Source organism: Huaxiibacter chinensis, from assembly GCF_022171985.1.
Lineage (GTDB): Bacteria > Pseudomonadota > Gammaproteobacteria > Enterobacterales > Enterobacteriaceae > Enterobacter > Enterobacter chinensis_A.
The window spans coordinates 1-57671 of the sequence record NZ_JAJVHF010000005.1 but is presented as its reverse complement, the minus strand read 5'-3'; the positions used below and the strand labels follow the sequence as shown (position 1 = coordinate 57671).

Genomic DNA, 57671 nt, shown 5'->3' with positions numbered 1-57671 from the left:
GCAGGAGTTCATCATCACTGCCCGCGTAAAAGGGTTAACGGAGCGTCAGGTGATCTGGAATCACGCGTTTCGTAACATTCTGGTTCAACTGTTGACCGTCGTTGCGCTGGCTTACGGCTCCCTTCTGGAAGGCGCCGTGCTGATTGAAACCGTCTTCTCCTGGCCGGGCTTTGGCTCCTACCTCACGGGTAGCCTGCTGCTGGGGGATATGAACGCGGTAATGGGCTGTGTACTGCTGGTGGGGCTGATTTTCGTCATGCTCAACCTGCTCTCTGACATGCTGTATCAATTCTTTGACCCGAGGACGAAATCATGACCGTTTCTCTGGATACCCCGCTGGGCGCGCGTCAACGTGAAGGCCGTCAGCGGCTTAAGCGGACCCTGACGCGGGCCACCGGCTTTGTGGGCAAGATGGCGCGTAATCCGTTAACCGCGATCGGCGGGGGCATCGTACTGCTGCTGCTCATCGTCGCCGCGTTTGCCCCGTGGATTGCCCCTTATAACCCGCTGGTGCAGGACCTGAACAATGCGCTGGTGGCACCGAACGGGCAGCACTGGTTCGGCACCGACGAGTTTGGTCGTGATATTTTTAGCCGGCTGGTCTACGGCTCGCGTATCACGCTCTATATCGTGCTGCTGGTCTCGGTGACCGTCGGGCCGCTGGGGCTGCTGTTGGGCGTCACCGCCGGCTATTTTGGTGGCAAAGTCGATGCGGTGCTGATGCGGGTCACCGATATTTTTATCTCATTCCCAAGCCTGGTGCTGGCCCTGGCATTTGTTGCGGCGCTCGGTCCGGGCCTTGAACACGTGGTGATTGCCATCACGCTGACCGCCTGGCCACCCATTGCCCGACTGGCGCGAGCGGAAACCCTCTCGCTGCGCCAGGCCGATTTTATCTCGGCGGTACGGTTACAGGGGGCATCGCCGGTGCGTGTTTTATGGCGACACATTGTGCCGCTCTGTCTGCCCTCGGTCATTATTCGTATCACCATGAATATGGCCGGGATCATTCTGACGGCCGCAGGTCTGGGCTTCCTGGGCCTGGGCGCGCAGCCGCCGGAACCGGAGTGGGGGGCGATGATCTCCAGCGGACGTACCTACATGATGGAGTGCTGGTGGGTGGTGACGATCCCCGGTCTGGCGATTCTGATTAACAGTCTGGCATTCAACTTTTTAGGAGATGGCTTACGTGACATCCTCGATCCTCGCAGCGAATAACGCGCTGCTCGACGTGCGCGATCTCCACGTCGACTTTACCAACGGCAGCGCCGTGACGCAGGCCGTGCGCGGCGTCTCATTCCAGTTAGGTCGCGAAAAGCTGGCAATTGTAGGTGAATCGGGCTCGGGTAAATCCACGGTAGGGCGGGCGCTACTGCGTCTGCATCCGGCCAAGGCCCGTATCAGCGCCACCCGCATGCAGTTTGGCGAGGTGGATTTGCGCACGGTCAGCGAGGCGCAAATGCGCGGCATTCGTGGCAAGCGGATCTCCATGATCATGCAGGACCCGAAGTATTCGCTTAATCCGGTCGTTTGCGTGGGTGACCAGATCGCCGAAGCCTGGTTAACCCATCATCCCGGGCGCAAAGCCGAGGCTAAGGCAAAAGTGCTGGAGATGCTCGACGTGGTGCGCATTCGCCAGCCGGAGCGGGTGTATCACCTCTATCCGCATGAAATCTCCGGCGGGCAGGGGCAGCGCATTATGATTGCCATGATGCTGATTACCGATCCTGAACTGGTTATTGCCGATGAACCCACCTCGGCGCTGGATGTGTCGGTGCGCCTTCAGGTGCTGGGATTGCTGGACGATCTGGTGGCGTCACGCGGGCTGGGGCTGATTTTTATCAGCCACGATATCAACCTGGTGCGCAGCTTTTGCGATCGGGTGCTGGTGATGTATGCCGGTCGGGTGGTGGAATCCATCGCCGCCTGCGATCTGCATAACGCAAAGCACCCGTATACGCAGGGGTTAATTAACGCGCTGCCGGAGCTTAACCATCGTCGCCCGGTGCTGCCCGTCCTGCAACGTCAGGCCAGTTGGCTCACCGAGTAAGGAGCAGAGATGATCGAGATTAAACATCTTAACCTCGCCTTTGGCGAAGGCGAGAAGCGCAATCAGGTGCTGGACGACGTGAATATTACCGTCCGGGAAGGCGAAATTTATGGGCTGGTCGGGGAGTCCGGTTCCGGCAAAACCACGGTGCTCAAATGTCTGGCCGGGCTGTTCACGCACTGGGATGGCGAGCTGGCGATCGACGGCAAAGCGCTGGAGAAGCGCATCAGCCAGGCGCGTTGCCGACGCGTTCAGATGGTGTTCCAGGACCCTTACGGTTCACTGCATCCGCGCCACACCATTGGCGATATTCTGGAGGAGCCGCTGCAGATCCACGGTATCACGGACCGGGACCGTCGCATTCATGGTTTGCTCGATAAAGTTGGGCTGAATCGGGCCTTTCGCGATCGCTATCCGCACCAGCTTTCCGGCGGGCAGCGCCAGCGTGTGGCCATCGCGCGGGCATTGATTCTGGAGCCGCAGGTGTTATTGCTGGATGAGCCGACTTCCGCCCTGGATGTCTCGGTGCAGGCGGAGATCCTGAACCTGCTGGCTGAGTTGCAGCGCGAATCGAATCTGACCTACCTGATGGTGACGCACGACTTAGGGGTCATCGCGCATCTGTGTCAGAGGGTGGCGGTGATGCAGTACGGCAAAATCCTCGAAACCCTGACCGTCGATGAGATGGTCGCCGGGCGGGCAAAAACGGATTATACGCGGATGTTAATGACAGCCAGTCAGCAGTACAGCCGTGAAATGGCGCGACAGGTCTCGGTTTATTAATTATCAGGAGCCAGGCCGGGCAGGTTTGAACGTCCCCCGGCGCTGGCGTCAGCGTAAAAGCGCGCAATCCGGCGGCAAGCGGCACTGCAACGCGCCGGGCATGACCGCAATGCGGAAACGATCGCCGCTTAAAGGTTCCCCGTCCAGGTTGAAGGTCATGCCATGGGGAGCCTCAACCTCAAACCAGGCGGACTGGCCGTCGATAATATTCGGGCTCTCTTCAGGATTGGTGAGAGTGGTAAACAGCGCCGGTAGCAGTTCGTCGCCGGTAAAAATACGCAGCTGCAGGAGTCCGTCATTGATCAGCGCGTCGGGGCAGAGCTGTTGACCGCCACCGGCCTGACGCCCGTTACCAATGCCAATGACCAGCGCGTCGCCCTGCCAGTGAAAGTTGTCGCCGGTAATTTCGCAGCGGTCCGGCTTAAGGGTATCCATGCGCATCAGACCATGAATGAGATACGACACGCCGCCCAGCGCGGCTTTGAGTTTTTCCGGCGTTTCGCTGGTGATGCGTGTGCCAAATCCACCGGTTGCCATATTGATAAAACAGGTCTGGTCATTGACCTGAGCAATATCCACCGCCGTCGGCTTACCCACAATCGCCAGCTGGAGGGCCTTATCCAGGCTTTCCGGTATCCCGACACTGGTGGCGAAATCGTTGGCCGTCCCTAAAGGTAAAATGCCCAGAGCCAGGCGATGAGCCGCGTTCAGTCTGGTCAGCGCCGTTGCAATTTCATTGATGGTGCCGTCGCCGCCGCCCGAGATCACGGTTTTTACTCCCAGCTGGCAGGCTTCATCGATATAGCGCGCCGCGTCGCCCTTTTCCCAGGTGACACGAACGTGAATAACGACGCCTTCATCACGTAAATCAGCAATAGCCTGACGCAACGGTTCGTTGCCTGCACTTTTGCCGTTAAGGATCAATAAACTGTCTGGATAGATTGCCATCCACGGTGCTCCCTTTTTCTGCGCTCTCAAGAGTGTATCTCAGCGAAGCAAAAAACGGGTAAGAACAGGCCGAAAGGCAAAAAAATAAGCCTGCGTAAGGGGGCGTTTACGTACCTGGAACATTAAAACAATTGCTGGCCCTGTTCCGACCCAATCAGGACAGCAACAGATTGACCGGAGGTAGCAAACGAGCAAAACCCGCCAATGCGAGTCGTTTTGACTCTTTTAATTACCTGAGCAAATTCAATGACCGTCCGCAAGGTGCCAGAAGCGGACGTTGCTAGCCCATGGTACGTTAGTTTAAAAGGGGCAGGTCATCAGATCCGACTTTGCAAAAAAACCGAACTGCCCCCTTAAACCGCGGTAGGGCAGGCACCGGAATTTCCGGTTGCCTACGGCTTAAAACTTAGAGGCTGGCGTACTGTCCGAACCTGTATTTTCTCCAGATCTGTGCCACGGTTAAACGGTACAATGTTAAATGGCGATATGACTACGCCGGTCATCAGACGGCGTCACGCCAAATGTTTTTTTGTATAAAGTGGTGAAATAATTGCTGTTAGTAAAACCACACATAAAAGCAATTTCGGTCACGGTCATCTCTGTTTCACGCAGCCTTGATCGGGCAGACAGGAGTCTCAGCCTCTTTATGTAATTCTCGGGTGTCATTCCGGTGGCTTCTTTAATATGCCTGAACATGGTCCGGGGCGTTAAATGGAAATTTAACGCCAGCAGATCCCAGTCATATTGTTCAAAACAATTCTCCTGCAGATGGTTGAGAAGTTTATGTAATTTATAACGTGTATTGTTTTTCTGCGCCCTGTACTGGGCTTCGGTAATGACCATAACCAGTCTGAAAAAAAGATATTCCCGTTGCTCAACTGGCTGTACCGAATTAAAGATCTGATCGACCAGTGAATTGCATTCCATTCGGATCCCCGGGGGTAACCAGACATATGAACTCAGGTTACCTGCCGATATCCGCTCAAGCAGACCTTCCATCCGGCTCAGGTAATTAAAATCAACATTCGGATTAACCAGAATGTTAATCAGTTTCAGCGTTCCCAGCTCGTCGTAAAAATGATGGTCTGTTCTTCGCACATAAAAAACATCCCCCTGCTGTACAAACAGAGGCCTGCCATTAATAACATGCAGCCCATGCCCCTGTTCAACAATCACTAACTCGTCAAATTCATGAGTATGTTCACAGCCATTATCTTCCGGATCGCTTTTATACAACGCAAGCTTATCGGTGTCGGCATTGAAATACATTGTGATCGTCAGATTGTTCATACATACCTCCTGATTACTGAGGGCAACAATAGAGGAATTGTGCCAGTACAGAAACGGAGGTTTTACAAAATGTGAACCTTCCACCTGTAATCTCACATCCACTGCCACTTTCTCTGCTGACTTGGCAGCCGCAGGGTGGTTGCCACATACCCGGGACGAATATCCTTCAGGAAATTCCAGAGGGGAAGTATATGTCGCAAGCCATACAGTCGAACAGTCATATGACCATGATGAGGGAACCCGTCTTCCTGAATAAGGCCGCTGAGCTGACACCGGTCATACGCAGAAGAAAAACCTGTCCGCTTAATGCCATTCGCCTGTGCGAAGATCCGCAGGCAGTGCATGGCTGGAGTATGGAGCCTATAGACACCGCGGACGCTTATCTGCAAAAGAGCTTCAGCACCGGAGACAGCCTTATTCTCGATTTCGGGACGCACGGGGTGGGCTGGCTGACGTTCGCCTGTGATTACACAGGCAGCCCGCCTGATGCACCTGCACACCTCCGGTTCACCTTTGGTGAAACACTGTGCGAGATTGCCGAGCCATTCAGCGAATATGAGGGCTGGCTAAGCAGCAGCTGGCTGCAGCAGCACGACGAATACATTGATGTTATTCCTTCCACGATCCAGCTTTCACGGCGTTACTGTTTCCGGTATCTGAAAATCACTGTTGTCTCTTTATCCCCCAAATATCAGCTTCGTTTAACGGATGTGACTTTTGAAACCGTCAGTTCTGCTCCGGAAACACACCCGGCATGTGATACCCGCGATGCGCAGTTGAGGCGCATTGATGAGATATCAGTCCTGACACTGCGTAACTGTATGCAGGAAGTTTTTGAGGATGGACCTAAACGGGATCGCAGGCTGTGGCTGGGCGATCTGAGACTGCAGGCGCTGGTTAACAACGTCACCTTTAAGAACCATGATCTCGTACGTCGCTGTCTTTATCTCTTTTCAGGCCACCGGCGTGAGGATGGCATGGTGTCCGCCAATATATTTACCAGACCTCATGTGATCGCTGATGACACTTTCCTGTTCGACTATTCACTCTTCTATGTCGATATCCTGAATGACTACGTGCTTGAAACTCAAGATGTGGCCACCGCAAAAGAACTCTGGCCGATCGCGTTACGACAAATTGAGCTTGCTCTGGATCGCTGTGACACTGACGGCCTTGTAACAGACAGCAGCGACTGGTGGTCATTTATTGACTGGCACGAAAAACTGAATAAACAGGGCCCGTCACAGGGGGTGCTGATCTACTGTCTGCATAAAGCAATACAGCTTGCACAGATTTGCCAGCCGGAGTTATGTGAGCGTTTATCCGCCACGTTAAGCCGGCTGATGGCAGGTGCCCGGCGATTATGGGACCCAGCCAGAGGGCTGTATGTCAGTGGTGCCGAACGACAAATCAGCTACGCAACGCAGATCTGGATGGTACTGGCCGATATCGGCGACGGTGCTCACCAGCGGACAGTGATGGAAAACCTCCTTCATTCATCCCCGGAAATTGGTATGAATACGCCATACATGAGACATCACTTTATCGCCGCGTTATTAAAAACGGGTATGCGCGAACGGGCGATCGAGGAAATTAAAAAATACTGGGGGAAAATGGTCGAATACGGCGCAGACACGTTCTGGGAACTCTTCGATCCCGAACATCCCGACTTCTCTCCGTATGGCAGCAAGCTTATTAACAGTTACTGCCATGCCTGGAGTTGCACCCCGTCCTGGTTTATTCGCCAGTACGGACTTTAAATACTCGTGATTGAAGAGACAATAAAATGGCTGATACTTCACTGAATGTATGGCGCCAGCGGGTTGGATATGGCATCGCTGACTTATCCTGTAACCTGGTCTGGCAGTTAATTTCATTGTATTTGATGTTTTTCTATACCGATGTCATGGGGTTGCCGGCTTACTACGTTGGCATTATGTTCCTTGTAACAAGACTGGTGGATGGTGTTGCTGATGTCCTGATGGGACTGGTTATTGATAATACCAGTACCCGCTGGGGACGTTGCCGCCCCTGGTTACTGGTCGGTGCCGTTCCGTTCGGTGTCATGTGCGTTCTGGCCTTCTATGTCCCTGACTTCGGCACTACCGGAAAGCTGATTTATGCGTTTATCACTTATCTCTGTCTCTCTTTTCTTTATACCCTTGTGAATATCCCGTTCTGTGCAATGCTGCCATTTATCACGGCTGATTCGCAGGAAAGAACGACGCTGTCATCAGTGCGCATTTTATTAGGCTCACTGGGTTCGACCATTGTGGCAGTGGCCACGCTACCACTGGTTGCTTCGTTCGGTCGGGGCGATCAGGAGCGGGGCTTCCTCTATACCGCGATTATTTTTGGTGTGATCGCCACCTTTTTCCTGCTGGTCAGTTTTAAGAACGTTGAAGAAAAAATCACGATAACCCAGGAGCGTATGACGCTTAGTCGTGCCTGGCTGGGCCTGAAGGAAAATACCCCGTGGAAAATATTTGCGATGAATATCTTCCTGATGTGGGGGGCATTTTTCTTTCAGACCGGGGCGCTGGTTTACTTCTTTAATTACTATGTCGGCAGCACCGAACTGACAGCGATTATTGCGGGGATAACAACATTTGTGCCGCTGCTTGGAACACTGACCGTTCCGGTGCTGGCAGCCAGAATGAAGAAACGGCACGTTTATCTTTTTGCCAGTTTTATAAACCTTATTGGTATGGCAATCATGATTGCCTCAGGCGTTAATCATATGGGACTTATTGTCGGTGCCGTTATTCTGTCCCTGGGAGCTGGCCAGCGACTTGCCATCTATTTCTCCATGCAGGCAGATCCTGTGGATTATGGCGTATGGAAAACAGGTATTAACACGGCAGGTATTTTAACGTCCATTAATGGTTTCCTGGGAAAAGTCGCTATGGCCATTGCTGGCGCAATAACAGGCCTGTTGCTTTCATCCGGCGGGTATGTTGCCAATGCAACGCAATCTGCGGACGCTTTGTTTGCGATTAAAGCCTGTTATCCCTATATACCAGCAATATTGATTATCGCATCGATGGTCTGGATGGGTAGATTTTACAGGCTCGATGATACCTACGCAGATATCCGGGCGGATCTGGATGCTGCTCAGCATTCACCATCAGATAACGAAAATAAAAAAGCAGCCGTTATTTAAATAATTATAAGGACACTTTCATGCGTATCTCTGTAATTTACGCAGCGATTTGCTGCGCCCTTTTTTCACCCCGAATGGTTAATGCCGTACAGCTGACGGTAGAGCAGCGACTGCAGCAACTTGAGCAACGACTTAATATCTCTGAGAAAAAAACGGCGGAAGCCGAAAGCCGTGCAGCAAATGCAGAAAAAAAACTGGCTGACTTATCGAAACAAAATGAAGTCACCAGTAAACAGGTTGAGGCCGTCAGTAAAAAGCAGGAAATTAATAAAGGGACTGATGGTATGGAATTCAGTGCTTATGCCCGTACTGGTCTTCTGATTAATAGCCATGGAAAAGGCGGCAGAGGCGGGCCGGGTGTTTCTCCGGCCAGCTCCCTGAATGATGATGCGCATACTGGACGACTGGGTAATGAAAAAGATAATTACCTTGAACTGAGTCTTGGAAAGCGCATGACCTTCAGTGACGGTTCATGGGCACATTTTAAAACAATGATTGCGGATGGCGCTAAAAACCCCGATCCGTGGGTGCAGGACAATAACAGTCACCATATCAACGTACGACAGCTCTATGTGGAAATGGGAGGCTTCAGTGAGTTCTCCGGACCGTTTAACGATGCTTATATCTGGGCAGGAAAACGCTTCGACAGGGATAATTTTGACATTCACTTTACGGACAGCGACATCATGTTCCTTGGGGGGACCGGAGGCGGGGTTTATGACGTCAAATGGGGAGACACCCTGCAGGGAGCTTATTCCGTTTATGGCCGAAACTTTGGCGATTTGGGTAGCGATCGCTATGAAGAAAACGACATTCAGAACGTCATGTTTACGGCGAATCATTCCTATAACAACTGGCAGCTCATGCTTACCGGTATGACTGCGCAGGGGAATGATGATCTTAAGGATAATACCTCGACAACCGGAAGTTATGCTTACCGCTCGGATAACACAGCTAAAAATGGTTACTACGCCATGCTGGCCTATCACGATAAACAGCAGTTTTACGGGCTGGCTAAAGGCATGTCTGAAACGGCTCTCCAGTATGGTGGCGGGCTTGGTGCTGAAGCGAGACAACCCGGCAGCGATGGAGATCTGACCGAAAATGCCAAATCTGTACGTCTCGCATCCTATGGCATACTCCCCGTCTGGAATAACTGGGAGCTGGCGCCATCGGTGATTGCTCAGCACAGTGAAGACCGTTACCGGGAGGGTGACCGCTATGACTGGGCAAGTTTCAATTTCCGCGCATCGCAGGCACTGACAGCGCATTTTGCGCTACTGTATGAAGCGTCCTGGCAATATATGGATCTCGATCCTAACGGACGCACTTACAGTTCTGATCAGGGGGTGCAGACCTATCAGCCAGTTAAGGGTGGATTCTATAAACTCACCTTCGCCCCGACATTTAAGGTCGGCAATGTTTTCGATATCAAGGCCCGCCCAGAAATTCGCTTTTTTGCCACTTACATGGACTGGGATAAAGAGCTTGATCGCTATGCCCTGAATGATGATTTTGGCAGTGAAGGCTTTACTGCAGGTGGTACCTGGAATTTCGGTGTTCAGGCTGAAATCTGGTTCTGAGTGAGCTGACTGCAGTGGATCGTGATTAAACATAAAATCGCGACTGTTCCCGTCGATACATTCTGGGTGTTTCAGACGTGGCCATCTTTCCGGCCACGTCTGACTCAGGCGTTGGGAAAGTCCGCCACTGGCTGACTGCAGACTTGCTCTTACTCAGTTACTGCAGGTCGTGTCGTTCGTTCTCAAATGACTCCCGTATTCCGGTGTCTGATTCATGCTGCTATAAATCAATTTCTCGTGATTATTAGTTTTTTGACATAAAAGCATTCTGAATTGGGCTAAAGTCAAACATGGCAGTGCGCACTACAATACCTTTCTTGTTAATACAAGCATTCAGGCTATGTCTTTCTGACTGAGCCATTCCCGGCAGGGGATATCTTCAGAAGCCGTTGCGGAAATACATTAAGGAGAAAGCTATGTCTCGTATCGTTGTCATTGGTGGCAGTGGCCACGTGGGCTCTTATCTCGTGCCAATGCTGGTTGAACTGGGTCACCAGGTGGTAAACGTCAGCCGGGGCGCAGCAAAGCCTTATCGCCCTCATTACGCATGGTCTCTCATCGAAAACGTTGTTATTGACCGGCTGGAAGAAGAAAAGAAAGGAACCTTTGGTCAACGTATTGCTGAGCTTCAGGCCGATATTGTCATCGACATGATTGCATTTGATCTCGGCAGTACGCAGCAAATTGTTGAAGCGCTTCGCGGCAGGATTGAGCATTATCTTTTCTGCAGTTCAATCTGGGTTTACGGTCGTTATGTGTCAGTCCCCTCTCTGGAAACAGATCCTGTCAGCCCGATTGATGCTTACGGACAGGGTAAAGCGGAAAGCGAAGCCTGGCTGATGCGTGAAGCGCGGCTGTCTGGCTTCCCGGCTACTTGTTTCCGTCCGGGACATATTGTCGGTGAAGGATGGGTACCGACCACGCCTCAGGGGAATTCTAATCCTGAAGTGTATTCGCGTATTGCCCGTGGTGAAACGCTGGCACTGCCTAATCTCGGAAGTGAAACGGTACATCATGTTCATGCTGTTGATGTCGCACAGCTTATCATTAAGGCCATTGAAAACCGTTCTGCTTCAGTAGGTGAAATTTTCAATGCGGTATCCGGCCAGGCCATCACGCTCAGGGGTTACGCTGAAGCCGTTTTCCGCTGGTTTGGTAGGGAACCGTCCCTGAAGTTCCAGCCTTTTGACGAGTGGCTTGCCGGGCTTGAACCTGAATTTGCTGAAAACTCCAGAGGGCATGTGGTGCGAAGTTCTTCACATTCCATTGAGAAAGCCCGCGTCAGGCTGGGTTACCAGCCCCGTTACAGCAGCCTGGAAGCGATCCATGAGTCCGTTCAGGCACTGATCGCCCAGGGGCAGGTAGAGTCACCTTCACGCTGATCACGACGCAGATACGTTTTTAACCTTTGTTCAGGCGGGGCAGATTGAAATCGCTGCTCCGCCGTCACCCTGCTTTTTTATCTGACTGCAGGCTGTGAGCCTGTGGTAACTGTTCACCATCATCTTTAGAAATTATCTATGAATAAACCGCTTAATGCGGGCGGCTTCAGTGCGCCCGAAATGACGTCTGCCTGGAGTGCAGTCATCAGCATGGCTCTGCTGTGCTTCGTCCTCGTTTCATCAGAATTTATGCCGGTCAGTCTGCTGACCCCGATTGCAAATGATCTGTCGGTCACGGAAGGGCAGGCAGGTCAGGCCATTGCCTTTTCCGGGCTGTTTGCGGTGATTACAAGCCTGTTTGGTAACACATTGCTTGCCCGCTTCGACCGGCGTACAGCAGTGATTTTCTATACTCTTGTAATGGTGATGTCCGGTGTCATCGTCACGTCTGCTCACGGCTACGGCATGTTTATGTTCGGGCGTGCACTGATTGGTATTTCCATTGGGGGATTCTGGTCACTTTCTACGGCCATTCTGGTACGGATTGTACGTCCCGTGAGTGTCCCTAAAGCTATCGCCATTCTGCAGGGCGGGACCGCACTGGCGTTCGTGGTGGCACCACCGCTGGGAAGCTTTCTGGGCAGCTTCATCGGCTGGCGGGGTGCATTCTTTACCGTGGTACCTGCGGGTGTGATCTGCCTGATATGGCAGATGGTCGTCATACCGAAACTGCCGCCGCAGCGTGATACCAGTATAAAACAGATAGTATCCCTGTTGCGCAGCCGGACATTCGCCCTGGGCATGATTGCCGTGACGCTTGCCTTCATGGGACAGTTCTCGCTGTCCACTTACCTGCGTCCTTTCCTCGAAAGCGTCACTGGACTGGGCATCAACATGATTTCCCTGTTCCTGTTGGGCGTAGGCGTTGCAGGGCTGACGGGAACGCTGATTTCAGGTTTTTTTGTCAGGGATAATCTGCTGCCAGCCCTCACCGGTTTACCGGCGGGCCTGGCGATCGTCGCAGGTTTGCTCACAGGTCTGGGACACATACCCACTGCCACAGGAGCATTGCTTCTGGTTTGGGGCATACTTGTGACTCCCATTCCTGTCGTATGGAATACCTGGATGACCCGGATTATTCCGGATGAACTGGAGGCTGGCGGTGCCCTGATGGTCGCCCTGATCCAGTTCGCCATTACAATGGGCGCATTCACTGGCGGCGAATTATTTGATCACCAGGGCTGGGTCAGCACCTTCATGCTCGCCACCGCCCTGCTGGTAGCCTCTGCCATTATTGCCGTCCTGCCCGGGCGTCGCTCACTGGCAGGAAAATAAATGCCAGACAGGCCGCTTAACCCGCCGAAGGGATGCGTAAGGCATCAATAATAACTTTCAGTGCCGGCGACATCTGTCGCCGGCTGGGATAATAAAGATGATAGCCCTTGAAAACAGGGCTCCAGTCCTCAAGCACTCTCTCCCACTTCCCCTGCTTTATCCCGGGTTCAGCCAGATTATCCGGAACATATGCCAGTCCATACCCAGCCTCAACGGACGTGAGCATCGGATAAACGCTGCTGTATATCAGCTGACCCTGAACTTTCATGTTCAGTTTCTCATCCCCTTTCTCAAACTCCCATGCGTACAGCTGCCCGGCCCCGGAATGTCTGATATTGATGCAGTTATGACCAGCCAGTTCTGAAGGGTGTGAAGGTTTACCGGCTCTGGCAAGGTAGTCCGGAGATCCAATTACGGCAGGCCGCCAGTCAGCCCCAATCCTGACAGCTATCATATCCTTGACCACATCATCCCCTAGCCGGACTCCCGCATCAAAGCGCCCCTCAACAATATCGATAAAGCCGTTTTGCTGGGACAATTCGACCTGAATATCAGGATAATGTTTTAGGACCGGGGCCAGAGCCGGCCAGATGTACTCATGCAGCATGTGGTCTGAAACCGTGAGCCTTACCGTTCCCGCAGGTGTGTCGCGAAAACGAAGCAGGTCAGAGATATCTGTTTCTATGGCGTTGAGGCGCGGTTCAAGCGCGGCCATAAGTTTTTCACCGATATCGGTGGGTGCCACTTTGCGCGTTGTACGCATCAGTAGCCGCATACCGAGCCTTTCCTCAAGACGTCTGATAATGTGAGACAGCGTTGATTGAGAAATATTCAGCCGTGCAGCAGCTCTGGTAAAACTCCGTTCCTGCGCGACAGCAAGGAACGCAAGATAATCATTAAAATCTTCGCGCATGAACGTTTTCCGTGTAATGAACAAACCTTTCGGCTTAAGCTTTTTCCTGAATGATTTTACAGTCATCCTCTTTGAAAGTCCGTTGTTCGCTCATAACGGCACTTAAACTGCATTATTTTGAGAAGCTGACTGAATTCACTCTGCTTCGTAAGGAGAGAGGATAATGTCGTCGTAATTTCTAATTTCTATGTTTGTCTCTGCCGTTTCGCGAGCGCATGTTTTGCTGCGCGTGATGCCCATTCATCAGATTGGTCCAGGTGCTCAATCTCTGCCTCTGCTATAGGCGTGACACGGATCAGGGAAACGGAGCCAAAAGGTAAATGATCAATCCTGCGGTCATCAAGGCTGAGAATGATTCGGGTGAATGGGTGATATTCGTCTGTAAGCGAACAAAACAGGATTGCGCCATATTTTTCAACATCGTCAGCAACCTGATACCCATCTGCAACGAGATCGCCCAGATTAATCAAGAGAGAAGCCCAGTCATCCGTCGGGCGGCTGATGGTAGTAAAAGCGTCTAATTCCATGAAAAGTTCACAGCCTACACCATTTTCCGGATCGGCAATGCCGGCCCAGGGCGTCGAGAGGCCATCAGTGGCCAGCGTAATTGTGGTTTTGCTCTTAATATTGAGCACTCGACGATGAGGGCCGAACCAGTTCGTCTGGTTGTGTAGATTTGCGTCATCTCGTTCAGCTATAAAGTTATCTGAGACGCAACCATATCTTTCCCAAAAGGCTCGTCTTGCTATTGAGGCGGCCTCATAAATTGGGTCTTGAGGACCGCGCGGCACTATTGTCTTATCAAACAGTGTATCAACCGTAACGCGCCCGCGTATTAACGGTATTTTAGATTTTGTCCAGCGAACGATGACCTTATTAAAAGGTTGTAAATGTGATGCTTCAAGTTTCTCGACAACCTCCCGGACCGTTTGAAGGGCGTGGTTACCCTCTGCAATATGACTCCTATCTGCATACATGTAGCCTCCAGTTAGTGAGGAGACGCCAGCCTGTTCGGTTATAAAGAACCATTCTCCGTTCACAGCGCCAACGGGTGCCTTGTCTAAGGCCGAGCGTAAGTCTCTTGCCGCATCAGCGTTTGAATATGCTGTCATGTCTGTCCTTTAGCTTCACGTCTTAGGTATCTTATGTAATTTTTATTGCAGGCCCTGCGCGCCAAAGTGGAGCGCAGATAGTCGAGAGCACGTATAAATGGAGACTGTTTATAAAAATACTCTCGTGGCTGTAAAAGTACCAACGTACGATTCTCGCACAAAGCAGCCCTCAGTACCTCGCCCACGTCCGCTGCGTGCCAAGAGCAGACATTGCGAACACCATTGGGACATCAATGGCAAGCAAGTAAGGCTCTTTTACTGGGATAGCCTTAATTAACAACTGACTAATTGATAATCTAGATTAAAATCTGGATAGGAAAGACTATCTAAAACCAGAAATTTTATCTGGTGTTCCATCCTGAGTTTAAGTTGAGTAGTATGGAATCATGCCAGAATACAAAGCAGAAGATCGTACCAAGCATCCCTGTACCCTCAAAGAATGGTATGAAAAATGTACAATTTGCATAAACTTGGATGGAACAGCTTTCAGCAACTTTGTCTTACTATAGCTCGAGAAGTTCTGGGGCAGACAGTACAGTCATTCTTAGATTCAAATGACGCAGGACAAGATGGCGCTTTTTCTGGTAATTGGAGCCCGGTCAATGGACAGAACCTGAGTGGAAGATTTGTAATTCAGTGCAAGTTTACAAACAGGGCAGATTATTGTCTTACCCCATCTGACGTAAAAGGCGAAATACCTAAGATTAGAAAACTGGTTAATGATGGGGTTTGTGATGTCTATATACTGATGACCAATGCTGGAATTTCAGGGAAACAAGCAAATACGATTAGTTTGTTGATCAAGGATGCAGGAGTTAAAGATGTATTGATACTCGGCTCTACTTGGATAGAGGACCAAATTAAAGAAAAAACGAAGCTTCGGATGCTTGTACCTCGCTTATATGGTCTTGGTGACCTAAGCCAAATCTTAGATGAACGGGCCTATGCACAAGCAAGAGCTGTACTTGACTCATTACGTGAAGACTTGGCAAAAGTTGTAATAACTAGTGCCTACCGCAAAGCGGTAAAGGCTTTAGATGAGCATGGTTTTGTTTTACTAATTGGTGAGCCTGCTGCAGGAAAAACGACAATTGCTTCAATGCTGGCAATGGCTGCTGCCGATAAATGGGGATCATCAGTAGTTAAACTGGCCGATCCGGAGCAAGTCGCTGAACGGTGGAACCCCGATGAATCTTCACAATTTTTTTGGGTTGATGATGCATTTGGAGTAACACAGTACGAATCATCATTAGTTTACGGCTGGAATCATTCGCTTGTTCAGATTAAGGCGATGCTGCAACGTGGCGTAAAAATCGTCATGACATCCCGAGACTACATTTACAATCGTGCCCGCAATGACCTGAAGGAGAGTGCTTTTCCTCTGCTTAGCGAAAGCCAAGTGGTGATTGATGTCCACGAATTGTCTGATCTTGAAAAGCAACAGATCCTTTATAACCATTTAAAACTTGGGCACCAGCCTATGGCGTTTCGTTCCAGAATTAAGTCGTATCTAGAAGATATAGCTGCTCATTCACGTTTTATTCCCGAGACAGCACGCCGTATTGCAGATCCATTTTTCACTAAAGATATCTATATAAGTAAATATCACCTTGAGCAATTTGTAGATAAGCGTGAGCAATTTCTACTTGAGGTAATTACTGGATTGGATGCGAATAGTAAAGCGGCACTTGGCATGATCTATATGAGAAAGGATCATCTTGAAAGTCCTATTACACTTCAGGGAAATGAAGTTCTGGCATTAGACAGGCTTGGTTGTACATTAGGGGAGTGTATTTCAGCACTAAATGCTCTTAACGGTAGCCTTGTGACGTTAGTGAATGTTGATGACATATTTGCCTGGCGTTTTAAGCACCCAACTATTGGTGATGCCTATGCAATGACTTTAATTTCTAGCCCTGACTTACTTGGTATTTTCTTAAGCGGTAGCTCAATAGAAAATATGATGCAGCAAATTACATGTGGGAATGTTGGCTTAGAAAAAGCAATTATTGTACCCAAATCACTTTTCCCTATGATAGCTGCACGTTTATCTGAATTCTCTACCAGCGATAGATATAAGGTACGGTGGATGTCTATATGGGGAGCGAAAAGATCTCTTTATCTATTTTTAGCCTATCGCTGTTCAAAAGAATTTCTTGAACAATACATTGAAGTTACACCTGAAATATTATCGCGCATATGTGAACCAGGCTTACGTTTAAGTGTGGCTCCTGAGGTTAGTCTTGTTGTAACATTGTATAATCACAATCTTCTACCCGAGAAGAATCGAAAGCGTTTCGTTGAAATAGTGAGTCGTTATGCCATTGACGGAGAAGATATTTATGCATTGAGCGATAGGCGGATTCGTTGCGTCTTTACCGAAGGAGAGTATAGAGAGCTTATAAATTCGGTACGTACTGAGCTAATACCAACATTATCAAAAGTCAGAGAAAACATGCAATTTAATTATATTCAATCTGAATCTCCAGAAGAATATATGCAGGACATAATTGAAATGTTTGACGTACTAAAGGAGCAATTCAATGATGACCCAACAGTAATTGACATAATTGAACATGAACTAGAAGTTGTGGACCAGTGGATCGTGGAAGCAGATTTTCCTGAACCTGATATTAGTCCTCGTGAATTAGGTGTATTAGGGCCAACTGATGAAAAGCACAGTGTACGAAGCATCTTTGATGATATTGATGCCGATTAATACCTTATTGATTTATCGTCAATAATTCATGACTAGTTCCTCATAGATTAGATGCATTAACTCGTCTTGGTTTTAGTCATGGTCAATTGCACCTGCAGACTGGTTGTCAGTAGTCCGGTTCTCGCTCACGGCAGGCCTTCTACTTAGTTAGCAGGTCCCGCTTCGTGCTAGGAGCGGAAATGCTATAAGTCTTTTTGATACGTGCAGTAGGTGCATACCACGCCCAACTAAAACTCAAGCGGCATCCATGATTTTTTTCTTCGATATTAAGGAAGAAGAAATTATGATATCCTTTATATAAAACACCAATATTAACAAGGGTAAACAGTATGAAACTTAAAAAAATGATGGAAATGGATTTCATCAGGGATTTTCGTACTCATCTTGAAACACCTTTTGAACATCAGTTATTTGACGCCAGCCTTCGGAACTATTGTTCACACGGAAACCCTCTTCGATTTAATAATTTCGCATTTGCTATGCGAGAATTGGTAACCAATATTCTTAACCGGAAAGCACCAGAACAGGATGTCATTTCTGCTCCTTGGTACATTCAAGAATCCCCAGATAGAAAAGTTACACGAAAACAGCAACTGAAGTACTGCGCTCAAAAACACATTCCAGATATTTTGATTTCAGTTGAAACGTTAGAAAAAATAAACGAAAAAACAAAAAGATATAATAAAGAGTATAGTGTTTTTAATAAATACACTCATATTACAGAAAAGTACTTTAACAATGAATCTAAAGCTGTTTTTGATGAAGTGAAACAACTCATCGAACTCACCTCGAAGGCATATGATATATTTGATGATCTCGAAAATGTGATGTCTGAAGAGGTACTGGAATCGATTAGTGCTGAAATCCGTGAAGTAACAAGAGATAACATCCCTGGTGAAATTGATATTCTTTCTTCATCCACTCTTGTAGATGATAGTGAAGTCACAGACATTCGCTTAATAACCATGACAAATGAGTTCATTTATTTTTTAATTAAAGGAACGATTTATATAACTCGGCAATATGGAAAAGGTGAGGATTTTTATGCATCTGGTGACCATTACCCCTTCTGGTTCGCCGTTTCTGTAAGTGCACAGGATTTCAATTCAGTTAACCCATTGAATGTTAATATTATGGTTGATACATCTGAATGGTATGCTGAAAGTAAAGAAGATCAGGCATATCAGTCTCTGATAAACAGTGCAGAATTCCTGAGCAGAATAGATTACATCAATATTTCTACTCGTGAGAAAGAAAAACTTTTCCCTGGTGTAAGTAAATTACTTACATCGTCTGACACAAACAGCAAAGCTATATACGAATCTTGTACTATTGAATATGGTTCTGACGACGACTTACCTTTTTAAGCACAAGGCTTTGTGATGAACTTTCACATTTCTATCGATGATTGGCATGTGAATACTTAGAGCTTCCGGACAGTTACTTTTATCTTCTGAATATGTTTCGACAACAGTTCTGCATGCTAGTGACCTGATCCCTGTTGATTCGTACAGAATAGTATTAGCAAAGTCCGCTTTTCGCTCAAAGCAGACTGCCAGAAGCATGCAGTTACTGACTAAAGGAGGTCACTTCAAATCAGTTTTTTCGTAGTGATGTGGTCGACGTGTGAAAATGAAAGAAAAAAAGCAATTTATTTCAAATGCTTAAAGCAAAAAAATAAGCCTGCGTAAGGGAGATTACGCAGGCTAAGGAGGTGGTTCCTGGTACAGCTAGCATTTATGGGTTATGTTTTTCAGCGCTGAGGATAATACCCTTATCGAACGAAACGGTATGTGATCCGATTCTAAGAATCTTCCGCTGGTAAAAAATAACCCCGCTTGACTATTTATTGTGCGGATTTCGGGTGCTTTCCCCTTCGAAATTGCGCATCAGCAGCGCAAATTCCAGCTCCACCTCTTCCGGTACCGGTAACCAGACGACGTGCCCGTCACCCGGTGCGACGGTGATGGCTTCACCTTTGCCGTTTTCCAGATGCTCCAGGCGGAAGTTCATATTACCCTGCGGGGTCATCAGCTCCAGGCTGTCGCCCTGCGTGAATTTGTTTTTCACCGCTACGGCGGCCAGTGCGCCTTTACGCTCTCCGGTGAAATCACCAACAAACTGCTGACGTTCTGAGACGGAATAGCCGTGCTCGTAGTTCTGGTAATCGTCGTGCGTATGGCGACGCAGGAACCCTTCGGTATAGCCGCGATGCGCCAGGCCTTCCAGGGTTTCCAGCAGGCTGGTGTCGAACGGTTTGCCCGCGGCGGCGTCGTCGATCGCTTTACGGTAGACCTGCGCGGTGCGTGCGCAGTAGTAATAGGATTTGGTGCGGCCTTCAATCTTCAGGGAATGCACGCCCATCTGGGTCAGACGCTCGACGTGCGCAATGGCGCGCAGGTCTTTTGAGTTCATAATGTAGGTGCCATGCTCGTCTTCAAAGGCGGTCATGTACTCACCCGGGCGTTTGGCCTCTTCAATCATAAACACGCTGTCGGTCGGTGCGCCCACGCCCAGCGTCGGCTCGACGTTTTGCACCGGAATCGGCTCGTATTTATGAACGATATTGCCGATATCATCTTCTTTGCCTTCCTGGACGTTATATTCCCAGCGGCAGGCGTTAGTGCAGGTGCCCTGATTAGGGTCGCGTTTGTTGATGTAGCCAGACAGCAGACAGCGGCCGGAGTAGGCCATGCACAGCGCACCGTGAACAAAAATCTCAATTTCCATTTCGGGTACCTGGGTGCGGATCTCTTCGATCTCTTCAAGCGAGAGCTCACGCGACAGAATCACGCGGGTCAGGCCCATCTGCTTCCAGAATTTTACCGTCGCCCAGTTCACGGCGTTCGCCTGAACGGACAGGTGAATATCCATCTCGGGGAAATTCTCCCGAACCAGCATGATCAACCCCGGGTCTGACATGATCAGCGCATCCGGACGCATCTCCACCACCGGCTTCAAATCGCGAATAAACGTTTTCAGCTTGGCGTTATGCGGCGCGATATTCACCACCACGTAGAACTTTTTCCCCTGCGCGTGGGCTTCGTTAATGCCAAGCTGGAGGTTTTCGTGGTTGAATTCGTTGTTACGCACGCGCAGCGAGTAACGCGGTTGGCCCGCATATACCGCATCGGCGCCATAGGCGAAAGCGTAACGCATATTCTGCAGCGTTCCCGCCGGGGAAAGGAGTTCAGGTTTAAACATGTGTGTTCTCGTTCTGATGACAGGTCAGATCCGCTTGCACCGGGTGCAGCGGGTAAGGGGAGATCCCCTACTTTAAGGGCGGGCATTGTAGCGCTGCGGGAAGGGCAGGTAAAGCGATTGTGCCGGGCGGACGCGTGCCTGACCCGGCTTCATCATGATGCGTCAGGCAATGCGGCAGGCATCCGCTTCCCAGCGGTACCCCACGCCATATACCGCACGGATAAACGACTGGTCGGCATCCAGCGCTTCCAGCTTGCGGCGCAGGTTTTTAATATGGCTGTCGATGGTGCGGTCGGTCACCACGCGATAATCATCATAGAGATGGTTAAGCAGTTGTTCGCGGGAGAACACTTTCCCCGGTTCGTGGGAGAGCGTTTTCAACAGGCGAAACTCGGCGGGCGTCAGATCTAAAAGCTTGCTGCGCCAGCTGGCCTGAAAGCGGCTCTCATCCACCACCAGCGGGCTGTTGGCGTCCAGGGTTTGCAGTTCACGCTGGGGTTTACAGCGGCGCAAAATCGTTTTCACGCGAGCCACGACTTCACGCGGGCTATAGGGTTTGCAGATGTAATCATCAGCACCGATTTCCAGGCCCAGCAGACGGTCAATCTCTTCGATTTTGGCGGTGACCATGACAATGGGGATGTCGGAGAAACGGCGAATTTCCCGGCACAGGGTCAAACCGTCGGTGCCGGGCAGCATCAAATCCAGCAGGATGAGGTCCGGCGGCGTCTGGCGCACAAAGGGCAGGACATGATCGCCGTGGCTGATCAGCGAGGGGGCATAGCTCGCGGCGCGCAAATAGTCGATTAATAACTGCCCAAGCTTAGGCTCATCCTCCACGATCAGAATACGTGGCGTGTTTTCGTCAATGGGTAACTCAGTCATACTTCTCTCGATAACTCCCGTTCCAGCGGTAACGCTACTGTAATGCTTACCCCGCCAAAAGGCGAATGGGCGGCGCGGATTGTCCCGCCGTGGGCTTCCACAATGTTTACGCAAATCGCCAGCCCCAGCCCGGAGCCGCCGCTGGCGCGGTTACGCGAGCCTTCGGTGCGGTAGAAACGCTCAAACAGTTTTTCCAGCTGAGCATCCTGGACGCCGGGCGCGGAGTCCGCAAAGGTCAGGGCAAAGCGACCCTCTTCCTGACGGCCAGAGATATGTAATCCTCCGCCCGCATCGGTATAACGCAGGCTGTTTTCCAGCAGGTTATTAAACAGCTGCATCAGTCGGTCGGGATCGCCAAAGACCACGGCGCTGTCCGGCAGCGACAGGTCAATCGTCAGGTTGCGGCTGGTGAAACGTTCCCGAAACGCGCCGCTGACCACCTCCAGTATCGTGATCACATCCACCGGTGATTTTTGATACGCCAGCGCGCCTTCGTCGGACATCGATAGCTGGTGCAGATCGTTGACCAGTTTCGTCAGGGTGCCGACCTCTGCCTGCAACGACGCCACCGACTCAGGGGTGAACTGGCGCACGCCATCCTGAATGGCTTCCAGTTCCCCGCGCAATACCGCCAGCGGGGTCCGCAGTTCGTGTGAGATATCGGCCATAAAATCCCGGCGCATCTGTTGGTTCTTTTCAAGGGTGCTGGCGAGCTGGTTAAAGTCCTGCGCCAGCTTGCCCAGTTCATCCTGACTGCGGGTATCCACACGGGTAGAAAAATCGCCGGCCGCCAGTTTATGCGTGCCCTCGACCAGCCGTTTCACCGGCGCAAGCAGCCCGCGCGCCAGCGGGAAAGTGGCGAGCGCCGCCAGCAGGGTGGAGAGCGCCACAATTAACCAGCTGGTCTGGCGCTGTTGGCGATCAAAGTTGATGTCGGTATTACGGGTCAACCGCTCGACGGGGGAGGCAATCACCCAGCCCACCGCCGCGCCGTTAACCGTGATGGCCCGCTTTGTACCGTCCTGCGGAACAGGGGCTCGCGGGCCGACCAGCACGCGTTGATCCTGGTCGATAACCCAGAACTGCGTGCGCCAGCCGTGCGGCGGCATACCGGCACCGGGGCGGTCATCATCGGTGTCATGCTCCAGCGAGCGCAGGATCTGGAACACGAATCGATCGTTGTTACGCAGGAAACGCCAGTTACCGTGCAGGGCATACTGCTCGCCCAGCGCGTCACTTAACCCCTGAAGACGCTGCTCATTACCGTGTTTGATATAATCGATAAAGCCCCGCTCAAAGCTGACGCGCACCGCCCAGTGCATGGTGATCAGCAGCACAATGCAGGTGGCGAAGATCGCCACAAACAGTTTTCCCGTAATGCCGGGCCGCCAGAATTTCATCGTTCTCTCCTTCTGCGTCGGCCGATCACGACGTTCTTACTGGTATCATCCGGGACCCGGGCGAAAATAAAGGCGGGCAGGGCGATAATGACCGCCATGCTGAGATAAGTGTACAGAAAGACCTGATGCGCAACGGCGTTGTCGGCACTGAGATGCTGCTGCCCGTAAAGGCCGAGGAGCAGACCGGCAAGGGTAACGCCAATGCTCATGGAGAGCTGCATGATCATCGACAGCAGGCTATTACCGCTGCTGGCCAGCTCGTCGGGTAAATCTTTCAGCGTCAGGGTATTCATTGAGGAGAAGCGGGTCGAGTTGATCATCCCCTGGAAGAACAGCACGACGGGTAACGCGTAGTACCAGCCCATCAGCGCCACCGCCATAAACAGCAGGGTGATCGTGGCTAACCCCAGGGTCGAAGCGACAAGGACATGGCGATAGCCAAACCGGTTTACCACCTGTACCACAATGCGTTTCATCCCCATGCTGCCCAACACCATCGGGATCATCATCAGCCCGGCATGAAAGGGCGAAAAGCCCAGCCCAATCTGCAAAAATACAGGCGTCATAAACGGCAGCATGCCGCTGCCCAGACGACCAACGAAGCTGCCCAGCAGACCCACCCTGAACGTCGTATTTTCGAAAAGCGAGAGCCTGAACAACGCCTGTTCGTTACCCCGCGCGTGCCAGAGATACCACAGGAGAGAGAGCACCCCGATAAGCACCAGTAGCGACAGAGACAGGGTGGAAATGCCCAGCCCTTTTTGCCCGTCCAGTGCCAGCGTAAGCGTAGCCATGCCCACCGCGAGCAAAATAAAGCCCACTTTATCGAAGCGGCGGGTCTGCATTTTGTAGTTAGGCATCAGCACCAGCGTGGCGATGGCGCCCACGATGCCAACGGGCAGGTTGATCAGGAATATCCAGTGCCATGACGCGTACTCGACCAGCACCCCGCCCAGTGCCGGGCCGAGTAAAGGCCCAACCTGACCGGGAAGCGTAACAAAGGTCATAGCCGCCATGTACTGCGCGCGCGGGACGATTTTCATCACCGTTAGCCGCCCGACCGGGACCATCATCGCCCCGCCGATGCCCTGAAGGGCGCGGGCCATGATCAGCTGATCGAGGGTATTAGCCTGGGCGCAAAACAGCGAACCTGCGGTAAACAGCACGATGGCGGTGAAGAAAATATTGCGTACCCCCACTTTGTCCGCCAGCCAGCCGCTGGCGGGCAGCATGACGGCTACCGTCAGCACGTAGGAGACAATCACCATGTGCATATGCAGCGGGCTTTCGCCCAGGCTTGCCGCCATTGAGGGAAGGGCGGTATTGACAATGGTGGTATCCAGCGACTGCATAAAGAAGCCAAAGGCTACGATCCACAGCTGCCAGCGTACATTACCGGGAAGGTCAGTCATCTATTCGCTCACCGTCGTTCTGTTTTTTCGCGTAAAACGCACCCGCAGGCCGTCAAAGAACAGGTAGACCACGGGAGTCGTATAGAGCGTCAGCAGCTGGCTCATCACCAGCCCGCCGACAATAGTAATCCCCAGCGGTTGACGCAGTTCAGAGCCATCTCCTCCGGAAATCACCAGCGGCAGTGCGCCAAACAGGGCCGCCAGCGTGGTCATCATGATCGGACGAAAGCGCAGCAGGCAGGCCTGGAAAATAGCATCGCGCGGCGTCAGCTGACCGTTACGCTGCGCATCCAGCGCGAAGTCCACCATCATGATGGCGTTTTTCTTCACGATGCCAATTAATAACATGATGCCAATCAGGGCAATCAGGCTAAAGGGTGCGCCAAAAATCTCCAGCGCCAGCAGCGCACCGACGCCTGCCGACGGCAACGTCGACAGAATGGTCAGAGGATGCACATAGCTTTCGTACAGAATCCCCAGCACGATATAGACCGTGGCAATCGCCGCCAGAATCAGGATCACCTGGGAGTTCATTGTCTCCTGAAAGACCTGTGCCGTTCCGGCGAAGCTACCGCGCACGGTAGAGGGCACACCCAGCTGCGTCATGGTGCGATTGATCGCCTCGCTGGCCTCTGACAGAGACGAACCGGTCGGCAGGTTAAACGAGATCGTCGAGGCGGCCGACAGGCCCTGATGGTTTACCGAAAGCGGCGCATTAGCAGGCTGCCAGTGGGCGAACCCCGAGAGCGGAATGGATTTTCCGTCGTTATTGATGACATACATTTTATCCAGCGCGCTGATGTCCTGGGTGTAGCGCGGATCCACTTCCATCACGACCTTATACTGGTTCATGGGCTGATAAATGGTGGAAATTTGCCGCTGACCAAAGGCGTTATTCAGCAGGCTGTTGGCGGCGTTCACGTCAATCCCCAGCCGCGCCATGGTTTCGCGGTCGTAGGTTAAATTCATCTCGGCGCCGTTATCCTGCTGATCGGAGTTCACGTCTGCCAGTTCCGGCAGCGCGGCCAGCGCTTTGCGGATTTTGGGTTCCCACTCCCGCAGCGAGGCCAGATCGTCCGAGAGCAGGGTGTACTGGTAGCTGGCGTTCGCCTGGCGTCCACCCACGCGAATATCCTGAACGGCCATCAAAAACAGATTAGCCCCCGGTTCTTTAGCCAGTTTCCCGCGCAGGCGATCGATCACCTGTTGCGCCGTCTCGGCTCTTTCGCTGCGTGGTTTAAGGGCTATGAACATTAAGCCGCTGTTCACCCGCGAGCCTCCGGTAAAGCCGGTGACATTATCTACCGCCGGATCTTCACGAATAATCTTCATGAAATCCTGCAGCTTAATGCGCATGGCCTGAAAGGAGATACTCTGGTCGGCCTGAATTCCGCCCATCAGCGCCCCGGTATCCTGCTCCGGGAAAAAGGTTTTCGGAATAGAGATGTACATCCAGACGTTGAGTGCAATGGTGCCCACCAGCACCAGCCCGACAATGCGGGTATGGTTAAGCACCCACTTGAGCGATTTGCCGTAGCCTTCCTGCATCGCCATCAGTAAACGACCAACGCCTTTTTTGCGCGGCTGCGAATGCGGCTTGCTGCTTTTGAGCATCCAGCCGCACATCATTGGGGTGAGCGTCAGCGAGATAACCAGTGAAATACCAATCGCCACCGACAGCGTGACGGCAAACTCGCGCAGCAATCGTCCCGGCAGGCCTCCCATTAGCAGCAGGGGAAGGAAAACGGCGACCAGCGAAAGGCTCATCGACAGCACGGTGAACCCCACCTCCCGGGTGCCCTGCAGGGCGGCCTGCAGCGGTTTCATGCCCGCTTCAAGATGGCGGGAGATATTTTCCAGCACCACGATGGCATCATCCACCACAAAACCCGTGGCGATGGTCAGCGCCATCAGCGACAGGTTGTTGAGGCTGAATCCGCACAGATACATGGCGGCAAAGGTGCCGATTAACGATACAGGCACCGCCACCGCCGGGATCAGCGTGGCGCGCCCGGAACGCAGGAAGAGAAAGACCACCAGAATCACCAGCGCGATGGAGATGATCAGCGTCTGTTCCACCTCCTCAAGCGATGCGCGGATCGTGGGCGAGCGATCCTGGGCAATTTGCAGATCGATAGCCGCCGGGATGGTCTCCTGAAGTTCCGGCAGGCGCTGGCGAATGCTGTTCACCGTCTGAATAATATTGGCTTCCGGCAGCTTGCGAATTATCAGCAGGATAGCCGGTTTGGCATTGGTCATCCCGGCGTTGCGCACATCCTGAACCGAGTCGGTTACCTTTGCCACATCGCTCAGGCGCACGACCGCGCCATTGTTGTAATGGATAATCAGCGGCTGGTATTCCGCCGCCGTTTTCAGCTCGTCATTGGTCTGGATCTGCCAGCGATGGCTCCCGTCTTCAATGGCTCCTTGCGGCTTGCGCACGTTGGCATTGCTGATGGCGGTACGGACATCGTCGAGCGATACCCCCTGATTAAACAAAGCTTCTGGATTCAGGCCCACCCGCACGGCAGGCAGGGAACTACCGCCCACGTCCACGTCGCCCACGCCGTCAATTTGCGCGAGGGTCTGCGCCAGCTGGGTAGAGGCGAAATCGTACAGCTCTCCCTGTGAGTACGTCTCCGAGGTGAGCGTCAGGATCATAATTGGCGCATCGGACGGGTTGGCTTTGCGATAGGTTGGGCGGCTGGGCATCCCGCTCGGCAGCAGACTTTGTGCGGCGTTGATCGCCGCCTGCACATCGCGCGCCGCGCCGTTGATATCGCGATTAAAGTTGAATTCAAGAATGATGCGCGTGCTGCCGAGGGAGCTGCTCGAGGTCATCTCATTGACCCCGGCTATGCGCCCAAGCGACCGCTCCAGCGGCGTCGCCACAGACGACGCCATCGTTTCTGGCGACGCGCCCGGCAGCGAGGCGCTGACCATAATGACCGGAAAATCCACCTGCGGCAGGGGGGCTACCGGCAGCATCTTAAAACCCAGAACCCCGCACAGGGTGATGGCGAGCGAAATCAATATCGTCGCCACCGGGCGGTAAATGAAGAGGGCGAAGAACTTCACTTACGCCTCCTCTTCACGTTTTGGGAAACGCGCTTTTATTCTCAGCGCCAGGTTGTCAAACAGCAGATAGATAACCGGGGTGGTAAACAGCGTTAAGACCTGGCTCACCATCAGCCCGCCGACCATGCCAATCCCCAGCGGACGACGTAGCTCAGCCCCGACGCCGGTACTGAGCATCAGCGGCAGGGCGCCCAGCAGGGCGGCCAGAGTGGTCATCAGAATCGGGCGAAAACGCAGCAGACAGGCCTGATAAATCGCCTCGCGCGGCGCCATCCCCTGTTCGCGCTCCGCGGCCAGGGCAAAGTCAATCATCATGATGGCGTTCTTCTTGACGATACCTATCAGCAAAATAATGCCGATGATGGCGATCACGTCCAGCTCGCTCCCTGCCAGCATCAACGCCAGCAGCGCGCCTACGCCCGCGGTAGGCAGGGTCGAGAGAATCGTAATCGGATGGATAAAGCTCTCGTAAAGGACCCCCAGCACGATATACATGGCGACCACCGCCGCGACAATCAGCCAGATGGTGTTGCCCAGCGCGGCCTGGAACGCCAGCGTACTGCCCTGGAACTGCGTCTGAATGTCGGTCGGGAAGTTGAGCGTTTTTTCCGCGTTGAGAATGGCCTCCACCGCCTCGCCAAGCGAGTGGTTATCCGAGACATTGAACGAAATGGTGGTGGACGGGAACTGATCCAGATGATTTATCGACAGCGGCGTAAAACGCTCCTCTACCTGGGCAATGGCGTTTAACGGCACGATACCGCCGTCCTTGCTGGTAAGACGGATCGAATCCAGCGCCGCCAGACCCGGCGTACGTTCGGTGTCGTGCTCAAGCACCACCCGATACTGGTTAGCCTGGGTGTAAATCGTGGAGATCAGGCGCTGCCCAAAGGCGTTATAGAGGGCATTATCCACATCCGCCATGGTGATCCCCAGACGGCTGGCGGCGTCACGGTTGACGTTGATCCAGGCGGCCAGTCCCTTATCCTGCCAGTCGCTGCTGACGTCCGTCATCTGCGGCAGGGTTTTCAGCTTGTCCACTAACTGCGGCACCCATGTACTGAGCGCGTCGAGGCTGGTGGCCTGCAGGGTGAACTGATACTGCGTGCGGCTGACCTGCGTATCAATGGTTAAATCCTGAATCGGCTGCAGATACAATTCGACGCCCGGAACCCTGGCGATAGCCGATTGCAGACGCTCAATTACGGTGTTCACGCGGTCATCACGATCGTCGAGCGGCTTGAGGTTGATCTGCAGACGAGCGCTGTTGAGGGAGGGATTGGTGCCGTCCACGCCCACAAACGACGTCAGGCTCTCCACCGCTGGATCTTTCATGATAATTTCTGACACCGTTTGCTGCCGTTCGGCCATACTGGCGAAGGAGACGGACTGCGGTGCCTGCAACGTACCCTGAATAATGCCGTTATCCTGAATCGGGAAGAAGCCCTTCGGGATGAAAATCCACAGCACGACGCTAAGCGCCAGAGTGCCGAGGGCGACGCCAAGCGTGGCCCACGGATGGTTAAGCACTTTCGTCAGCATTCGGCCATAGGCAGCGATCACCCGTTCGAACATACGTTCGGTGGCGCGAGAAAAACGGTTCTGCTTACGCAAGGATTCAACGCTTAACATGCGCGCGCACATCATTGGGGTGAGCGTCAGCGACACCACGGCGGAAATGAGAATAGCGACGGCCAGCGTCACCGCAAACTCACGGAACAGACGACCGACAATATCGCCCATGAACAGCAATGGGATGAGCACCGCAATCAGCGAAAAGGTGAGCGAGATGATGGTAAAACCGATTTCGCCCGCGCCCTTAAGCGCCGCAGCGAGCGGTTTTTCGCCTTTTTCGATATAGCGCGAGATGTTTTCGATCACCACGATGGCGTCATCCACGACAAACCCGGTGGCGATGGTTAGCGCCATCAACGTCAGGTTGTTAATGGAGAAATCGAGAAACACCATCACGGCAAAGGTGCCAATCAGCGACAGGGGCACGGCAACGGCGGGAATAATGGTCGCCGGGACGTTACGCAGGAAGACGTAAATGATCATCACCACCAGCGCGATCGCCAGCATCAGCTCAGACTGCGTATCGCTGACGGAGGCGCGGATGTTGGTGGTGCGGTCTGAAAGCACCTTCACATTGACGGATTTAGGCAGGCTTTCAATGAGCTGCGGCAGCATGGCGCGAATGCTGTCCGCGGTGTCGATGATGTTGGCGCCAGGCTGGCGTTGAACGTTCATGACGATCGCCTGCTCTTTATTGGCCCACGCGCCAAGCCAGCTGTTTTCCGCGCCTTGTTCCACGGTGGCGACGTCGCCCAGACGGATCGGCGCGCCGTTCTGATACGCGACAATCAGCTGGCGATACTCGTCGGCGGACTGCATCTGATCGTTAGCCGACAGCGTCACCGCCCGGGTTGGCCCATCCAGTGAGCCTTTTGCCGAGTTAACGTTAGCGCTGGTAATGGCGGTACGGATGGTCTCGCTGGTTAAACCCAGCGCGGCAATGGCCTGAGCGTTGAGCTTCACCCGCACGGCCGGACGCTGACCGCCGGAAAGGGTGACCAGACCGACGCCGTTGACCTGGGAAATTTTTTGCGCCACGCGCGTTTCGACCATATCTTCCACCTGCGTCATCGGCATGGCGGAGGAGGTGACGGCCAGCGTCATGATCGGCGGATCGGCCGGGTTGACCTTGCTGTAAACGGGCGGGTTAGGTAAATCAGACGGCAGCAGGTTCGTGGCGGCATTAATCGCGGCCTGCACCTCCTGTTCTGCCACATCCAGCGAGAGGGCGATCTGGAACTGCAACGTCACCACCGACGCCCCGCCGGAGCTTTGGGACGACATCTGCTTCAAGCCCGACATCTGTCCGAACTGGCGTTCGAGCGGGGCCGTAATTGCAGACGTCACCACGTCCGGGCTGGCGCCAGGGTATAAGGTGACGACCTGAATGGTGGGGTAATCCACCTCCGGCAGCGCGGAGACCGGCAAAAAACGGTAGCCAATGATGCCCGCCAGCAAAATCGCCACCATCAGCAGCGTGGTGGCAACGGGGCGCAGAATAAACAGGCGTGATGGCCCGCCTGTAGAGCTGGGTGGTAACACCTGCATCAGGAGCTCGCTCCCTGACGGGTGGATTCAGGCTTCGCGGGTTTCGCCGTTGAAGCCTCGCTGTGCGCTTCCACGACCTCGACTTTTGCCCCTTCGGTCAGGCGGTCGATACCGTCGGTCACCACGCGATCGCCGGCGGACAGCCCGGCCGCGATCACCACCGTCTGGCTATCCTGAATCCCGGGCTTAACCAAATGCTTGCTCACCTTATTGTCGCTATTCAACACCCAGACGAAGTTCCCTTCGTTACCCATTTGCAGAGCCGCCGTTGGGATCACCACCGCATTCTCTTGCGTCGCGACCAGCATGCGCGCATTCACAAACTGATTGGGGAAGAGGGCGTCGTCCTGATTATTAAACCGTGCTTTCAGCTTGATGGTACCGGTGGTCGCATCAATTTGATTGTCCAGGCTCAACAGCGTGCCGTCGCTGAGCTTATGTTTATTGGTGCGATCCCAGGCTTCAACCGCCAGCGTCTGGCCCGCTTTTTGCGCCTGCACCACGGTGGCGATGTCGCTTTCCGGCAGGGTAAACACCAGATCGATAGGGTGAGTTTGCGTTAACACCACAATGCCCGTGGTATCGCCGCTGGAAATTTGATTACCGACGTCGACCTGTTTCAATCCGACGCGCCCGTCGATGGGGGCGGTGATGCGGCTCCAGTCCAGCTGCAGCTGTGCGCTGGCGACGGCAGCTTCATCGGCTTTAATGGTGCCCTGCGTTTCGCTGACCAGAGAACGCTGGGTATCAAGCTCCTGACGCGAGACGAGGTTCGTTTTTACCAGCTGCTGATAGCGGGCCAGGTCGCGCTGGGCGTTGGCGTAGGTGGCTTTATCTTTTGCCAGCTGCCCCTGCGCCTGCGCCAGCGCCACGTTGAACTGGCTCGGATCGATTTCCGCCAGCAGATCGCCCGCTTTCACCTGTTGGCCTTCTTTAAAGTGGATGGCCATGAGCTGTCCGTCGACGCGGCTCCGCACGGTAACGGTATTCGCTGCGGTTACCGTGCCCAGACCTGAAAGGTAACGCGGCACGGATTTATTGACCGCCGTAGCGGCCTGGACCGGCGCAAGCGGGCCGCTTCGCATACCGTGACGACCACCGCCGGTGCGCTGTTGCTGCGTTGAGGGCTCGTTTGCCGACGAGTGGCTGTGCCAGTACCAGGCGGCGGCAAGCGCGACCACAATGATACCGGCGGCGATTGCCCAGCGGGATTTGTTACTGCCTTTCATCGTTATACGTTCTCTTCCTGAAACACTGCGGGGAATGATACTAGTTTAGTCAGGCAACGCTTCGGAAAAATGGAGGAAATATGGAAGACTGTCTGGATTTGTCTGAATGGGCAGAGGGAAACGCGCTGAAAAAGAAAAGCCGGAGGGCGAATGCCCATGCCCGGCGCATGAGAAATGGCGTTGCCGGGTAAGCGATACCCGGCCTTCGTCATTTAACTAAACATCACTTTCGCCCAGCGAGCCAGACCTGCGGTCACCGAGCCAAAATCATCGCCACCGGCAATCGGAATACCCGGCAGTTGTTCCGCCAGCGCTTTTTTGATTAACGGTGAACGGGCGCTGCCCCCGGTCAGATAGATAACATCGGGCTTTTCGTTGCCGTTTTCCAGCGCCAGCTGAACCTGCTCAAGAATACGTTGTAACGGTTGGGTGAGGGCGAGTTCCAGCCCTTGCTGCGAAATCGCCGTCGCCAGGTCGTTACTCATAAAGGGCAAAGCGACGTTATGTTGCGCGACCTGAGAAAGGGCAATTTTGCTCTCTTCTGCACTGCGCACCATGCGATAGCTCAGGCGCTGACGCCAGAGTTTATGCAGCAAGGCCACCTTTTCCCCGTCCTGAGCGTCGCGAACCAGATCGTTTAAGAACCGGCCATTCGCCGTGCTGTAAAAGTCGCTCTGCGCCGGAACGTCGTTAATGGCGACGGCGTTCCACCACGGCAGAATAGGCAGGGCGGTGCCTTTTTCTGTTTGTCCGCCCATGCCGAGCAGCGGCATCAGGCTTTTGAAGGCCAGCGCGATATCCAGATCGTTACCACCAACGCGGCAGCCGCTGTGGCCTAACAGGCTATTTTCACGATCGCGACGGTGATGCCATTGTGGGCCCATCAGCAGTAACGAGCAGTCCGTGGTCCCGCCGCCGATATCGACCACCAGTACCCGTTTCTCTTCACGCAGGGTGGCTTCAAAGTCCAGACCTGCCGCGACCGGTTCGTACTGGAATACCACATCCTGGAAGCCCGCACGGTGTGCAGCACGCTCCAGAATGCCCTGCGCCTGCTGGTTGGCGTCGTCTCCGCCCAGACCCTGGAAGTTAATAGGACGACCAATTACGGCCTGGGTAATGGCCTCCGGCACCTGCGACTGCGCCTGAAGACGAATGTGCAGCATCATGGCGCAGACCAAATCTTCAAACAGGGCGACCTGCTGGGGTTTCAGTCCGCTGGCGCCGAGGAAGGACTTTGGCGATTTAACGAAGTAGACCTCTTCCGGGTCCTCAATATACTGGCCCAGTGAGGCGAGACCGAACTGCACGCTGGTGGGCGTGACATCGATATCTTCGTCGCGGTTGTAGTTAACGGCCCGACGCAATAACGCCTGAGTTTCGCCGGCAGGCGCCGGAACCTGATGATGGCGGTACAGCCATTCGCTCACCGCTTCACGCGTCGGCGCACAGAGCATCGACGGCAGCAAGGTGCTCTCTTTTTCCATTTTCAACAGTCGCGGTTGATCGTTATCCATCACCGCAACTGAACAGTTTGCCGTACCGTAGTCAAAACCTATAAACACAGCCGTAATCCCCATGCCGTTGAGAAGGGGCGAGACTTTAGCGAAATGTCTGCCCGCCGACAACAGGAATATGAAAGCAAAGCAGATCGGCAAAAGTCGGTTTATGCTGTGAAGGACATTGTAAGGAGCGTGAATGTATACCCTGAACTGGCAACCGCCGTATGACTGGCAATGGATGTTTGAATTTCTTGGCGCGCGTAAGGTCGCGGGCATCGAAACCGTCACCCGCACCTGTTACGAGCGCAGTTTCGCCTGCCTCGGACATCAGGGGATCTTTCGCGTCACCCCGAACGAGACGCAAGCTACCTTACAGGTTTCATTAAGCGAGGGGCTGGTACCTGTCGCCGAGCCCTGTTTGTCGGCCATAGCGCGACTTTTCGATCTCTCCTGCGATCCGCAGGAAATCGCCCGTACGCTTGGCGAGCTTGGCGCGGCGCGCCCGGGATTACGTTTGCCGGGCGCGATGAATGCCTACGAGCAGGGGGTAAGGGCGATTCTGGGGCAACTGGTGAGCGTGGCGATGGCGGCAAAGCTTGCCGGGAAAGTCGTCGCGTTATGCGGAGAACCGCTCCCTGAGCATCCCGGCTATTTTCTCTTCCCCACGCCTGAACGGCTGGCGGCTGCCGACCCGCTGGCGCTCAAAGCCCTGGGTATGCCGCTTAAACGCGCGGAATCACTTATTTATCTGGCCCGGTCGGTGGTGGCGGGGGATTTCCCGCTGGCGCCGCCTGAGGATATTGAGGCGGGCATGAAGGCGCTCCAGCAACGGCCCGGGATCGGGCGCTGGACGGCCAACTATCTGGCGCTACGCGGCTGGCAGGCTAAGGATGTTTTTCTGCCGGATGATTATCTGATTAAACAGCGTTTTGCCGGCATGACGCCAGCGCAAATCCGCCGTTATGCCGAACGCTGGCAGCCCTGGCGCTCCTATGCATTGCTGCATATCTGGTACACCGAAAACTGGTCGCCCTTAGTTGATGGCGAAATAGCTGGTGTTAAGCAGTAGCTCCAGCGGCTGGGCTTCTGAGATGGTATCGCCGTAAATATAATCGATTCCGATGCCGGAAAGGGTGTCCATCATCAGTGGTTGATGGCATGGGCCTGCGACGGTTTTCATCCCCAGACGCTGAGCATGCCCCTGAATGATGGTCACCATCATTTCATCCATCAGGTTCCCGTGGACGTTAGCGGTCAACTCCTGGTCCAGCAGGACGTAATCCGCCATGTGCGCCGTCAAATGATTAAAGACGTTCATTTCGCGACCCACCTGGCTTAATACGATACGACAGCCTGCATGACGCAGTTTCTGCACGGCGCTCTGAAGCGTGGCCTCCTGTTGCAGCACAGCCTCCACCGGGATCACCAGGTGCAGCAAGCGCCCCGGCAGCGGGCTCTTCTCCAGTAACCCCAGCAGCTCGTCCACCAGCGTCGCGCTGGTAAGCCCTTCCGCTGAGAGCGGTAGCGCCACGCCCATGCCTTTTGCGGCCACCTGCGCGGCATAAGCGCGGAAAAATTCCTGGAAGATACGCCGGTCCAGCGCGTGCAGCAGGTCAGGCTCCGACAGGCCCGAACGGAATGCCTGTTCCTCGAGCACCTCGCCCTGGCTGGTCCACAGCCGCAGGGAGATAAGCCAGAAATTGCTGCTTTCCGGAATTCGGGGGGAGGCCACGCTGCGGGCAATCATCAGCAGATGATTGTCTTTAATCATGTGCCACTGCTCGTCGAGGGACATCATGCTGCGGGCGCTGTGCATCCGCTCCTGTTGCGGCTCATAGACTGTTACCACCCCGCGCCCACTGTTTTTAGAGGCATAACAGGCGATATCCGCCTGCGACATGACTTCGGCGGACTGGTGGTTAGTATCATCAATCAGGGTGATACCCGCGCTGGCACCGATGCGGTGCAGTCGTCCTTCCCACATGAAGTGGTATTCGTTAATGGCATGAATAATCCTTCCGGCAATGTAGCGTGAGCTTTCGATGTTGCAATCGGGGAGCAATAAACCAAACTCATCCCCGCCAAGGCGCGCCAGGATGTCGCTTGAACGTAACATGCTTAACATTAACGACGACAGTTCACGCAGCAGGGCATCCCCCGCCGCGTGGCCTGCGGTGTCGTTGACCGCTTTAAAGCGATCGAGATCGATAAAGACCAGCGCATGCCGCTGATGCGTCTCCTGCACGTTCAGCAACAGACGTTTCAGATGGCCTTCAAAACTGACGCGGTTTGCCAGATGGGTGAGGGCATCGTGAGAGGCGCTGTAGCTGAGCTGACGCAGCATTTTGCGGGATTCCGTCACGTCCTGGATCACCAGAACAGAACCGATGTTTTGCCCATCCAGGGTGCTTAACGGCGTGATGCTGTAATGAATATCAAAGGTTCCGCCGGTGCGGCAGTGAAGGACCACATCCTGATCAATATCAGAACGCGACATATCGCCGCTGTGAATATTTTCCATCAGGGGGCCATTTTCGCTGAAGGTGATACGCAGCACCTTGAGGACAGGCTGCCCCATTGCTTCCTGCTGCAGCCAGCCGCTCATTTTCTCGGCGACCGGGTTCATAAAGGTGACGTTCATGTCCACATCCGTGCACAGTACCGCTTCGCCGATAGAGTCGAGGGTGATATGCAGACGTTCTTTTTCCTGGTAGAGCGCTTCGTTCAGCTCTTTGACCTCGGTCATATCCATGCTGATACCCAGCAAGCGTTCAACTTCCCCATGCTTGTTCAACACACGGTTCGCCAGGGAGCGGATATGCCGCACGCCCTCTTTTACGCGAATACGAAATTCCAGCTTAAACGGGACACGGGCGCTCAGGGCATCGCGCAGCACCTGCTCGGCATGCGTCCGGTCTTCCGGGATCACGCAGTCGTGCCATAGCTGCCAGGTCGGCTTCATATGGGAGGGGACGTCATACAGCTCGAACATGCGTTTGTCCCAGCTGATAACGTCAGGCTCCAGATCCCATTCCCAGATGCCAATCCCGCCCGCTTCGTTGGCCAGGGTAATGCGCTCCATCAAGCGTTTATTGACCCATTCCGTCTGTTTGAGATCGTTAATGTCTTCAATTTGCGCAATAAAGTAGAGCGGAGAACCATCGGCATGGCGCACGACCGACACGGCCAGCAGCGCCCAGACAACCTCTCCGTTGCGCGTGTAGTAGCGTTTTTCCAGTGAATAGCTGTTGATATCGCCGCGTACCAGTTGATCCATAAACTCCAGATCGTTGTTTAAATCTTCAGGCCAGGTGAGCTGCTGGAACGTCAAAGAGTGCAATTCAGCCTGGTTGTAACCCAGAAACTGGCAAAGCGCCTTGTTAGCCTGTAGCCACTGGCCCTCAATGCTGACCAGCGCCATGCCGATGGCGGAATACTCCATCGCGTTACGAAAACGCTCTTCGCTCTCGGTGATGTGCTTACGTTCAGCGCGGAAGGCATACATCACCATGGTCATGACGTTGGCAGGTAACAGGATCATTAAAAACGGCAGCCACGGCGCGTTAAACATCGCCTCAGAATGTTGTGAGGTGAGCGGCGTGGGATGGGTGGCTATCATCAGAGATACCATCATCACCGTGACCAGGAAGACGAGGAATGCTTCCATGCGCGGCAGCCTTACGGCGCTCCACATCAGAAGTACGATGATGCAGGTAAAGGGCCAAGGCAGCCAGTTGATCGCCAGCCAGCAAAGCACCAGGGTGACCGCCAGGGTTAAGAGCGTCTCCAGCAGGAGTTTTGGATCGCGGTGACGCAATAAATAGTGGGGCTTAAAGAGTAGCCCTAACGGCACCAGCGCCAGTGCACCGATAGACTCTGAAAGGACCCACACCACAAAGTCACGCAGGGGTTCGCTGCTCGGCACAAGATAATGCACCAGTATCCCGCCCAGGAGCGGCGGGATGATGGCACTGCCAACGGCGAGCCGGGCCCAGTCGGTCAGATTCTGGAGCGGGTTGTAGCGGGGGAGCAGTTTTCGCAGTAAGAGCGCGCCAATGCAGGCTTCAATGACGTTGATGGCGGTGTAGGTGACGCTAATGGTTTCCCATGAAAACAGCAGCCACGAGGCGAACACGTTGCCGAAGGAGCAGGCCAGCGCAATGCCGGGCCACATTTTCCCTGCATGGCGGTAAAAAGCCACCATCATGATGGAGGTCGGGAACCATAACGGTGCCAGTAAGGTTCCTAATCGAGTCAATTCAAGCGAGAAAAGTGTAAAGATGAAGGCGACAAGACCAAGGCTGACAAGCCGTAGTAAAGGATTGGGGGTAGTAACCAAAACGCGCTGGTATTGTTTATTCATTACCGCTCTATCCAGGGACGCCATGCCGCCAGGACGGCGTCCGGACGAAGAAAAAAGTGAATTGGATTATGCTAGTACAAACAATTTACAATTCATATGCTGACCGCTCATAATTTGACATCACAGAGTTATTAAATACGGAGTCTGCAGAAATTTCATCTTCAGCGCGTTAAAATTAACCGTTTAAATTTGCGTCAGGGAGAAATAGCTGGTTTCGCAGCCACTCTCGCATTACCTGCGCATTCGACTGGTATCGCGCACGTTAAATCCCTATAATTGCCGCGTTTGACGCTACGGCGTCGTCCTTCCTTTACATCCAGGTTAATCAGGTCGCTAAATTTATGACTGATAAGTCTCATCAGTGCGTCATCATAGGCATCGCCGGCGCATCGGCTTCAGGTAAAAGTCTTATTGCAAGTACGCTTTATCGCGAACTGCGCGAACAAGTTGGTGATGAGCATATCGGCGTCATTCCCGAAGACAGCTATTACAAAGATCAATCGCATCTGTCGATGGAAGAGCGTGTAAAAACTAACTACGACCATCCCAATGCTATGGATCACAGCCTGTTGTTCCAGCATTTACAGATGATCAAAAACGGCACGCCTATTGATCTCCCGGTTTACAGCTACGTTGAGCATACGCGTACGCAGGACACCATCCATATTGAACCCAAAAAAGTGATTATCCTGGAAGGCATTTTACTGCTGACCGACGCGCGTCTGCGTGAAGCGATGAACTTCTCTATATTTGTGGATACCCCGCTCGACATCTGCCTCATGCGCCGTATCAAACGCGACGTCAACGAGCGCGGGCGTTCGATGGACTCGGTCATGGCGCAGTATCAGAAAACGGTACGTCCAATGTTCCTGCAGTTTATTGAACCGTCGAAACAATATGCCGATATCATCGTCCCGCGTGGGGGTAAAAACCGCATTGCGATCGATATTCTGAAAGCGAAAATTAGCCAGTTTTTTGAATAATTTGCGCGAATTGTGTACCGTTCAGAGATAACCTGGTTTTGCGCCCTGGCCCGTTGGCCGCGGCGCATGATGCGCAAAAGGAGAAAGTGCCATGCGTCTTTGTGACCGAGATATAGAAGCCTGGCTGGATGAGGGCCGTCTGTCTATCACCCCGCGTCCGCCGGTTGAGCGTATTAATGGCGTCACCGTTGACGTACGCCTGGGGAATAATTTCCGCACGTTCAGCGGCCATACGGCTCCCTTTATCGACCTTAGCGGGCCGAAAGACGAAGTGAGCGCGGCGCTGGATCGCGTCATGAGCGATGAGATTGTGCTGAACGAGGGCGAAGCCTTTTACCTTCATCCAGGCGAACTGGCTCTGGCAGTCACCTATGAATCCGTGACGCTGCCCGCCGATCTCGTGGGCTGGCTTGATGGGCGTTCTTCTCTGGCGCGTCTGGGGTTGATGGTGCACGTTACCGCGCACCGTATCGATCCCGGCTGGTCTGGTCGTATCGTGCTGGAGTTTTTCAATGCCGGTAAATTGCCGCTGGCGCTGCGTCCAGGAATGATGATCGGTGCCCTGAGTTTTGAACTGCTGACCGGCGTGGCGGAACGTCCGTATAATCGCCGTCAGGACGCGAAATATCGCGATCAACAGGGTGCGGTCGCCAGTCGTATTGATAAAGACTGATTTTTGTCCACTGAGGATGCCATGAGAAGAATACTGACAACGCTGATGATTTTGCTAGTGGTGGTCGTGGCTGGCCTTTCTGCGTTGGTTCTGCTGGTTAACCCAAATGATTTTCGTGCCTATATGGTGCGTCAGGTCGAAGTGCGTAGCGGCTATGAACTGAAGCTCGAGGGTCCATTGCGCTGGCACGTCTGGCCGCAGCTCAGTATTCTTTCGGGTCGTATGTCCTTAACCGCGCCGGGCGCGTCGGTACCGCTGGTTTCTGCCGACAATATGCGTCTGGACGTGGCGTTAATTCCTCTGCTGTCGCATCAGTTGCAGGTTGAGCAGGTGATGCTCAAAGGGGCGGTGATTCAACTCACCCCGCAATCCGAAGCCGTTCGTCAGGAGAATGCCCCAGTCGCCCCGCGTGAAAATACCCTGCCTGACGTCCCGGAAGACGCGGGCTGGTCATTTGATATTGGCAGCCTGAAAGTGGCTGACAGCGTGCTGGTCTTCCAGCATGAGGACGATGAGCAGGTGACGGTGCGCAATATCAATCTGCAGATGGATCAGGATAAGCGCCATCTGGCGACGGTGGATTTCACCGGACGGATTAACCGTAACCAGCGTGATATGACCCTGGCGATGAAAGCCAACGTTAACGCCTCTGATTATCCTCATCAGCTGACGGCGGACATCCAGTCGCTCAACTGGAAACTCACCGGTGCCGACCTTCCTGCTCAGGGCATTTCCGGGCAGGGCAGTCTGCAGGCCATCTGGCGAGAAGAGCAGAAGCTGCTCGCATTGAATCAGCTTAATCTGCAGGCTAACGACAGCGATCTGAAGGGTAACGCCAGCGTTGTGCTTGGCGAAGAGCCGAAGTGGGTTATCGATCTGCAGTTTGGCAAACTCAACCTTGAGAGTTTACTGCCGCCGCAGCCGGTTGCCGCCGCAGAAGGCAGCCCTGCTCAGCAGGGGCAAAGTCAGCCTAAGCAGACGCGCCCGGTTATCTCTTCCTCTATTGATCAGCCAGATTACAACGGGCTGCGCGGCTTTACGGCGGATATTTCGCTAAAAGCCGATGCGGTGCGCTGGCGCGGGATCGACTTCAGCGCCGTGAGCAGCCAGATGGAGAACCGGAGCGGCCTTCTGACGATCTCCGACCTCAGCGGTAAAATAGGTAACGGATCGCTTTCGCTGCCGGGCGTGGTGGACGTGCGCAAAGATAACGTCCGTACGACTTTCCAGCCGCGTCTCGATAACGTTGAGATTGGTACTATCCTGAAGGCATTCAACTACCCCATTGCGTTGACCGGCAACCTCTCCTTAGCAGGGGACTTCTCGGGCAATAAAGTGGATGCAGAAGCGTTCCGCCGGGACTGGCAGGGTCAGGCGCACGTAGAATTAACCAATACCCGCATGGAAGGCCTTAACTTCCAGCAGCTGGTTCAGCAGGCGGTTGAGCGCAGTAGCAGCAACGTTAAAGCCAATGAAAACTACGACAGCGCCACGCGCCTTGATAGCTTCACCACCGATTTGAGCCTCGATAGAGGACAGCTCACGCTCGACAATATGCAGGGGCAGTCTGCGTTGCTGGCATTAACCGGTGAGGGCACCATGGATCTGGTGAAAGAAACGACGGATACGCGCTTCAACGTACGCGTTCTGTCAGGCTGGGAAGGCGAGGGCAAGCTGGTTGAATTCCTGAAGGAGACGCCAATTCCGTTATCCGTGTTTGGTAAGTGGCAGGCGCTGAATTACAGCCTTCAGGTCGATCAGCTTTTGCGTAAGCATCTTCAGGAAGAAGCAAAACGACGTCTTAACGATTGGGCGGATAAAAACAAAGATTCGCAAAACGGTAAAGACGTCAAAAAGCTGCTGGAAAAACTCTGAGTTAATACGTGGTCCTCTCCTCAGTGAGGAGAGGACTGTTCAGACCTCATAATCCAGATCGTCTTCGCGACGTAGCGGAATCAACTGCACTTTCTGCACGCGATGGCTCTCCACCTCTAAGGTCTTAAGCAGATAATTCCCCACCTGCACCTCTTCGCCCGGTTTCGGGATACGCTGTAAATACTCCATCAGCAGGCCCGCTATGGTGTGATATTCACGCTTTTCATCCAGAGGCAACGGCACAAACTGCACCAAATCTTCCAGAGGCATATGGCCGTTTGCGGTCCAGGAGCCGTCGCTGTTTTTCTGTATATCGTGACGTGCGTCGATTTCATCCACTTCATTCGGTAAATTACCGGCAATGGTCTCCATAACGTCACTGAGCGTGACCACACCTTCAACCGAACCAAACTCATCGACCACAAAGGCAAAGTGCGTGCGCGCGTTTCTGAATTGCTCCAGCGCGGACAGCAGGGGCAGCGCTTCGGGGAACACCAGCGGCTGGCGCACCAGGACGCGCAGATCCAGCGGCTCGCCGTTAAGCGACTGTTGCAGCAGATCGATAACGTGAACGACCCCGACCAGATCGTCATCCTCATCGCCGCCGGTCACCACGACCCGGGTATGCTGGTTCTTTTCCAGTAATGCGCGGATTTGCGCTTCGGGCGCATTCAGGTCGATATGTTCAATATCGTGGCGCGAGGTCATGATACTGCTGACGGAGCGCTGGTTAAGGTTCAGTACGCGCTCGATCATCAACCGCTCCTGCGGGTTGAAAATCTGTCCCTCCTGGTGATCGGCCAGCAAAGAGGCGGACTCGGCATCGAGTTCAGCGTCCTCTTTTTTCCCGCTCAGCAGACGGATCACCGTATCGGTCGTTCGCTGGCGAAGTGTCTGATTGGCCGACAGGAAGCGGCGGCGGTTAAATATCGCCAGCTGATTCAGCGCTTCAATCATGACCGAGAAGCCAATAGCGGCGTACAGATAGCCTTTCGGGATAAAGAAGCCAAAGCCGTCGGCGACCAGGCTAAAGCCAATCATCAGCAGGAAGCTGAGGCAGAGAATGACAATCGTTGGATGGCTGTTTACAAAGCGCGTCAGCGCTTTACTTGCCATCAGCATCAGGGTGATGGCAATGATGACGGCCGCCATCATCACCGCCAGATGATCAACCATCCCCACGGCAGTAATCACGGAGTCCAGTGAGAAAACGGCATCCAGCACCACGATTTGCGCCACCACCGGCCAGAATTTGGCCCCGCGTCGCTGAGTGGGGTTGTCGTTGTCCTTGCCTTCGAGCCGTTCATTTAATTCCACCGTTGCTTTAAACAGTAAGAACAGGCCGCCGAAAAGCATAATCAGATCGCGGGCGCTGAAGCTGAATTCATGGACGGTGAAGAGGGGTTTAGTCAGGGTGACCATCCATGAGATTGACGCCAGCAACAGCAGGCGCATCACCATCGCCAGAAGTAAGCCCGTGACGCGAGCACGGTCACGCTGCGAGGGAGGCAGTTTTTCAGCGAGGATGGCTATAAACACCAGGTTATCAATACCGAGCACTAATTCGATAACGACAAGCGTTACCAGCCCGGCCCAGATCGATGGATCGGCAATCCATTCCATAGTAAATGCAATACCTTTGGTTATATGACAATTGTCACAGTCCGATCATGGATAAAGCGCGTCAAAAATGCAATGTTTGCCTGAGATTTCTCTTAATCCCCGGCCACAGTTGACAGATTCCTGTTACAGCAAATATTCCGTCTGGAAAGTCATATTTTATATAACCAGGCGCAATTAGGAAATATCGCAAGCAATGATTTGCAGGTCTGATTTGTCAATATAAAGATAATCCTAAAACTGCAAAACTTTGCTCTTAATATTAATCTTAAAAACAACTTACAGGCCTGTTGTCTCCTTGCCTGGTATTAGGTTAGCTGCAACAATTCTTCCAGCATCAAATGTTAAATCTACTTGTTGCTATTTTTTTAATAGGTCGCGGGAAATGCTGCGTTATCTGTCAGGCGCTATAAATGACGGATTTATTTCCCAAAAAGACCCGTTTCAGAGGGTGTTTTCCCATAACACATTGTTAAGACAGTGGATTGGTAACTGAAAGCCAAGGGCGGTAGCGTGCCTGAAAGCGTGTGAATCAGCCTCGGTTATTCTGTCAAGAGCCAGCGGATGAATAAAGTTTTTTTAGGACTGATGCCAGTTATATTTCAATTTCATTAACTGCATTCTGAATGGAAAACGATCCGCGCTTATTTAAATTGCACAGGATAATTACTCTGCCAAAGTGATAAATAATCAATGATGAAATCCAAAATGAAATTGATGCCATTATTGGTGTCTGTGACCTTGATGAGTGGTTGTACGGTCTTTCCCGGCAGCAATATGTCAACAATGGGTAAGGATGTGATCAAGCAACAGGATGCTGATTTTGATCTCGACAAGATGGTGAATGTTTATCCATTAACGCCGCGTCTTGTTGAACAATTACGCCCACGTCCAAATGTTGCACAGCCCAATATGTCTCTGGACCAGGAAATCTCATCCTATCAATATCGGGTAGGGCCAGGCGACGTCATCAGCGTGACGGTCTGGGATCACCCTGAACTGACCACGCCTGCCGGGCAGTATCGTAGCTCCAGCGATACCGGCAACTGGGTCCAGCCTGACGGCACCATGTTCTATCCGTACATCGGTAAAGTACATGTCGTCGGCAAAACGCTTGCAGAAATTCGTAGTGATATTACCGGCCGCTTAGCGCAGTACATTGCTGACCCGCAGGTTGACGTTAATATCGCCGCCTTCCGTTCGCAAAAAGCGTATGTCTCCGGTCAGGTCAATAAATCCGGCCAGCAGGCGATCACCAACGTGCCGCTGACGGTGCTCGATGCCATTAACACCGCAGGTGGCTTAACTGACGCCGCCGACTGGCGCAACGTGGTGCTGACGCACAACGGTAAAGAAGAGCGCATTTCGCTTCAGGCCCTGATGCAAAACGGCGACCTGAGTCAGAACCGTCTGCTCTACCCGGGTGACATTCTGTTTGTTCCGCGCAATGACGACCTGAAAGTGTTCGTGATGGGCGAAGTGAAAAAACAGAGCACGCTCAAAATGGACTTCAGCGGTATGACCCTGACCGAAGCGCTGGGCAATGCAGAAGGTCTTGACCTGACGGCATCTAACGCCAGCGGCATCTTCGTCATCCGTCCGCTGAAAGGCGAGGGCAATGCGAAAGGCAAGATTGCCAATATTTACCAGTTGGATATGTCCGATGCGACGTCTCTGGTGATGGCAACCGAATTCCGCCTCCAGCCATACGATGTGGTCTACGTCACCACGGCGCCAGTCACGCGCTGGAACCGTTTGATCAACCAGTTGCTGCCAACCATCAATGGCGTTCGCTATATGACGGACACGGCGCGCGACGTCCATACCTGGTAATCCGCGATGTTTAATAAAATTCTGGTGGTATGCGTGGGGAACATTTGCCGTTCCCCCACGGCTGAACGTCTGCTGAAAAATTATCAGCCTGAGTTGACGGTCGCTTCTGCAGGACTGGGTGCGCTGGTGGGGAAAGGGGCCGATGAGCGAGCGTCAAGCGTGGCGCAGGCGCATGACCTCTCTCTGGACGGGCACGTGGCACGTCAGATCTCCGGTCGCATGTGTCGGGATTACGATCTGATCCTGGCGATGGAAAAGCGCCACATTCATGCGCTGTGTGAAATTGCGCCAGAGATGCGCGGCAAAGTCATGCTCTTTGGCCACTGGGACAGTGAGCGCGAAATTCCCGATCCGTATCGCAAGAGCCGTGAGGCATTTGAGGCGGTTTACACCTTACTTGACCAGTCTGCCCAAAAATGGGCGCAGGCACTGAAAGCTCAGCAGGGATAACAATGACAGAAAATACCAAACCTTCTGCCGCCCCGATTTCGGGCAGTGATGAAATAGATATTGGGCGTCTGATCGGCACCATTATCGAAGCGAAATGGTGGGTGCTGGGCATCACGTCGGTGTTTGCGCTGGGTGCCATTATCTACACTCTGTTCGCTACGCCTATCTACAGCGCCGATGCGCTGGTACAGATCGAACAAAACACCGGAAACTCGCTGGTGCAGGATATCGGCTCGGCGCTGGCGAATAAGCCACCGGCGTCCGACGCAGAAATTCAGCTGATCCAGTCGCGTCTGGTGCTGGGTAAAACCGTTGACGATCTTGACCTGGATATCGGCGTGACCAAAAACAGCTTCCCGATCTTCGGGGCAGGCTGGGACCGGTTGATGGGTCGTCAAAATGACATGGTCAAAGTGACCACCTTCAACCTGCCGAAAGGGGCGGGCGATCAGGTGTTTACGCTTGAGGTGTTAGGGCCGAAAGAGTATGAGCTGACCAGCGACGCCGGCTTTAGCGCCCGCGGGCAGGTCGGACAGATGTTGAGCAAAAACGGCGTCAGCATGATGGTCAGTGATATTCATGCGTCGGAAGGCGGCAAGTTCACCGTCAGTAAATTCTCCATGCTGGGGATGATCAACAATCTGCAAAGCAACCTGAGCGTCACTGAAAACGGGAAAGATACCGGCGTCCTGAGCATGACCTTCACCGGTGAAGATAAGGACAAAATCCGCGACATTCTGAACAGCATTACGCGCAACTACCTCGAACAGAACATCGAGCGCAAATCCGCAGAAGCGGCCAAAAGCCTCGCCTTCCTGGCAAAACAGCTGCCCGAAGTGCGTTCTCGTCTTGATGAAGCGGAAAACAAGCTGAACGCGTTCCGTCAGGATAAAGACTCCGTTGACCTGCCGCTAGAAGCCAAATCGGTGCTGGACTCGATGGTCAACATCGACGCGCAGTTGAACGAACTGACCTTTAAAGAAGCCGAGATTTCGAAGCTCTATACCAAACGTCACCCGGCGTACCGCACGTTGCTGGAAAAACGCCAGGCGCTGGAAGATGAAAAATCGAAGCTGAACAATCGCGTCACCGCGATGCCGAAAACGCAGCAAGAGATCGTGCGTCTGACCCGTGATGTGGAATCCGGACAGCAGGTGTACATGCAGTTGCTGAACAAACAGCAGGAGCTGAAGATCACCGAAGCCAGCACCGTGGGTGATGTGCGTATCGTTGACCCGGCCATTACCCAGCCCGGTGTGCTGAAGCCGAAGAAAGCACTGATTATCCTCGGCAGCATTATCCTTGGGTTGATGCTCTCCATCGTCGGTGTATTGCTTCGTTCGCTATTCAACCGGGGTATCGAAAGCCCGCAGGTGCTGGAAGAGCATGGCATTAGCGTCTACGCCAGCATTCCGCTGTCGGAATGGCAAAAATCCCGCGACAGCGTCAAAACGGTCAAAGGGGTTAAGCGTTACAAACAAAGCCAGCTCCTGGCAGTGGGCAACCCAACCGACCTGGCCATTGAAGCGGTGCGTAGCCTGCGAACCAGCCTGCACTTTGCCATGATGCAGGCTAAAAACAACGTCCTGATGTTGACCGGGGTCAGCCCGTCGATTGGTAAAACCTTCGTGTGTGCCAACCTTGCCGCGGTGATTAGCCAGACCAATAAGCGCGTGCTGTTGATCGACTGTGATATGCGTAAAGGCTATACCCATGAACTGCTGGGGACCAACAACGTAAACGGTCTGTCGGAAGTGCTGCTGGGTAAAGGCGACATTGAGCAGTGCGCCAAGCCGACCTCTATCACGAACTTTGACCTTGTTCCGCGCGGTCAAATTCCACCGAATCCGTCAGAGCTGCTGATGAGTCAGCGATTCACGCAGCTCATCGCCTGGGCAAGCCAGCATTACGACCTGGTCCTGATCGATACGCCGCCAATTCTTGCGGTAACCGATGCCGCCATTGTGGGTCGCCATGCAGGAACTACGCTGATGGTCGCCCGCTATGCGGTCAATACCCTGAAAGAGGTGGAAACCAGTCTGAGCCGCTTCGAGCAAAACGGCATTGAGGTGAAAGGGGTGATTCTGAACTCCATCTTCCGCCGCGCCACCGGCTATCAGGATTACGGCTATTACGAGTACGAATACAAGTCTGACAGTAAATAATCCTTTCCTCTCACCTGACCCTCTCCTACGGGAGGGGGCGGGCGAGGGTATCTATTCCATCCGGGGAAACCATGACAACACAGCGCCCTTTAATTTCTATTTATATGCCGACATGGAACCGTCAGCAGCTGGCGATCCGTGCGATAAAATCGGTTTTGCGTCAGGATTATGACCACTGGGAAATGATTATTGTCGATGACTGCTCCTCTTCTTATGAGCAACTGCAGCAGTTTGTGACCGACCTGAACGATCCCCGCGTTAAGTACACCCATAACGCCATAAATACGGGGGCCTGCGCGGTACGTAACCAGGCGATTCTGCAGGCGAAAGGGGAGTATATAACCGGCATTGATGACGACGATGAATGGACACCGAATCGTCTGTCGATCTTCCTGTCGCATAAACAGCAGCTGGTGACGCATGCGTTTCTGTATGCCAACGACTATGTCTGCCAGGGCGAGGTCTATTCCCAACCGGCCAGCCTGCCGCTGTATCCGAAGTCGCCCTATTCGCGTCGTCTGTTTTACAAGCGCAACATCATTGGCAATCAGGTCTTTACCTGGGCATGGCGTTTTAAAGAGTGCCTGTTCGATACCGAACTGAAAGCGGCACAGGACTACGATATTTTCCTGCGAATGGTCGTGGAGTATGGCGAGCCGTGGAAAGTGGAAGACGCAACGCAAATTCTGCATATCAACCACGGTGAGATGCAAATCACCTCTTCGCCGAAAAAGTTTTCCGGCTACTTCCATTTTTATCGCAAGCACAAAGATAAATTCGACCGTGCCAGCCGCAAGTATCAACTCTTTACCCTCTATCAGATCCGCAACAAGCGCATGAACTGGCGCACATTGCTTACGCTGCTCTCCGTGCGTAACGGCAAGCGTCTGGCTGATGGACTTCGGGGGAAATAATGTTTCTGGAAGATTGCCGCGCAAATAGCTGGAGCCTGCGTCCGTGCTGCATGGTGCTGGCTTATCGCATTGCCCATTTCTGCTCCGTCTGGCGCAAAAAAAACGTTCTCAATAATCTTTGGGCCGCGCCCGTGCTGGTGATGTACCGCATCATCACCGAATGCTTCTTTGGCTACGAAATCCAGGCGGGGGCCACGATTGGACGCCGCTTTACCATTCATCATGGCTATGCCGTCGTCATCAACAAGTTCGTGGTCGCCGGGGATGATTTCACCATTCGCCACGCCGTCACTATCGGCAACCGGGGTCCAGACAGCCTTGCCTGTCCTGTCATCGGCAACAACGTTGAGCTGGGGGCGAACGTGGTGATTATTGGTGATATTCGTGTGGGAAATAACGTCACTGTCGGCGCAGGAAGCGTGGTGCTGGACACCATTCCGGATAACGCGCTGGTGACCGGTGAAAAGGCCCGCGTGAAGGTGATTAAATGAATATTCTGCAATTTAATGTCCGTCTGGCTGAGGGCGGAGCGGCAGGTGTTGCGCTGGATCTGCATCAGCGTGCGCTGCAAAAAGGGTTACAGTCCCGTTTCGTGTATGGCTACGGCAAGGGCGGTAAAAAAAGCGTCAGCCACGATAACTATCCGCACGTGCTGAAACAGACTCCACGCTTAACGTCGGTTGCCAATATTGCCTTGTTCCGTCTGTTCAACCGCGATCTCTTCGGCAACCTGAACAGCCTTTACCGCACGGTGACCCGCACGTCAGGCCCGGTGGTCCTTCATTTCCACGTGCTGCACAGCTACTGGTTAAATCTGGAAGAGGTGGTGGCCTTTTGTGAAAAGGTGAAAGCGCATAAAGCGGATACCACCTTCGTCTGGACCCTGCACGATCACTGGAGCGTAACCGGACGTTGCGCCTTCACCGACGGCTGCGAAGGCTGGAGAACGGACTGTCAGAAATGCCCGACGCTCGCCAACTACCCGCCGGTAAAAGTGGATCGTGCGCATCAGCTGGTCTCGGGCAAACGACAGTTGTTCCGCGATATGCTGGCGCTTGGCTGCACCTTTATTTCGCCAAGCCAGCACGTTGCCGATGCGTTCAACAGCCTGTACGGGGCAGGGCGCTGCAGGATCATCAATAACGGCATCGACGTGGCGACGGAAGAGATCCTGGCAGAACTGGACCCGATTACCGATACCCAGGGAAAACCCAAAATCGCCGTGGTTGCCCACGACCTGCGCTATGACGGCAAAACCAACCAGCAGCTGGTGCGCGACATGATGGCGCTGGGCGATAAGATTGAACTGCACACCTTCGGTAAGTTCTCGCCGTTTGAGGGACCGAACGTGGTGAATCACGGTTTCGAGACGGATAAGCGCAAGCTGATGAGCGCCTTAAATGGGATGGATGCGCTGGTGTTCAGCTCCCGTGTTGATAATTACCCGCTGATTTTGTGCGAAGCGCTCTCTATTGGGGTGCCGGTCATCGCCACCCACAGCGACGCCGCGCGAGAGGTGCTGGAGAAATCCGGTGGGAAGACCTTCAGCGAAAGCGAGGTGGTCCCGCTGGTGCAGCAGCCAAAGGCTCATATTGCGCAAGCTGTTTTTAACACTACCCTGGAATCGTTCCGCAACCGCAGTCGCGTGGCTTACAGTGGTGAACAGATGCTGGAGGAGTATGTCTCGTTCTATCAGAATCTGTAGTTATCTGCTGCTTCCGCTGATCTATCTGCTGGTCAACGTCAAAATTGCCCAGCTTGGTGAAAGCTTCCCGATAACCATTGTGACCTTCCTGCCCGTGCTCCTGCTGCTGTATGTGGACAAAATCAGTATTAAAAAACTGATGATCGCCCTGGGGCTTGGCGCGGGCCTGACCGCCTTTAACTACATTTTTGGTCAGTCGCTGGATGCCAGCAAGTATGTCACTTCCACCATGCTGTTTGTTTATATCGTCATCATTATTGGCATGGTGTGGAGTATTCGCTTTAAAACAATATCGCCACACAATTATAGGAAAATCCTCAGGTTCTTTTATCTTGCGGTAACACTTATTGTTGTGCTTGCTGCAATGGAGATGGCGCAAATTATTTTGACGGGCGGCAGTAGCCTGATGGAAATAATTTCGAAATATCTCATTTACAGTAATAGCTATGTTCTGAACTTTATTAAGTTTGGCGGTAAGCGAACCACCGCACTCTATTTTGAACCGGCGTTTTTTGCTCTGGCGTTAATCTCAATTTGGCTCAGCATCAAACAGTTCGGTATCAAAACCCCCAAGACCGATGCTATGATTCTTGCAGGGATTGTTCTGTCAGGTTCCTTCTCGGGCGTCATGACGTTCATCCTGTTTTACTTGCTTGAATGGGCTTTCCAGTACCTGAATAAGGAAGCCATTAAGAAAAAACTACCCTTAGCGATAATATCGCTAACCGTATTTTTAGTCGGCATTGTCTTTGCATTCCCTTACATCGCCACGCGACTGGGGGATTTGGGTACGGAAGGGTCGTCATCTTATTATCGCATTATCGGTCCGCTGGTGATGGTTGGGTATTCTTTAACCCATATTGATGGCGTAGTAAGATTCGGCTCACTTTATGAATATGTTGCATCATTCGGAATCTTTAACGGTGCGGACGTCGGTAAAACCATAGACAATGGCCTGTATCTGTTAATTATTTACTTTTCATGGTTTGCCGTGCTGTTGACAGCCTGGTATCTGTTTAAAGTGTTTAAAATGATGATAAACGCGTTTGGTGATAACCAAAACTTTCGGGTGCAGCTGTATCTTTTTACGCCGGTGTCGCTGTTTTTTACCGGGTCAATATTTAGCCCGGAATATGCATTCTTAATTGTGTGTCCGTTTATTTTACGCAAAGCGCTCAATATTACGCGGATATGACAAAACGAGGTGGTTTATGTTTCTAAGCGTCATTACTGTCGCCTTTCGTAATCATGAAGGGGTGGTAAAAACCTGGCGCTCGCTGCGCAACCTGGCACGCGATCCCAGCCTCACGTTTGAATGGATCGTTGTCGATGGCGGCTCCAGCGATGGCACGGCGGAGTTTCTCGAAAAACTGAACGGTGAGTTCAATTTACGTTATATCAGCGAGAAAGATAACGGTATCTATGATGCGATGAATAAAGGCATTGCGATGGCGCAAGGGCGTTACGCTATCTTCCTGAATTCAGGGGATGTCTTCCATGAGGATGTGGCGTTATTTGCCCGTCAGCTGTCGCGTCAGAAAGACGAAGCCATGGTGATGGGTGATGCGCTGCTGGACTTCGGCGACGGACACAAAATGACCCGCAATGCGAAGCCAGGCTGGTATATCTACCACAGCCTGCCCGCCAGTCATCAGGCGATTTTCTTCCCGGTGGCCGGGCTGAAAAAACATCCGTACGACCTGCAATATAAAGTGTCATCAGATTATGCCTTGACGGCCAGCATGTATAAAGCGGGTTACCCGTTCCGCCGTATTAAAGGGCTGGTTTCCGAATTCTCGATGGGCGGTGTGTCAACCTCCAATAATCTTGAATTATGTCAGGATGCAAAAAACGTACAGCGCAAGATATTACGCGTACCCGGCTTCTGGGCGGAATTATCCTATTTATTACGTCTGAAAACGACGGGTAAAACAAAAGCCTTATATAACAAAGTCTGAATATAAGGAAATGTCATGCAGGAGTTAAAAGGCTTTTCCGTGCCGAAAGGTTTTCGGGGCGGGAACGGGATTAAAGTGCAGTTGTGGTGGGCCGTGCAGGCAACGTTATTTGCCTGGTCGCCACAGGTGTTGTATCGCTGGCGCGCATTTTTGCTGCGTCTGTTTGGTGCAAAAATTGGCAAGAACGTGGTGATTCGACCGTCGGTAAAAATTACCTATCCCTGGAAGCTAACGCTCGGTGATTACGCCTGGGTAGGGGATGACGCGGTATTGTACACCCTGGGTGACATTACCATTGGTGCCAATTCTGTCGTGTCACAAAAGTGTTATTTGTGCACCGGTAGCCACGATTTTATGAGCCCGCATTTTGATATTAACGCCACCCCAATTGTGATTGGCGAAAAATGCTGGCTGGCAACAGATGTGTTTGTTGCTCCCGGTGTTTCTGTTGGCGATGGCACCGTAGTCGGTGCACGCAGCAGCGTTTTTAAATCGCTACCGGCAAATAAGATTTGCCGTGGCAACCCCGCAGTGGTGATACGCGAACGCGTTGAAACTGATTAAATTCGATAAGTACAGAGGAATATAAACATGTCTAAAGTCGCTCTCATCACCGGCGTTACCGGGCAGGATGGTTCTTATCTGGCAGAGTTCCTGCTGGAAAAAGGGTATGAAGTTCATGGTATTAAACGTCGTGCTTCTTCGTTTAATACAGAACGTGTGGATCATATTTATCAGGATCCTCATTCTGCAAACCCGAAATTCCATTTGCATTACGGCGATCTGACCGATACGTCTAACCTGACCCGTATTCTGCAAGAAGTACAGCCGGATGAAGTGTACAACCTGGGTGCGATGAGCCATGTCGCGGTGTCGTTTGAATCCCCGGAATATACCGCTGACGTCGATGCCATGGGTACGCTGCGTCTGCTGGAAGCGATTCGCTTCCTGGGCCTGGAAAAGAAAACGCGTTTCTATCAGGCATCTACCTCTGAACTTTATGGTCTGGTGCAGGAAATCCCGCAGAAAGAGACCACCCCGTTCTACCCACGTTCTCCGTACGCTGTTGCCAAAATGTACGCGTACTGGATCACCGTAAACTACCGCGAATCCTACGGCATGTATGCCTGTAACGGCATCCTGTTTAACCACGAATCTCCACGTCGTGGCGAAACCTTCGTGACCCGTAAAATCACCCGCGCCATTGCAAACATTGCTCAGGGCCTCGAGAAGAAACTGCACCTCGGTAACATGGACTCCCTGCGTGACTGGGGCCATGCGAAAGACTACGTGAAAATGCAGTGGATGATGCTGCAGCAGGAAAAACCAGAAGATTTCGTTATTGCGACCGGCGTGCAGTACTCCGTGCGTCAGTTTGTCGAAATGGCCGCCGCTCAGCTGGGCATTAAGCTGCGCTTTGAAGGCACCGGCGTCGAAGAGAAAGGTATTGTTGTTTCCGTAACCGGTCACGATGCACCAGGCGTGCAGCCAGGCGATGTGATTGTTGAGGTTGACCCGCGTTACTTCCGTCCTGCTGAGGTAGAAACCCTGCTCGGCGATCCAACCAAAGCACACGAAAAACTGGGCTGGAAACCGGAAATCACGCTCCAGGAAATGGTCTCTGAAATGGTGGCTCACGACCTTGAAGCAGCGAAAAAACACTCTCTGCTTAAGTCTCATGGCTACGAGGTTTCCATCGCGCTGGAGTCCTGATAATGACTAAACAACGTATTTTTGTCGCCGGACATCGCGGGATGGTGGGTTCCGCCATCGTCCGCCAGCTTGAACAGCGCGGCGACGTCGACGTCATTGTTCGTACGCGTGATGAGCTGAACCTGCTGGATGCGAAAGCCGTGCAGGATTTCTTTGCCGAAGCGCGCGTCGATCAGGTGTACCTGGCGGCAGCAAAAGTGGGCGGTATTGTGGCGAACAATATCTACCCGGCTGACTTCATCTACGAAAATATGATGATTGAGAGCAACATCATTCACGCGGCGCACCTGCACAACGTGAATAAGCTGCTGTTCCTCGGTTCATCCTGTATTTATCCGAAGATGGCGAAACAGCCGATCGCGGAAAGCGAACTGCTGCAAGGAACGCTGGAAGCCACGAATGAACCGTACGCCATCGCCAAGATTGCGGGCATCAAACTCTGTGAGTCTTACAACCGTCAGTACGGTCGTGACTACCGCTCGGTGATGCCAACCAATCTGTATGGCCCGCACGATAACTTCCACCCGAGCAACTCGCACGTGATCCCGGCGCTGCTCCGTCGTTTCCATGAAGCGACAGCCGAGAATGCGCCTGACGTGGTGGTGTGGGGTAGCGGTACGCCAATGCGCGAGTTCCTGCATGTGGATGATATGGCGGCAGCCAGCATTCACGTTATGGAGCTGGACAGCGAAGTGTGGCAGGAGAATACCGAGCCCATGCTGTCTCACATCAACGTGGGTACCGGCGTTGACTGCACTATTCGTGAGCTGGCGCAGACCATCGCCCAGGTGGTGGGCTACAAAGGTCGCGTGGTGTTTGACGCCACCAAGCCTGACGGCACGCCGCGTAAATTGCTGGACGTGACCCGTCTGCATCAGTTGGGCTGGTACCACGAGGTTTCACTGGAGCAGGGGCTGGCAAGCACGTATCAGTGGTTCCTGGAAAACCAGCACCGCTTCCGGGGGTAACGATGTTTTTAAGTCAGGAAGATTTTGCCACGGTTGTGCGTTCGACCCCGCTGATTTCCATCGATTTGATCGTGGAAAACGAGCGTGGGGAGAACCTGCTCGGGCGTCGTACCAATCGTCCCGCACAGGGATACTGGTTCGTTCCCGGTGGACGCGTTCTGAAGGATGAGACGCTGGAGTCGGCTTTTGAACGCCTGACTCAGGCAGAGCTGGGCTTGCGGCTGCCAATGGCAGCCGGGCAGTTCTACGGCGTCTGGCAGCACTTCTATGACGATAACTTTTCCGGTACCGATTTCACCACCCATTACGTGGTGCTCGGTTTTCATCTCAGGGTGAATCAGGCAGATCTGCGTCTGCCTGATGCACAGCACGATGATTATCGCTGGCTCACGCCGGATGCGCTTCTGGCAAGCGATCGAGTGCACGACAACAGTCGCGCCTACTTCCTTGCCGACCGTCAGGCCGGAGTACCGGGACTATGAAGATCCTTGTTTACGGAATCAACTATTCACCGGAGCTGACCGGGATCGGTAAGTACACCGGTGAAATGGTGGAATGGATGGCCAGTCAGGGTCACGAGGTGCGGGTCATTACGGCCCCGCCTTACTACCCGGAGTGGAAAGTCGGTGAAAAGTACTCCAGCTGGCGCTATCGCCGTGAAGTGGGCAATGCCACCGTCTGGCGCTGCCCGCTTTACGTGCCGAAGCAGCCTTCAACGCTGAAGCGTCTGATTCATCTGGGCAGCTTTGCCCTGAGCAGTTTCTTCCCGCTGATGGCGCAGCGACGCTGGAAGCCGGATCGCATTATCGGCGTGGTCCCGACGCTGTTTTGTACCCCGGGAATGCGCCTGCTGGGAAAACTGTCTGGCGCACGCACGTTGCTGCACATTCAGGATTATGAAGTGGATGCCATGCTCGGACTGGGCATGGCAGGTAAAGGGAAGGGCGGCAAAGTCGCGAAGCTTGCCAGCGCGTTTGAACGCAACGGCCTGCACAACGTGGATTATGTCTCGACCATTTCCCGCTCAATGATGAACAAAGCGCAGGAGAAAGGCGTCGCGGCCGAGAAGGTGATCTTCTTCCCGAACTGGTCCGAAGTGGCCCGTTTCCGCGACGTTGAAGCGCGCGATGCCGCAGCGCTGCGTGCTCAGCTGGGATTGCCGGAGGATCAAAAGATCATCCTTTACTCAGGCAATATCGGGGAAAAACAGGGGCTGGAAAGCGTTATCGACGCGGCGGCGCAGCTCAGCCACCAGGCGTGGATGTTCGTGATTGTCGGTCAGGGCGGCGGGAAAGCGCGACTGGAAAAAATGGTCAACGACCGTGGCCTGAAAAATGTGAAGTTCTTCCCGCTCCAGTCCTACGACGCACTGCCTGCGCTGCTGAAGATGGGCGATTGCCATCTCGTCGTACAGAAACGCGGTGCCGCAGATGCGGTACTGCCGTCTAAATTGACCAACATTTTGGCCGTCGGCGGCAATGCGGTGATCACCGCAGAACCTGAGACCGAACTGGGCCAGCTGTGTGACCTTTACCCGGGGATCGCCGTTTGCGTTGAACCCGAATCGGTATCCGCGCTGGTCGCCGGAATTGAACAGGCACTCGTCATGCCAAAACAGAACACGGTGGCACGTGAATATGCCGAACGCACGCTCGAAAAAGAGAACGTGCTTAGCCAATTTATTGCAGATATACGGGGATAATCATGAGTCAGAATAAATTGTATCCGGTCGTTATGGCTGGTGGCTCAGGTAGTCGGTTGTGGCCGCTGTCCCGCGTGCTCTATCCAAAACAGTTCCTCTGCCTGAAAGGGGAGCTGACCATGCTGCAAACGACGGTGAACCGTCTGAACGGCGTGGAGTGCGAAAGCCCGGTCGTCATTTGTAACGAGCAGCATCGTTTTATTGTGGCCGAACAGCTTCGCCAGCTCAACAAGCTGACGGAAAACATCATTCTTGAGCCTGCGGGGCGTAATACCGCGCCGGCGATTGCCCTGGCGGCGCTGGCGGCGAAACGCAGCAGCCCGGATTGCGATCCGCTGATGCTGGTGCTGGCGGCAGACCACGTGATTCAGCAGGAAGAGACCTTCCGCGACGCGGTGCGCGCCGCGATCCCCTATGCCGACAGCGGCAAGCTGGTCACCTTTGGTATCGTCCCCGACCTGCCTGAAACCGGCTATGGCTACATTCGTCGCGGCGATGTAGCCCCGGGCGCGGGCGACAGCGTGGCGTTCAACGTGGCGCAGTTCGTTGAGAAACCGAATCTTGATACCGCACAAGCCTACGTGGCCAGCGGGGAGTACTACTGGAACAGCGGTATGTTCCTGTTCCGTGCCGGTCGCTATCTGGAGGAGCTGCAAAAGTATCGTCCGGATATCCTCAGCGCCTGTGAAAAAGCGATGGCCGTGGTAGACCCGGATCTGGACTTTATTCGCGTCGACGAAGCGGCGTTCCTGGCCTGTCCGGAAGAGTCCGTTGACTACGCGGTAATGGAACGTACGGCGGATGCGGTGGTTGTCCCTATGGACGCCGGCTGGAGCGACGTGGGCTCCTGGTCTTCGTTGTGGGAAATCAGCGCACATACGCCTGAAGGCAATGTCCATCACGGCGATGTGATCAGCCACAAAACGGAAAACAGCTACGTGTATGCCGAATCCGGCCTGGTCACCACCGTGGGTGTTAAAGATCTGGTGGTCGTGCAGACCAAAGATGCCGTGCTGATTGCCGACCGCAACGCGGTGCAGGACGTCAAGAAAGTGGTTGAGCAGATTAAAGCCGAAGGGCGTCACGAACACCATATCCACCGCGAAGTTTATCGCCCCTGGGGCAAGTACGACTCTATCGACGCGGGCGAACGCTACCAGGTAAAACGCATAACTGTGAAGCCAGGCGAAGGATTGTCGGTGCAAATGCATCATCATCGCGCCGAGCATTGGGTCGTGGTGGCGGGGACGGCAAAAGTGACCATCAATGGCGATATCAAACTGCTGGGTGAAAACGAATCCATCTACATTCCGCTGGGGGCGACCCACTGCCTGGAAAACCCGGGGAAAATTCCGCTCGATCTGATTGAGGTGCGCTCCGGTTCGTATCTTGAAGAGGACGACATTGTCCGCTTCGAAGATCGTTACGGACGGGTCTAGCGCCGGTTAATCCTGCCCGGTTGCGGGGTATTTACCGGGTCTACGAATGAAAAATAACTATGCCTGTTACACGGGCGGGCCGACTGTTGCCTGAAAAAGGGATCATCATGGAAAAGTTAACCTGTTTTAAAGCTTATGACATTCGCGGCAAGCTGGGTGAAGAGCTGAACGAAGACATTGCGTGGCGCATTGGCCGCGC

44 protein-coding genes (1 of these 44 running past the window's edge) are annotated in these 57671 nt (G+C 53.3%); 30 read left to right on the top strand and 14 right to left on the bottom strand.

The window, feature by feature from the left end:
* The 4 genes in view from LZP96_RS13620 to LZP96_RS13605 are tightly spaced (at most 9 nt apart) and all read left to right on the top strand, a layout consistent with a single transcriptional unit that may run on beyond the window.
* Positions 1-316, top strand: the final stretch of a protein-coding gene (locus LZP96_RS13620; protein WP_064326711.1) for an ABC transporter permease. The gene continues 722 nt to the left of window position 1, outside the view; the window shows 316 of its 1038 coding nt (coding positions 723-1038); its start codon lies off the left edge, out of view; its stop codon occupies positions 314-316.
* Positions 313-1218: an ABC transporter permease gene (locus tag LZP96_RS13615; protein ID WP_064326710.1), complete on the top strand. Its 906-nt coding sequence runs from the start codon at positions 313-315 to the stop codon at positions 1216-1218. The genes LZP96_RS13620 and LZP96_RS13615 overlap by 4 nt, the downstream gene beginning before the upstream one ends.
* Positions 1190-2050: an ABC transporter ATP-binding protein gene (locus LZP96_RS13610; RefSeq protein WP_064328165.1), complete on the top strand. Its 861-nt coding sequence runs from the start codon at positions 1190-1192 to the stop codon at positions 2048-2050. The genes LZP96_RS13615 and LZP96_RS13610 overlap by 29 nt, the downstream gene beginning before the upstream one ends.
* Before the next feature lie 9 nt (positions 2051-2059).
* Positions 2060-2833 carry an ABC transporter ATP-binding protein gene (locus LZP96_RS13605; protein ID WP_064326709.1) on the top strand — a complete coding sequence of 258 codons (774 nt, stop codon included), beginning with the start codon at positions 2060-2062 and terminating at the stop codon, positions 2831-2833.
* A gap of 48 nt (positions 2834-2881) precedes the next feature.
* On the opposite strand, the gene yegS is transcribed toward LZP96_RS13605, so the two are convergent.
* Positions 2882-3781, bottom strand: a complete 900-nt coding sequence (gene yegS, locus LZP96_RS13600) for a lipid kinase YegS (protein ID WP_064326708.1) — start codon at positions 3779-3781, stop codon at positions 2882-2884.
* Between the two features lie 474 nt (positions 3782-4255).
* Positions 4256-5071, bottom strand: a complete 816-nt coding sequence (locus tag LZP96_RS13595; protein ID WP_064326707.1) for a helix-turn-helix domain-containing protein — start codon at positions 5069-5071, stop codon at positions 4256-4258.
* Positions 5072-5262: 191 nt separating this feature from the next.
* Here LZP96_RS13595 and LZP96_RS13590 point away from each other — a divergent pair, with 191 nt between their 5' ends.
* From LZP96_RS13590 to LZP96_RS13570, 5 genes are all read left to right on the top strand, one after another.
* Complete coding sequence (locus LZP96_RS13590; RefSeq protein ID WP_258926064.1) at positions 5263-6831, top strand: alpha-L-rhamnosidase-related protein; 1569 nt, start codon at positions 5263-5265, stop codon at positions 6829-6831.
* 26 nt (positions 6832-6857) lie between these two features.
* Positions 6858-8234, top strand: a complete 1377-nt coding sequence (locus LZP96_RS13585; protein ID WP_258926063.1) for an MFS transporter — start codon at positions 6858-6860, stop codon at positions 8232-8234.
* Between the two features lie 20 nt (positions 8235-8254).
* A complete protein-coding gene (locus tag LZP96_RS13580) occupies positions 8255-9817 on the top strand; it encodes a carbohydrate porin (protein WP_059308648.1) in 1563 nt (520 codons plus the stop codon).
* 416 nt (positions 9818-10233) lie between these two features.
* A complete protein-coding gene (locus tag LZP96_RS13575; RefSeq protein WP_046884346.1) occupies positions 10234-11199 on the top strand; it encodes an NAD-dependent epimerase/dehydratase family protein in 966 nt (321 codons plus the stop codon).
* 138 nt (positions 11200-11337) lie between these two features.
* Positions 11338-12534 (top strand): MFS transporter, encoded by a 1197-nt coding sequence (locus LZP96_RS13570; protein WP_064326704.1) that lies wholly within the window; start codon positions 11338-11340, stop codon positions 12532-12534.
* Between the two features lie 16 nt (positions 12535-12550).
* Here LZP96_RS13570 and LZP96_RS13565 read toward each other — a convergent pair whose 3' ends face one another.
* A complete protein-coding gene (locus LZP96_RS13565) occupies positions 12551-13447 on the bottom strand; it encodes a LysR family transcriptional regulator (protein ID WP_059308645.1) in 897 nt (298 codons plus the stop codon).
* Between the two features lie 185 nt (positions 13448-13632).
* Positions 13633-14559, bottom strand: coding sequence for a hypothetical protein (locus LZP96_RS13560; RefSeq protein ID WP_064326703.1), 927 nt, complete (start codon positions 14557-14559; stop codon positions 13633-13635).
* Between the two features lie 451 nt (positions 14560-15010).
* On the opposite strand from LZP96_RS13560, the gene LZP96_RS13555 reads away from it, so the two are divergent.
* Both LZP96_RS13555 and LZP96_RS13550 read left to right on the top strand, forming a co-directional pair.
* Positions 15011-17278: an nSTAND3 domain-containing NTPase gene (locus tag LZP96_RS13555; RefSeq protein ID WP_064326702.1), complete on the top strand. Its 2268-nt coding sequence runs from the start codon at positions 15011-15013 to the stop codon at positions 17276-17278.
* Between the two features lie 329 nt (positions 17279-17607).
* A complete protein-coding gene (locus tag LZP96_RS13550; protein WP_082904940.1) occupies positions 17608-18645 on the top strand; it encodes a pPIWI-associating nuclease domain-containing protein in 1038 nt (345 codons plus the stop codon).
* A 475-nt stretch (positions 18646-19120) separates the two neighbouring features.
* Here LZP96_RS13550 and trhP read toward each other — a convergent pair whose 3' ends face one another.
* The 8 genes from trhP to yegD form a co-directional block, all read right to left on the bottom strand.
* On the bottom strand, positions 19121-20482 hold the full coding sequence (trhP, locus tag LZP96_RS13545; protein ID WP_064326701.1) for a prephenate-dependent tRNA uridine(34) hydroxylase TrhP: 1362 nt from the start codon (positions 20480-20482) through the stop codon (positions 19121-19123).
* A gap of 162 nt (positions 20483-20644) precedes the next feature.
* Positions 20645-21367 carry an envelope stress response regulator BaeR gene (gene baeR / locus LZP96_RS13540; RefSeq protein WP_064326700.1) on the bottom strand — a complete coding sequence of 241 codons (723 nt, stop codon included), beginning with the start codon at positions 21365-21367 and terminating at the stop codon, positions 20645-20647.
* Positions 21364-22767, bottom strand: coding sequence for an envelope stress sensor histidine kinase BaeS (baeS, locus tag LZP96_RS13535; protein WP_064326699.1), 1404 nt, complete (start codon positions 22765-22767; stop codon positions 21364-21366). The genes baeR and baeS overlap by 4 nt, the downstream gene beginning before the upstream one ends.
* Positions 22764-24179, bottom strand: a complete 1416-nt coding sequence (locus LZP96_RS13530; RefSeq protein WP_064326698.1) for an MFS transporter — start codon at positions 24177-24179, stop codon at positions 22764-22766. The genes baeS and LZP96_RS13530 overlap by 4 nt, the downstream gene beginning before the upstream one ends.
* Entirely contained in the window at positions 24180-27257 is a 3078-nt protein-coding gene (mdtC, locus tag LZP96_RS13525) for a multidrug efflux RND transporter permease subunit MdtC (protein ID WP_064326697.1), read from the bottom strand.
* Positions 27258-30380 carry an MdtB/MuxB family multidrug efflux RND transporter permease subunit gene (locus tag LZP96_RS13520; RefSeq protein WP_064326696.1) on the bottom strand — a complete coding sequence of 1041 codons (3123 nt, stop codon included), beginning with the start codon at positions 30378-30380 and terminating at the stop codon, positions 27258-27260. It lies immediately after the preceding gene.
* Positions 30380-31609: an MdtA/MuxA family multidrug efflux RND transporter periplasmic adaptor subunit gene (locus LZP96_RS13515; RefSeq protein ID WP_064326695.1), complete on the bottom strand. Its 1230-nt coding sequence runs from the start codon at positions 31607-31609 to the stop codon at positions 30380-30382. Before LZP96_RS13515 ends, LZP96_RS13520 begins: the two co-directional genes overlap by 1 nt.
* Positions 31610-31821: 212 nt before the next feature.
* Entirely contained in the window at positions 31822-33174 is a 1353-nt protein-coding gene (yegD, locus tag LZP96_RS13510) for a molecular chaperone (RefSeq protein ID WP_064328163.1), read from the bottom strand.
* A 133-nt stretch (positions 33175-33307) separates the two neighbouring features.
* On the opposite strand from yegD, the gene alkA reads away from it, so the two are divergent.
* Positions 33308-34180, top strand: a complete 873-nt coding sequence (gene alkA / locus LZP96_RS13505; RefSeq protein WP_064326694.1) for a DNA-3-methyladenine glycosylase 2 — start codon at positions 33308-33310, stop codon at positions 34178-34180.
* Here the strand turns inward: alkA and LZP96_RS13500 are convergent.
* Positions 34145-37474 (bottom strand): diguanylate cyclase, encoded by a 3330-nt coding sequence (locus LZP96_RS13500; protein WP_064326693.1) that lies wholly within the window; start codon positions 37472-37474, stop codon positions 34145-34147. The genes alkA and LZP96_RS13500 overlap by 36 nt on opposite strands.
* Positions 37475-37815: 341 nt before the next feature.
* Between LZP96_RS13500 and udk the strand changes: the two genes are divergently transcribed.
* The 3 genes from udk (at position 37816) to asmA (ending at position 41005) form a co-directional block, all read left to right on the top strand.
* Positions 37816-38457, top strand: coding sequence for a uridine kinase (udk, locus tag LZP96_RS13495; RefSeq protein WP_064326692.1), 642 nt, complete (start codon positions 37816-37818; stop codon positions 38455-38457).
* A gap of 91 nt (positions 38458-38548) precedes the next feature.
* The gene (gene dcd / locus LZP96_RS13490) at positions 38549-39130 is read left to right on the top strand and encodes a dCTP deaminase (RefSeq protein ID WP_064326691.1); all 582 of its coding nucleotides are present in this window, start codon (positions 38549-38551) and stop codon (positions 39128-39130) included.
* Between the two features lie 21 nt (positions 39131-39151).
* Positions 39152-41005, top strand: a complete 1854-nt coding sequence (gene asmA, locus LZP96_RS13485) for an outer membrane assembly protein AsmA (protein WP_064326690.1) — start codon at positions 39152-39154, stop codon at positions 41003-41005.
* A gap of 39 nt (positions 41006-41044) precedes the next feature.
* Here the strand turns inward: asmA and LZP96_RS13480 are convergent, their stop codons facing one another.
* On the bottom strand, positions 41045-42628 hold the full coding sequence (locus tag LZP96_RS13480; protein ID WP_064326689.1) for a TerC family protein: 1584 nt from the start codon (positions 42626-42628) through the stop codon (positions 41045-41047).
* A 690-nt stretch (positions 42629-43318) separates the two neighbouring features.
* Between LZP96_RS13480 and LZP96_RS13475 the strand changes: the two genes are divergently transcribed.
* The 15 genes from LZP96_RS13475 to LZP96_RS13405 form a co-directional block, all read left to right on the top strand.
* Positions 43319-44458 (top strand): polysaccharide export protein, encoded by a 1140-nt coding sequence (locus tag LZP96_RS13475; RefSeq protein WP_064326688.1) that lies wholly within the window; start codon positions 43319-43321, stop codon positions 44456-44458.
* A 6-nt stretch (positions 44459-44464) separates the two neighbouring features.
* Positions 44465-44908, top strand: coding sequence for a low molecular weight protein-tyrosine-phosphatase Wzb (gene wzb, locus LZP96_RS13470; protein ID WP_064326687.1), 444 nt, complete (start codon positions 44465-44467; stop codon positions 44906-44908).
* Positions 44909-44910: 2 nt separating this feature from the next.
* Positions 44911-47073, top strand: coding sequence for a tyrosine-protein kinase Wzc (wzc, locus tag LZP96_RS13465; protein WP_064326686.1), 2163 nt, complete (start codon positions 44911-44913; stop codon positions 47071-47073).
* A gap of 71 nt (positions 47074-47144) precedes the next feature.
* The gene (gene wcaA / locus LZP96_RS13460) at positions 47145-47987 is read left to right on the top strand and encodes a colanic acid biosynthesis glycosyltransferase WcaA (RefSeq protein WP_064326685.1); all 843 of its coding nucleotides are present in this window, start codon (positions 47145-47147) and stop codon (positions 47985-47987) included.
* Positions 47987-48478: a colanic acid biosynthesis acetyltransferase WcaB gene (gene wcaB / locus LZP96_RS13455; protein WP_064326684.1), complete on the top strand. Its 492-nt coding sequence runs from the start codon at positions 47987-47989 to the stop codon at positions 48476-48478. The genes wcaA and wcaB overlap by 1 nt, the downstream gene beginning before the upstream one ends.
* Positions 48475-49692: a colanic acid biosynthesis glycosyltransferase WcaC gene (wcaC, locus tag LZP96_RS13450; RefSeq protein ID WP_064326683.1), complete on the top strand. Its 1218-nt coding sequence runs from the start codon at positions 48475-48477 to the stop codon at positions 49690-49692. Before wcaB ends, wcaC begins: the two co-directional genes overlap by 4 nt.
* Positions 49667-50887: a colanic acid polymerase WcaD gene (gene wcaD, locus LZP96_RS13445; protein WP_064326682.1), complete on the top strand. Its 1221-nt coding sequence runs from the start codon at positions 49667-49669 to the stop codon at positions 50885-50887. Before wcaC ends, wcaD begins: the two co-directional genes overlap by 26 nt.
* 16 nt (positions 50888-50903) lie before the next feature.
* Complete coding sequence (wcaE, locus tag LZP96_RS13440) at positions 50904-51650, top strand: colanic acid biosynthesis glycosyltransferase WcaE (RefSeq protein ID WP_064326681.1); 747 nt, start codon at positions 50904-50906, stop codon at positions 51648-51650.
* A 15-nt stretch (positions 51651-51665) separates the two neighbouring features.
* Entirely contained in the window at positions 51666-52214 is a 549-nt protein-coding gene (gene wcaF, locus LZP96_RS13435; RefSeq protein WP_064326680.1) for a colanic acid biosynthesis acetyltransferase WcaF, read from the top strand.
* Between the two features lie 27 nt (positions 52215-52241).
* Positions 52242-53363, top strand: coding sequence for a GDP-mannose 4,6-dehydratase (gmd, locus tag LZP96_RS13430; RefSeq protein ID WP_064326679.1), 1122 nt, complete (start codon positions 52242-52244; stop codon positions 53361-53363).
* Positions 53364-53365: 2 nt separating this feature from the next.
* The gene (gene fcl / locus LZP96_RS13425; protein ID WP_064326678.1) at positions 53366-54331 is read left to right on the top strand and encodes a GDP-L-fucose synthase; all 966 of its coding nucleotides are present in this window, start codon (positions 53366-53368) and stop codon (positions 54329-54331) included.
* A 2-nt stretch (positions 54332-54333) separates the two neighbouring features.
* Positions 54334-54813 (top strand): GDP-mannose mannosyl hydrolase, encoded by a 480-nt coding sequence (locus LZP96_RS13420; protein WP_064326677.1) that lies wholly within the window; start codon positions 54334-54336, stop codon positions 54811-54813.
* Positions 54810-56033 carry a colanic acid biosynthesis fucosyltransferase WcaI gene (gene wcaI, locus LZP96_RS13415; RefSeq protein ID WP_064326676.1) on the top strand — a complete coding sequence of 408 codons (1224 nt, stop codon included), beginning with the start codon at positions 54810-54812 and terminating at the stop codon, positions 56031-56033. The genes LZP96_RS13420 and wcaI overlap by 4 nt, the downstream gene beginning before the upstream one ends.
* 2 nt (positions 56034-56035) lie before the next feature.
* Complete coding sequence (gene cpsB / locus LZP96_RS13410) at positions 56036-57472, top strand: mannose-1-phosphate guanyltransferase (RefSeq protein ID WP_064326675.1); 1437 nt, start codon at positions 56036-56038, stop codon at positions 57470-57472.
* A gap of 107 nt (positions 57473-57579) precedes the next feature.
* A partial coding sequence (locus LZP96_RS13405) for a hypothetical protein (protein WP_258926131.1) occupies positions 57580-57671 on the top strand: 92 nt, incomplete at its 3' end.

Coding starts and splice junctions, on each gene's coding strand:
- LZP96_RS13615 (WP_064326710.1), top strand. CDS start 313: ATGACCGTTTCTCTGGATACCCCGCTGGGCGCGCGTCAACGTGAAGGC.
- LZP96_RS13605 (WP_064326709.1), top strand. CDS start 2,060: ATGATCGAGATTAAACATCTTAACCTCGCCTTTGGCGAAGGCGAGAAG.
- yegS (WP_064326708.1), bottom strand. CDS start 3,781: ATGGCAATCTATCCAGACAGTTTATTGATCCTTAACGGCAAAAGTGCA.
- LZP96_RS13595 (WP_064326707.1), bottom strand. CDS start 5,071: ATGAACAATCTGACGATCACAATGTATTTCAATGCCGACACCGATAAG.
- LZP96_RS13590 (WP_258926064.1), top strand. CDS start 5,263: ATGTCGCAAGCCATACAGTCGAACAGTCATATGACCATGATGAGGGAA.
- LZP96_RS13585 (WP_258926063.1), top strand. CDS start 6,858: ATGGCTGATACTTCACTGAATGTATGGCGCCAGCGGGTTGGATATGGC.
- LZP96_RS13580 (WP_059308648.1), top strand. CDS start 8,255: ATGCGTATCTCTGTAATTTACGCAGCGATTTGCTGCGCCCTTTTTTCA.
- LZP96_RS13575 (WP_046884346.1), top strand. CDS start 10,234: ATGTCTCGTATCGTTGTCATTGGTGGCAGTGGCCACGTGGGCTCTTAT.
- LZP96_RS13570 (WP_064326704.1), top strand. CDS start 11,338: ATGAATAAACCGCTTAATGCGGGCGGCTTCAGTGCGCCCGAAATGACG.
- LZP96_RS13565 (WP_059308645.1), bottom strand. CDS start 13,447: ATGCGCGAAGATTTTAATGATTATCTTGCGTTCCTTGCTGTCGCGCAG.
- LZP96_RS13560 (WP_064326703.1), bottom strand. CDS start 14,559: ATGACAGCATATTCAAACGCTGATGCGGCAAGAGACTTACGCTCGGCC.
- LZP96_RS13555 (WP_064326702.1), top strand. CDS start 15,011: ATGTACAATTTGCATAAACTTGGATGGAACAGCTTTCAGCAACTTTGT.
- LZP96_RS13550 (WP_082904940.1), top strand. CDS start 17,608: ATGAAACTTAAAAAAATGATGGAAATGGATTTCATCAGGGATTTTCGT.
- trhP (WP_064326701.1), bottom strand. CDS start 20,482: ATGTTTAAACCTGAACTCCTTTCCCCGGCGGGAACGCTGCAGAATATG.
- baeR (WP_064326700.1), bottom strand. CDS start 21,367: ATGACTGAGTTACCCATTGACGAAAACACGCCACGTATTCTGATCGTG.
- baeS (WP_064326699.1), bottom strand. CDS start 22,767: ATGAAATTCTGGCGGCCCGGCATTACGGGAAAACTGTTTGTGGCGATC.
- LZP96_RS13530 (WP_064326698.1), bottom strand. CDS start 24,179: ATGACTGACCTTCCCGGTAATGTACGCTGGCAGCTGTGGATCGTAGCC.
- LZP96_RS13520 (WP_064326696.1), bottom strand. CDS start 30,380: ATGCAGGTGTTACCACCCAGCTCTACAGGCGGGCCATCACGCCTGTTT.
- LZP96_RS13515 (WP_064326695.1), bottom strand. CDS start 31,609: ATGAAAGGCAGTAACAAATCCCGCTGGGCAATCGCCGCCGGTATCATT.
- alkA (WP_064326694.1), top strand. CDS start 33,308: ATGTATACCCTGAACTGGCAACCGCCGTATGACTGGCAATGGATGTTT.
- LZP96_RS13500 (WP_064326693.1), bottom strand. CDS start 37,474: ATGAATAAACAATACCAGCGCGTTTTGGTTACTACCCCCAATCCTTTA.
- udk (WP_064326692.1), top strand. CDS start 37,816: ATGACTGATAAGTCTCATCAGTGCGTCATCATAGGCATCGCCGGCGCA.
- dcd (WP_064326691.1), top strand. CDS start 38,549: ATGCGTCTTTGTGACCGAGATATAGAAGCCTGGCTGGATGAGGGCCGT.
- asmA (WP_064326690.1), top strand. CDS start 39,152: ATGAGAAGAATACTGACAACGCTGATGATTTTGCTAGTGGTGGTCGTG.
- LZP96_RS13480 (WP_064326689.1), bottom strand. CDS start 42,628: ATGGAATGGATTGCCGATCCATCGATCTGGGCCGGGCTGGTAACGCTT.
- LZP96_RS13475 (WP_064326688.1), top strand. CDS start 43,319: ATGATGAAATCCAAAATGAAATTGATGCCATTATTGGTGTCTGTGACC.
- wzb (WP_064326687.1), top strand. CDS start 44,465: ATGTTTAATAAAATTCTGGTGGTATGCGTGGGGAACATTTGCCGTTCC.
- wzc (WP_064326686.1), top strand. CDS start 44,911: ATGACAGAAAATACCAAACCTTCTGCCGCCCCGATTTCGGGCAGTGAT.
- wcaA (WP_064326685.1), top strand. CDS start 47,145: ATGACAACACAGCGCCCTTTAATTTCTATTTATATGCCGACATGGAAC.
- wcaB (WP_064326684.1), top strand. CDS start 47,987: ATGTTTCTGGAAGATTGCCGCGCAAATAGCTGGAGCCTGCGTCCGTGC.
- wcaC (WP_064326683.1), top strand. CDS start 48,475: ATGAATATTCTGCAATTTAATGTCCGTCTGGCTGAGGGCGGAGCGGCA.
- wcaD (WP_064326682.1), top strand. CDS start 49,667: ATGTCTCGTTCTATCAGAATCTGTAGTTATCTGCTGCTTCCGCTGATC.
- wcaE (WP_064326681.1), top strand. CDS start 50,904: ATGTTTCTAAGCGTCATTACTGTCGCCTTTCGTAATCATGAAGGGGTG.
- wcaF (WP_064326680.1), top strand. CDS start 51,666: ATGCAGGAGTTAAAAGGCTTTTCCGTGCCGAAAGGTTTTCGGGGCGGG.
- gmd (WP_064326679.1), top strand. CDS start 52,242: ATGTCTAAAGTCGCTCTCATCACCGGCGTTACCGGGCAGGATGGTTCT.
- fcl (WP_064326678.1), top strand. CDS start 53,366: ATGACTAAACAACGTATTTTTGTCGCCGGACATCGCGGGATGGTGGGT.
- LZP96_RS13420 (WP_064326677.1), top strand. CDS start 54,334: ATGTTTTTAAGTCAGGAAGATTTTGCCACGGTTGTGCGTTCGACCCCG.
- wcaI (WP_064326676.1), top strand. CDS start 54,810: ATGAAGATCCTTGTTTACGGAATCAACTATTCACCGGAGCTGACCGGG.
- cpsB (WP_064326675.1), top strand. CDS start 56,036: ATGAGTCAGAATAAATTGTATCCGGTCGTTATGGCTGGTGGCTCAGGT.